Below are 57,671 nucleotides of genomic sequence, written 5' to 3'. Positions count from 1 at the left end.
GTGCGACACTGTTATGATCGGCGGCGGCAGCGGGTTCGCAGCCGGCTGTGGATCGTTCGTTCTCGACGCACTCCCCAAGTTCCTGAAAATACAGCCTCGATCGCCGAGCGCCCGGAGCATTGCCTCGACGCTCGCCGCACTCAAGGATGAAGCAAACGCCGAGAGGCTCGGCGGCAGCCTTGTCGCTGCCAGGCTCGCCGACATACTCGTTGTCGAGGCCATCAGGGCTTATGTCGCGACCCATCCCGAAGACAAGCTGGGCTGGATCTCGGCGCTGGCCGATCCACGTCTCGCCAAGGTAATCAGGCTCATGCACGAGGATGTGGCGCGTCGTTGGACCATTGAAGCCCTGGCGCGGGAAGTTGGAATGTCGCGCTCGGCACTCACGTTGCGCTTCTCCCGGCGCGTGGGCCGGCCACCCCTCGACTACCTGACGCGGTGGCGTATGATCCTGGCACAGCGGGAACTGGCTCGGGGACGTGGGGTTCCAGAAGTCGCCGAACTTGTTGGCTATGCCTCCCAAAGCGCTTTTGCGCAAGCGTTCAAACGGACCATGGGCCGCACGCCCAGGGGGCAATAGTCTGCGAAGGGTACGTGGGTTCCTTCAAATGCGTATGCCCAAGGAGGTGCCGACGACAGAAGCGAGCATGACCTTATCGGATATCTTTGTCCAAGTGCTCGCAGCCATTCTCGTATCGCTTAATCTCCCGCCGCAATTCGCTAAACCGAACAGGCTGGTCCCTGAGGATAGCGATGATGTCCAGGGTCCACTTCTCGCCGACGAGGTCGGGGATTTCGCGAACCACCTCGGCCTGACCGACGTTGAAACTGTTCGCGTCGAGGGCACCGTTTTAGGTTCCGAGGCTGCCATCGCAGCCGCCGAAACTCAGGTTCGACGTCTGATGCCGAGGATTTGACCGCGAAAGACCAAAAGTCTTCGATGGTCTGTGACGTTCTGATCGTCGGCGCTGGTGCTGCAGCTATGGCGACAGCGGCCAGCCTCCTAAGCGTCGAAAGTGTAAGCATCGTCCTCGTCGATCCCTCTGAGCGTCATGCCTACCAGCCCGGCTGGACCATGGTCGGAGGCGGGATTTTCAAACCCGAAGATACAGTCAGGCCAATGCGCGATCTCATTCCGGATTGTGCCAAGTGGGAAAAGGCTTCGGTCGCCGCATTCGAACCGGATCATGATCGCGTTGTTCTGTCCGACGGTCGCCGCATCAGCTACTGCATGCTGGTTGCCGCTCCTGGGATCAAACTGAATTGGTCAGCCATAGAGGGCCTCGAAGAAACGCTCGGCCGAAATGGCGTGACCTCCAACTATCGCTACGATACTGCCCCTCATACCCGGTCCCTGGTCCAGAACCTCAAGGGCGGTCGCGCCCTCTTCACCCAACCGCCCATGCCGATCAAATGCGCCGGAGCTCCGCAAAAAGCGATGTATTTGTCGGGCGATCACTGGTTTCGACAGGGCCGGATCAACGATATCTCGATCCAGTTCCACAATGCCGGACCGGTTCTGTTCGGTGTGAACGACTATGTGCCGGCGCTGATGGAGTATGTAAAAAAATATCGCGCCAACCTGAACTTCGCATCGAAGCTGCTTGCGGTTGATGTGACGCGCAAGGAAGCTCGACTTGCCAACACTGCTGCCGACGGCACTGTCACCGAAGAGACGGTCGGTTTCGACATGATCCATGTCTGCCCACCGCAGATCGCTCCCGACTTTGTCCGCGACAGTCCGCTCGCCAACCAAGCCGGCTGGATCGAGGTCGACGAGGCAAGCCTGCAGCACAAGCGTTATCCGAATGTGTTTTCGCTTGGAGACGCGGCTGGCACATCGAATGCCAAAACGGCGGCAGCTGCCCGCAAGCAGGCGCCGATCGTTGCGGAAAATGTCCTCGCCGTCCTCGATGGCAAGGCGATGCCCGCCGCCTACGACGGGTATGAATCGAGCCCACTGACGGTCGAGCGTGGCAAGATCGTGCTCGCCGAATTTGGCTACGGCGGCGAACTGCTGCCGACGTTCCCAACCTGGATTATCGACGGCACCAAGCCATCGAGCCTTGCCTGGTATCTGAAATCCGAAGCGCTGCCGCCGATCTACTGGCACGGCATGCTGAAAGGTCGCGAGTGGCTTGTCAGTCCGGACCTCAAGAAGGCAGCCGCCTGAGGACCCTGGACAATGAACATGATGCTCGATCCGCTGCAATACGGTCTTGGCGCGATCTCCGGGGGGCTCGTCGGCTTCACGCTCGGCTTGTTTGGCGGTGGCGGCTCGATCCTGGCTGTGCCCTTGATGGTCTACGTTGTTGGCGTCCCGAGCGCACATATGGCAATCGGTACGAGTGCCTTTGCCGTCGCCGCGAACGCCTTCACCAACCTTCTCGGCCATGCCCGTCTTGGCAACGTGAAATGGCGCTGCGCCGGTATCTACAGCGTGACGGGTATCATCGGGGCTTTCGTCGGCTCGACGTTCGGCAAGATGGTCGACGGCCAGAAACTGCTGATCCTGTTTGCCTTGTTGATGCTGGTCGTCGGCGTGCTCATGTTTCGCAAGCGCGGCGCACAAGGCAACCCGGGTGCCCAGTGCTCGCGCGAGAACGTCCACAAAGTTGCCGGCTTCGGCGGCCTGACAGGCATCTTCTCGGGTTTTTTCGGCATTGGTGGCGGCTTTTTGATCGTGCTTGGTCTTATTGCATCGACGAACATGCCAATCCTTTACGCCATCGGCTCATCGCTTGTCGCGGTCACTGCCTTCGGCCTGACAACCGCGCTAAACTATGCGTTTTCCGGCTATGTCGACTGGGCGCTCGCAGCAATTTTTATCATCGGCGGCATCTTCGGTGGCTTTGGCGGCTCTTATCTCGCAAGGCGACTTTCGGCAACGAAGGGGACACTCAACAGCCTATTTGCCACACTGATTTTTGTCGTTGCGGCGTATATGCTCTATAGAAGCATTGGCCCAGCGATGCATGCCTGACGCTCATTGTTTGGATTTTCCATGTCGAGCATTTCGACACAATCGTCCTTTCCCGCGTTCAGTTCGCCTTTTCGGTCTCCGGCGCACAGCATATTCCAGCCTTTTTGATCGGCTCCGCGAGCTATCTATCGATCTGAAGACCAATCGCGAGGCCATCTCGTGCTCTTCAATCTCGTTGTAAAACTTTGGCGTCGCCTTCGCCATGGCTGATCCGGCGTTGTGATGTCCTACCTGTTGCTACCATCTGTGCTGTCTGTCTCGAGAAGGCAGGCCGGTCTGTCCGTTGATTGGCCACGAGCTGTTAGCAACTTTGTTTCTGGGGGACATGCTTGCTCGGGCAGCTCATGCCGGTCAACTGGGTGGCGGTGATCTTCAATCTGCCTTTCCTTTGTCGCCCGTCCACGTTTGCGCGGTCGGTGCATGGTATCTGCTGCGGCGCACCGCCCCTCGGCGCGCCGCCGATAAGGATCTCAACCGCTCGTCTGTGCTGCCATGGTACCTCCCATCCAGATACTGGCTTGAGATGCCGAGCTGAACACCCTCGAGCATCAGCCTGCCAAGGTCTTGGCTAGGCTCTCTCACTGGACAATCAATCGTGCTAAGCTGACGTAATTGCGAGAGATCCGTCTCGTAGTGTGACCCGCGCTCTTAAAGACTATGCACTGGAGGACAATCGTAGATCTCGACACGATTGCGACCAAAACTCTTTGCCCTATAAAGAGCTTGGTCCGCCTGATCCCGCAATGTTTTCGCGGCTAAATGTCCATAGCTGACAGCGACACCAACGCTCGCGCTTGTTGTTATTCGTTTTCCAGCGTGTCCAAGACTGAGCGCCGCCACGCCATGACAGATCTTTGACGCGATGCTCAATGCCGCCGAAGGCGACGAGCTCGGCACATATAATCCAAACTCCTCACCTCCGAGACGACCGAAAGCGATTTCCTCACCGGCGATCCGCGCAATTTCCTGGGCCACGCCAACGAGCACATCGTCTCCTACTTCATGCCCATAGGAGTCGTTTATGTTCTTGAAATGGTCGATGTCCACCATGATGAAGGCGTCGCCCGCGCGAACATTCTGCGGAAGACCGCCAATGAAGTGTTGGCGGTTGGGAATTCCAGTCAAGGCATCTGTATTTGCGAGCCGTTTCAGTTTCGCTTCTGATCGCTCCTGCACAAGCACAACAACAAAAAGAGAGAGGGAAAAATGGCAAATGATCAGCATGAAAAACGCGTCGCCCGGGTCCATTGCGGCGTATTGTGGAAGCATCATCGCTTCCACAATCAAAAAGCAAAAAATAATCACCGATGAGAGCGAGGCGAGCAGGCAGTAACGCGCGGGCAGCCGGTCTTTCGGGAAGTCCCTCAAAAGTTGTATGCAGGCCAAAGTAAGGAATCCAGCTGCCGCTGAGTTGAAAATGGCCGCTCGCATTTCATTATCAGCATACCAATTCGCCGCCCCAATTACGACTGACAATGCTATCGCGACAAAACTGATGAGCCAGTAGATCTTGTTTCGCCCGCGATAGCTTAGGCGTAGGATTCCCATGGCCGTCAGCGCGTATCCCGTTATGCCGATCGCGAAACTTCCAAACGTCCACATCGTAAAAGGAAGTAAACGCTGTTCACCCATGCCGGCAATGGTTGAGGCGAATGCTAGCAGGCCATAACCTATTGCCAGGCATTCCAGCCCAGGCTCTTTGGAACGCCATCGGATATAGGCAAAACAGATGGTGCCAACGATGAAAGAAGACTTGCTGAGAAGTAATATTGTGGCGAGGTCCATTGTCCACCAATGCTTATGCCGTCTTGTGGTTCAAATTTTGCTGGATACTCATAGGTGAAGCCTAGATTGCTCAACATAATCTCGAAATCGGTCGCCGCGGCTGAGTAGAGGCGCATCGTGGCCGATGACGAGGTGGAGACCTCTAAACGTACAAGCTTCCGGTTACCGGGCGTTTTGTCCCTGAGTGCTTACTTATGAAGAGTGCTGCGAGCCCAGGATCATATAGAGCGAGACCTGCGAGCATCTCGCCATGTCTACCCTGTCGCGTGCCCGGAAATCACGCCGTACCAGCCGAGAATAGCGCCGTCTGCAGCGAAATGGGCACGGGCGCGGCTTAACACAGGACGATAAGTTCCATCGGGGCGCGCGATCCGAAACTTTACTTCCCAAGGCTTTCCGGTCGTAATCCATTGCAACCAAGTAGACCTCACACGCGCCCGGTCTCCAGGATGGATCTTTCCCATCCAGCGATCGATGCGGTCCTGCATAGTGTCATTGGGAAGATCCTCGAATGTCGGACTGATGTAATAGACAGTGCCTTCTACATCTGCCGCCCAAGCTATGTCGGGATTAAGTTCGACCGCGCGACGAAAGTGCTCTTCGCTCTGCTGAAGCGTCCGCATCGTAAGGTTCTGTTCGGTCACATCGATCGCGACGACGGAAAACCCCAGGTTCTCTCCACCGATGTCGCAGACCTTCTGCCCAAATACACGGAACTCTCTCTTCCCCATCGTGTAATCCTGCGGTGGCAGTGGATCCGGCCCCAATGCCTCGCTCAACACAGCCTCAACCCTCGCGAGCGTTTCGCCTTGCATCACATCGTAGATCGTCTTGCCCTCTAGCTCCGGCCCGGTGAGGCCATGCATGGCTGCGAAGATGTCGTTGGCGCGTACATGCCTGTAATGCAAATCGAGAAAGCAGAGCCCGACAGGAGCCTGGTCATAGAGGGTTTCCAACTGGTGAAGCCGCTGAAATGGTGACGTATCAAGAAGAGAGGCTGACGACGCCATTTTTGGAAAACGTTCGCAGACTTTTTGGGCCTCTGTGGCGGGCACGCCCTTTCCATAAAGCCAGCCCTGCCCCAATGGACAGCCGAGGCCTTGCAGTATCGCTGCCTCGGCTTCTGTCTCAACACCCTCGGCAACCACCGTAATGTCGAGACTTTGCCCCAAGCCGATCACGGCCGACACAATTCTGCGTTTGCGATTGTCATGCTCCAGTCCGCGGACAAACTGGGCATCGATCTTCAGTTTACGGAATGGAAAAGCTTCAAGCCGGGCCAGACTGGAATATCCTGTCCCGAAATCATCAAGCGAGATGGCGACACCGATCTCGTTCAGTCGGTTGAGCGTTTGATAAGCCGCAGTACTGTCGGAAATCAGTGAGCTTTCGGTGATCTCAAGCTGGATTCGTTCTAAGGGAAAGCTCATTTCTGCAGCGACGGCAGTGAGCCATTCGGGAAGACTGTTGCTGAGAAGCTGCTCTGGGGTGACATTGAAGGCAAGAAAGAAGCGACCTTGCCACCGTGCGGCCGCTGCGCATGCCTCGCGCATGAGTGCTTGCAACAACATGTCAACGAGGCGATGTTTTTCGAGAAGCGGGATGAACTGCACCGGGCTGATGTCGCCAGCCTCAGGATCGCTCCAACGAGCAAGGATTTCAAAACCAGCCAGAGACCGGGAACGGATATCGACAATCGGCTGAAAGGCCGGCCAAACCTCCCCGCGGCTCAGCGCATTTTCGAGCTTCGAACGAAGCTTCGATCTGGTTTGCGACGCATCCAGGAGCGCATTCTCGTTGTTCATCGCTTCTCTTTCCGCGCCGTTGGATGTTTCAAGTTATGCTGGCTCGTCCCTGCCCAGCTATCAGACGGAGCTTCCCCGTTTGCGGCAACCTTGAGCTTTCGCGTCGTATTTGCGCATGACCCCTGCTGTGATGGGCGCGCCACAGCCCTTGGCGCCGTGCAGACGTCTGTGCTTTTCTGAGGCTGAAACGCAAAATCAGGCTCCACGAGCGACCTGCTTCTTCTGCGAGCGCATTGGACGCCGTCGATTGCGCGAGCGCGGCGGCATTGTGCTCGGGGCTCTGGTCCATGGAGTTCACGGAACAGTTGACCTCGCCCAAATCCGCTGGCTGCTCTTTGTCAGAGGTAGCGGTCGCTTCCAATCGAGTGTCGCCATCTGCGGCTTGATCATATGAGCGAGCATGTCTCTCTGGTGAGGTGGACTCATTTGAAAAAAGGTCGGTCTGGCTGCCGGTCAGCTTGTCGACTGCGGAGCCTAGCAGTGCTTTCTTCATAAGGTCATTATCAACCACGCTCAGCAATGGACGAACAGCATAGGTCATGTAAGCGAAGTTTAGCCTGCCGTCGGCAATCATGTCTTTTGCTTCGATATAAGCAAAGGCCGCGAGTTAAGCCTTCGCATTTTGCTGATCAGCCCTGTCATCTCGGCACTTTCACCTCTGTCGTTTGAGATCGGAAACCAGCGGCTAGACGGTCCAAGTCAAACTTCACTTGCGCATATGTGCGAATATTCACACTTTGCCATTAAAATGTAATTAATGATAATTTTTCATCTTCTATTACTTATCCGAAAAGAGTGACGCGCATATCGTCTCCAGAGGTGCATTTAACAGCTACTTAAAACCGCGCGACGATACAATTCTGTTAAAGTTCCGGGTCGATACCAAGGAAACTGCGTCAAGATTGGGCCCTTCGGGAGCTTTTTTCGGCAGATTCTGCCTGCCTTAACGGCTAGTGTGAGCGCGGTTGCCAGGGTGTCCAAAGCGGCGTTCCCGCCGTCATCGCCGAGTGGAAATAACTGTCCGACGCGGGCCTTTGCATGGCCACGGCAGACCATTCCGGCGAATAACTTCCTCAGCTTTCGGGCGTCGGAACATGCGACGGTACTCCAGTCGCTTTCCTGCCGCTGTCAACATTCCAGTGATTTGCTCGTCCGTATATCGTACACCTCCGTATTCTGTGCGTTTCCTCTGCTACGGGCCCTTCCAAAGCTTGGGAGCTTCAGGTTCCATGCTAACACGCAGTCGGGTGGCAGGCGTGAAATGACTATGGGAGAAAACTCTCACTACGCCAATTTCAAATCCAAACCTGTCCGGAAACTGTCGGGGAGATGGGTTTGTCAGCGGCCATCGTTGAAGCACTGAGCTGGATCTCGCCCGTTGCTCGTCTCTATCGCCTGATAATATCAGCCTCACAATATCGTGACTCAAAGAAACGACGCACCGATCTCCCGTTTAACCAGAGCTTAGGAAAAAGCAGCCAGCATCATTTCGAGCGTGCAAGGCGATTCGTCTTTATATTATATCACCCTAATTCGAGATATATTACGAGACTATTCGAGAGCGAGCGCGTGGCTGAGATGAACTTGGCCGTATTACGGACAATGAGCTGAAATTCATACCATCATTACGTGAACACGGAATCTCGAATGCATTTCTCTGACTTCTCTATAAGATCAAAAATTCTTTTTCTCATGGTCCCCTTATGTATCGGTGGGATCGGCGCGGCAGCACTAATGGGAGGCCGCTACAAGGCAGCCGACAACCATTACTCAACGTTCATTGCGACCGACGCCATGGGCGCTCTGACCATGTCGAGGGTTGACCGTAACATTGCGGGCATTGTACTGGCGTCTTACCAGATGTTGAATTATGACGCTGCCACGCCTGAATACGCACGCGCCAATTCGGAATATCAGCGACTGGTTGAACTCGCTCCTTCGCGCTTAGTACAAGCGAAGGAAATGTTGCCTAGCGCGAGCGACATCATCGCAGACTCTATGAGTGATGTTTCCAAGCTCGTAAAACTAACAGACTCAGCAAACGTGCTTTCGTCCCAAGACAAGGATGATGAAGCCCGAGCAATACTGAGGAAGGCCGACGAAATCGCCCTGAACATCAACAGTGACTACGTCAAATTTCTAAACGGTGCGAGCGCCGAAGTCCTGCAGAAAAGTGATGCTCTGACAGCCGAGACAGACTGGAATATCAAGGCTGTGCTTGGAGCAATGCTCGCGATCTTCGCGGTCGGTCTTATGCTCGCTGTTTGGGTGACGAATAAGGCCATTTCATCTCCAATTCGTCGTCTCAGCGATAGAATGACAGCGCTTGCATCGGGGGAAACACAGTCAGCTGTTGAGGGCCTCGGACGCAAGGATGAGGTTGGCCAGATGGCAGCGGCGGTCGGCGTTTTCAAAGAGAATGCGATTGAGAGGGCGCGTCTCGAAAAGCAAGCTGAAAACGATCGGGCAACGTCGGAGAGCGAGCGAGCCGCACGGCAGCACCAAGACACTCGAGAGGCGGCAGATGTCAAGTTCGCGGTCGATAATCTTGCCGAAGGCCTAGCCAACCTGTCTGAGGGTAATGTGTCATTCCGCATTGAAACACGGTTTGTCGACAAGCTAGACACCGTACGGCGCGACTTCAACAGCTCTGCGGAAAAGCTACAAACAGCACTCCAAGACGTTGCCTCCAACGCACGTGGAATAGAAGCTGGAGCAAACGAAATACGATCTGCTGCAGACGACCTCGCCAAGCGGACAGAACAGCAGGCAGCTGCCCTTGAAGAAACCGCTGCGGCACTCGAACAGATCACGACAACTGTAAAAGACGCAAGCAGGAGGGCCGTTGAAGCGGGCCAGCTTGTCTCTCAAGCAAAACAGAGCGCTGAACAGTCTGGGGAGATCGTTGAACGGACGGTATCCGCAATGAAGCAAATTGAGAGATCGTCCGGAGAAATTTCCAATATCATCGGGGTTATCGACGAAATTGCGTTTCAGACGAACTTACTCGCTCTCAACGCCGGGGTGGAAGCTGCGCGCGCGGGCGAAGCTGGAAAAGGGTTCGCCGTCGTCGCACAGGAAGTTAGAGAGCTTGCACAACGGTCGGCTCAGGCTGCGAAAGAGATCAAAACTCTCATTGGCGCGTCAGGTGAGCAAGTCCAGCAAGGTGTCGGCCTTGTCGGGGAGACCGGTAGGGCCCTGCACAGCATCGTATCCGAGGTCCAGGAGATTAATCGTCACGTGAGTGCCCTTGCTGAATCCTCCCAAGAGCAGTCATCGGGACTTCAGCAAATCAACACGGCTGTCAATCAGATGGATCAGGATACCCAGAAAAATGCCGCGATGGTCGAAGAAACGACAGCAGCGAGCCATAGCTTGGCCAAGGAGGTAGCGTCGCTAAACCGGCTTCTTTCGCAGTTCAAGTTGAACGTTTCGACGATGGATGTTGCTATGCGCCCAGTCGCTACGACCTCACCCGCTCGCTCATTGCGCCAGAGCGTCGCGGCCGCATTTGTCGGCAATGCCGCACTCAATATCGATAAAAACGAGTGGCAGGAATTTTAAGCGACAAAAAGGGGGCCGTTGAACTACACCACGGCCCCCCACAAACTTGAGCTGTGGTAGCGCCTGGATTGAGGAAGATCGAATCTAATCCACAAGTTTCTGTCCGCCGCCGCGGTCTGCAGGAACCGATGCGACTTACGCTATTCGTGGGTCTGATACCGAGCTAGATGCTAACACTCTTGTTTCCTGCTTCTCGTCGAACCCTTGCCGGCAAATTCAATGCAGGCTTGGGCTTCCATGAGTGAGGGGTTTGGTTTCTCTTCATTGCCTCCTTGTGTATAAGCTGAGTGCGCGTTGCGCCTGGAGGCAATCCAGGTTCAAAGCTGCCGAAAGGCACCAATCCAAGCAGTAAAAAGGCTGATTGTTCGTGTGCCAGAATGTCCAAGAAGCTTGTAAGCCAAATAAGATCACATCTCCGTTTCGACGACTTAGAGTTCCTTTATTTTAAGAGTGGTTGTGTATCGCTTTATGAGAGAAGATGGCCATAGGCGCCGGGTGCAGGCGAGCTTAGTTGGTTCTGGCATCATCAGCATATTGGTTGGCCTGGGTTGGGGTGCGGCGTTCGTCCATTTCGATCGGCCACTGCTGGTCGCGATGCACGCTAGTCTCGTTGTCTTCGGCGCAGTGGAGATTTTGCTTGCGTCCCAGGGGATGTTGACGATTGGGACGTTGCTCGCTGGGCATATCTTTCCCCTGTTCGTCCTCGCTTCTTGCCTCTTCGACAGTGTCCCTGATGGCATGCACCGTGCCGCGCAGATGCATTTCCTTCCTGTCGCCCTTGGCGGCTATTTCGTGTTTCGGAGACATGGCATCTACCTGAAATACGTCATACCGGCTCTGTGCCTAATTGGGTTTGTCGTTTTTTCACATACGTCGATCGGCTTTCACGATCCCGCCCTGGTGATACCTAGCAGCGCTGCTCAGGCTGGCATCTGGATCAACACGCTGACCGCGATAGCGGAGTTGGCCTTTATCGTCACTGTGATGAATGCAGACCTCTCGACGCGCCGCATGATGGATACTGAAATTCGCAGGGCTATTGCCAATGACGATTTCCAGCTGCATTACCAACCCCAGGTCAACGAGGCAGGAAAGGTGATTGGCGCTGAAGCTCTCATCCGCTGGCAGCATGCCAGGATGGGCAATGTTCCCCCTGTCAAATTCATCCCTCTTGCCGAAGAGACGGGTCTTATCGTTCCTATCGGCAATTGGGTGCTGCGTACCGCTTGCATGCAACTGTCTCGGTGGTCAACACACCCGCAAATGCAGCATTTGACTATAGCCGTCAACGTCAGTGCCTCGCAGTTCCGCCAACCTGATTTCGTTCAGAATGTTTTAGAAATCGTCCGCCTTAGCGGCACCTCACCGTCGAAACTCAAGCTTGAACTCACCGAAAGCATCTTTGTCGACAATGTGGATGCGACAGTGGCCAAGATGAACGCTCTTCGAGAATTCGGCATTGCTTGGTCGCTCGATGATTTTGGGACTGGCTATTCCTCTTTGAGCGTTCTTAATAGTTTCCCGCTTGGCCAGATCAAGATCGACAGATCTTTCGTGCGCAACATGTTTTCCAAAGCTTCCAACATGGTCGTGACCGAGGCCATCATAGAACTCGCGCGTAAGCTGAACCTGCAGGTTGTCGCCGAAGGTGTTGAAACGGTTGAACAGTACAAACACCTGCGCGAGGTCGGTTGCCTGATCTATCAAGGTTATCTCTTTAGTCCACCGATCGATATTCACGCATTTGACAAAGTTGTATCGTCTGATGCTGCCAGCCTGCAGATTTTGTCTTGATCGCGCCAGGCGTTGGCGCGTCGGTTTACCCACGCGCATGAGACCGGGCGCACATGGCGGTTGTCGCACGAGGCCAAACTAAGGATACTGGCGCAAGCCGATGAACCTGGTGCCCGCGCTGGTGATGCGGCTCGCCGGCACGACGGTCATCGCGGCCAGATCCGCTTTGAGCGGCGGCCATCCATTTATCTCGATCGATCGACGATGTTCATTCCGTTGGAGATTGCCGACAAGGTCGGCCTAGCCAGCCATCGACCACGCAACCGATGTCGGCAGTTGTCGAGATCTCGGTGCGAAACGTTGAACTGCAGCTGCTTGGCTCGATGGTGGCCTGATGGAGGCGCATTGGTCGGATCGTCTGGTCATGTGCGGTCATCCTCGCCTGCGGGGTAACGGACGCGCGGCGTGGTTTTAATGGTCTGTCGGCGCTGACGGAGAGGAACGTAAAATAGGTTCCGCCCCCTGGCGTGATCGTCGGCTTCCTCGACAACCGCTCTAAGTAGATCAACTTTCTGCGGTGGGACTGCCAGCCGTTTTGCATGCTCTGAAAGATTTGGGCTGCGTGTATTGTCCTTGGCCGACGGCCAAAAGTTTTGTGGCGCACCTCATGCCGGCAAAGTTTTCAATGATCGTTAGGCGATAGATTGAAGAGCGGCCTCTACGCCCGGTCGAACGGACTTAAAAGAACGTGTCCATTGCAGCGGTGTTGATGAGACGGCTGGTCGCCGTGTAACGCGACCCAAGATAATTGATTGCCATTTGCTAATCCTTGCCTCTCTCAGGCGTGTCAGAGTAAGCCCGCGCCATGGGTGGCCATCGAAGAACGCCACAATTTGGTGGTCCACCGATCCCGAGAATGGTTTGGCGACGGAATATCAAACAAGGCAAGAGAAGAGCACGGTTCGAAAACGCGCTCGTCCTCAATCAGCCAATTCGGTGCTCCTGCAGTCAGCTTCGCGCTCAAGGCCTGGACAACGCAGATCGCCAATCGACGTGGATTTCGAAATCTGTCCTCCTGATCCACCGTCGCGAGCGTTTAGAGAAGAGCCTCGGGAATGCAATCTGCTCAGCTGGAATCGGACGCAGTCGTCCCGTACGTGCCCCAAGCGCCCATAAGCATCTCCAGGAACCGTTCAGCTGCTGGTGACAATCTTGCGCCGCGTCGTCGCACGACACCGATCATGCGCGAAATTTCAGGATTGCGAATTGGACGCGTAACGAGGAATGGATGTTCACCTTGCGGGGTTGCCATTTGCGGCAATACCGAGATTCCGAGCCCTGCCTCAACCAGCCCCAGCGAGGTCGAGAGGTGGGTCACTTCGTAAAACCAGCGCAGTTTGATGTTGGATTTGGCGAGTGCCGCATCCAGAAGTGTTCGGTTGCCGCTGGAACGGTGTACCGTGATCAGAGGGTATGGCTCTAGGTCTGCCCATCCGACCTCGTCTTTTTTGGCAAGCGGATGTTCTTTGCGTGCGGCGAGTACGAACGGATCTTCCACGAGCCGGTCGAAGGTGAGGTCGGGATCGGATGTCCCCATGATGTTGATACCAAACTCGACTTCTCCACGTGACACGGCCTGCAATCCCTCGGTGGCCGGCAGATCCAAAATGCGAAACCGGATGTTCGGGTACTCTGTGTTGAACTGTTTTATGACCTTTGGCAGAAAGTAAAAGGCAGCCGTCGGAAGGCATGCAATCGTCACCAACCCGCCCCGATTGACACCGACATCGCGCACGACGAACAACGATCCGTCGAACTCCTCCAGCATACGACGCACGAGCGGAATGAGTTCCGCGCCCAAAGCTGTCAAACTGACATGCCGCGTGGTGCGTTCCAGCAGGGGAGCTCCGATTGCCATTTCCAACTTCTGGATGCGCCTGCTCAGCGCGGGTTGCGACAGGTTGAGCACCTCGGCAGCACGGTGAAAGCTCTCCAACTCGATGACACTCAGAAAGGCCCTAAGATCCAGTATTTCGCAATTAATGCTCATAACGCATCAATACTCCGAATATTCGCATTTCCCATATCAATCGATTTGCCACAGAGTGCAATAAATCGACTTATTGATACCCACTACACATGAGTGGAGGTGAAAGCACAAGCATGAATGACTTGATCTCTATTCCCTGCGTATTGATGCGCGGCGGCACGTCGAAGGGGCCGTTCTTCCTGGCGTCGGATCTTCCGCGTGAGACCGACGAGCGCGACCAGATCCTGCTTTCCATCATGGGTTCGGGTCACCCTCTTCAGATCGACGGAATCGGCGGTGGCAATCCCGTCTCCAGCAAGGTCGCCATCATTGGCCCCTCGACTATTCCAGGTGCCGATGTCGATTACCTTTTTGCACAGGTACGGATAGACCAGCAGATAGTGGATACGGCGCCGAACTGCGGTAATATGCTGGCTGCCGTCGGCCCATTCGCCATCGAGGCCGGCCTCATGAAGGCACAGGGTGCGACGACGCTTGTCCGCATTCATAACGTGAACACCGGAAAGCTTATCGAGGCGGAGGTCCCAACGCCTGACGGTCAGGTGTCCTACCTCGGTGATGCAAGTATCGATGGTGTGCCGGGTAAAGCAGCTCCGATCGCCTTGACATTTATGGACGCTGGAGGAGCAAGGACAGGCAGCCTATTTCCCTCTGGCCATCTTATGGAACTGATCGAAGACATCGCCGTCACCTGCATCGATTGCGCGATGCCGATGATCCTCATCGATGCAGAAGCATTGGGCGTCAGCGGTTACGAGAGCGCCGCAGATCTCAACGGCAACGCATCCCTTATGGCAAAGCTTGAAGTTGTGAGACTGGAAGCGGGGACACGGATGGGTATGGGGGACGTGACCAACCAGGTCACGCCCAAGCCTGTGCTCATTAGCAAGGCGAAGAATGGCGGCGATGTCAATGTGCGGTATTTCATGCCGCATGAGTGTCACCCGTCACTTGCAACGACGGGCGCTGTCGGGATCGCAACGGCCTGCATAACGGAAGGCACAATTGCCGCCAGACTCATCGGCATACGAAGGCCACCTTTGGCTCTTTCTATCGAACATCCTAGCGGTCATCTCGACGTCAAGCTCCATTACCGCGATGGGAAGCTGATTGCCGGAATTCTACGAACCGCACGTCGACTTTTTGAAGGTCAAGTCTTCGCAAAGCCTGTCACCAAACTCGATCGCGCTGCATAATTCACGTGGTTGCCGGGAGGGCGCCACTTAACTTGGAGGAAATTCAATGCGTAAACTTATTCTTGCGCTCGCTGCAACTGTAGCATTCGCTGGAGTGGCCATGGCAGAACCGGTTCGCATCAGCGTTGGCTCATACAACCTGAACAATCTGCCCTTTCCGGTCGCTCAGGGTCTAGGCCTTTACGAGAAGGAAGGACTTGACGTCACCGTGGAGAACTTTGCTTCGGGCGGTTCCAAGACACTGCAGGCCCTCGTGGCAGGCTCCACGGATATCGCTGTCGGTTTCTACGACCACACGATCCAGATGCAGTCGCAGAAGAAAGCCGTCGTCGGCTTCGTCGTACTGGCCCGCAACTCCGGTCTCGTTCTGGCTGGCGGCAATAAATCGACATTCGACCCGGCAAAGCCGGAAACCATCAAGGGTGCCAAAGTCGGCATCACTTCACCCGGTTCATCCTCTGACTTCTTTGTGCGGTACTATCTTAAGCGACACAATCTCTCGGCAGATGATATCGCTCTTATCGGCGTCGGTTCCGGCTCTGCTGCCGTTGCCGCTCTAGAGCAAGGCAAGATCGATCTGCTCGTCAACTATGACCCAGCGGCAACCTTCATCGAAGCCAAGGGCGCTGGCAAGATCCTGATCGATGCACGCAGCGACGATGGTGCTAAGGAAATTTACGGCGGCATTTACCCGACATCGGTTCTTTATGCCACGCAATCTTACATCGACGGAAACCCTGAAACCATTCAGAAAGTGACCAACGCCACGGTCAAGGCGCTAGAATGGATCAACACGCATTCGGCCGAGGAAATCGTCGAAAAGCTGCCCAAAGAATTCATTTCCGGCGATCGCGAGACCTACGTAAAGGCGGTCCAGAACGCCAAGGCAATCTTCTCGACGGACGGAAAATTCAACGAAGAGGATATCAAGACACCGCTCGCTGTTCTCAAAAGTTTCAACGAGAAGGTAGCGGCAGCCGAGATAGACATTTCGAAGACATACACGAACAGCTTCGTCGGCAAGGCGCCGCGCGCGGCTGCGAACTGACAGGAGGAGACAATGTCATTGGCCGTAGTCAAACCCACGCCAGAAGACGGTGTGCATGATAGCAGAAAGGCGATGGTGTCTATCGACGCCGTTACGATGTCTTTCGGCTCATTCGTCGCAGTGGAGAATGTCAACCTGACGGTGGCGGAAGGCGAGTTTCTCGCCATCGTCGGCCCCACGGGATGCGGGAAGAGCACCATTCTCAATGCTATAGCAGGACTGTTGAAACCTTCTCATGGCACCGTTTCAATCGATGGCAGAGCTGTCAACGGCGTCAATGATGAAATTGGCTATCTATTCCAGCAGGATGCCCTGCTGCCTTGGAAAACAGCGCTTGAAAACGTCGAGCTGGGTCCGATGTTCAAGGGGGTCGGCGCGTCTACGCGTCGCGAAAGCGCGCTGGCTTGGCTCGCAAAGGTCGGCCTCAAAGGCTTCGAACAACGCTATCCACACCAGCTTTCGGGTGGACAGCGCAAACGTGTGCAGATGGCCCAGGCGCTAATCAGCGGTCCGAAAGTGATCCTGATGGACGAGCCGTTCTCTGCGCTTGACATCCACACACGCCACCTCATGCAGAACGAATTGCTGCGGCTTTGGCAGGAGGAGCGCCGCGCCGTCGTCATGATTACCCACGATCTTGAAGAAGCCATTGCGCTCGGCGACCGCGTCGTCGTTCTGGCAGCTGGCCCACGCAGCCGGGTGATAGACAGCTTCCCGGTCGATCTCGATCGTCCGCGTGATGTCGCCGAGATCAAGCTCGATACGCGCTTTTTGGATCTTTACCGCAATATTTGGGCGTCGCTGCGCGGCGAAGTGGAGAAAAGCTATGAACGCCATGACTGAACGTCTCATCCAGCTGTGTCTGCTGGTCGTCATTCTCGGTGGTTGGCAGCTCGGCACATCGCTTGGGATCATCGACGTGTTCTTCTTTCCGGCACCTGTCGATATTCTCGACCAAGTCGTCAGATGGGTGAGCGATACAGGCTTTTACCGCCATGTGACGATTACCTTGACGGAAACCATTCTCGGTTATCTCATCGGCACAGGTCTCGGCGTAGCGGCAGGTGTCTGGCTCGGCCTCAGCCGCAGCGCCTCGCGTATCCTTGATCCTTTCATTAAGGGCCTGAACGCCATTCCGCGTGTGGTTCTCGCGCCGATCTTCGTTCTCTGGCTGGGCCTTGGCCTTTGGTCGAAAGTCGCACTCGCCGTGACGCTGGTATTCTTCGTAACCTTCTTCAACGCCATGCAGGGTGTTCGCGAAGTCAACCCGGTGGCGTTGTCCAACGCCCGTATCCTCGGCGCGAAGCGCTCAGATCTCTTGCGTCATGTCTACTTCCCGGCCGCCGCCAGCTGGATTCTGTCTTCGCTGCGCACATCCGTTGGCTTTGCGGTCGTCGGTGCCATCATCGGCGAATATCTCGGTTCTTCCGCCGGTCTTGGCTACCTCATTGCCCAGGCTGAAGGTAATTTCGATGCGGTCGGCGTTTTCGCAGGTATTCTGATCCTTGCGATCTTCGTGCTGATTATCGACAGCATTCTTGATGTCATCGAAAAACGCCTGATAAAATGGCGACCAGGCGGGAACGAGCGAACAGCCTGATCCTCCGCCATCCAGGATGCAAAATCGGGCCCGTTGTCAAAGAAACAACGGGCCCGATATGTCTGTGGCCTATCTTCTCGCACTATCGTCCTAGAGGTAGAAATAAATGACCAAATCTATTGATAGCTTCCACTGTCGTTCCGTCCTTGCCGTAGATGGTAAGGACTATGTCTATTTCAGCCTGCCGAAGGCCGAAGCAAACGGCCTGCCCGGCGTTTCCAAGCTTCCCTATTCGATGAAGGTTCTGCTCGAGAACCTGCTGCGCTTCGAGGACGGCCAGTCGGTCACCAAGGAGCATATTCTTGGCGTCGCCGAATGGCTGAACAACAAGGGCACGGTCGAAAACGAAATCGCCTATCGCCCGGCGCGCGTTCTGATGCAGGACTTCACCGGCGTTCCCGCCGTCGTCGACCTCGCCGCGATGCGCGACGCGATGGTGTCGCTCGGCGGCGATCCGGAAAAGATCAACCCGCTGGTGCCGGTCGATCTCGTCATCGACCACTCCGTCATCGTCGACGAATTCGGCACGCCGCAGGCGTTCTCCAGGAATGTCGAGCTAGAATATCAGCGCAACGGCGAGCGCTATCGCTTCCTGAAGTGGGGTCAGCAGGCCTTCCAGAATTTCCGCGTCGTGCCTCCTGGCACCGGCATCTGTCACCAGGTCAATCTCGAATATCTCGGCCAGACCGTCTGGACCAAGGAAGAGGACGGCGAGACGATCGCTTATCCGGATACTTGCGTCGGCACGGACAGCCACACGACGATGATCAACGGTCTCGGCGTGCTCGGTTGGGGTGTCGGCGGTATCGAGGCGGAAGCGGCCATGCTTGGCCAGCCGGTGTCGATGCTGCTGCCTGAAGTCATCGGCTTCAAGCTCACGGGCAAGCTCAAAGAAGGCGTCACGGCGACCGACCTCGTGCTGATGGTCGTGCAGATGCTGCGCAAGAAGGGCGTGGTGTCGAAGTTCGTCGAGTTCTTCGGCCCCGGCATGGACAACATGCCGCTCGCCGACCGCGCGACGATCGGCAACATGGGCCCGGAATACGGCGCCACCTGCGGCTTCTTCCCGGTCGACGGCGAAACCATCAACTACCTCACCATGTCCGGCCGCTCGCATGATCGCATCGCGCTGGTCGAAGCCTATTCGAAGGCGCAGGGCATGTGGCGCGAGGGCGATGGCTCGGATCTCGTCTTCACCGATACGCTGGAGCTCGACCTCGGCGACGTCGTGCCCGCCATGGCCGGCCCGAAGCGTCCCGAAGGCCGTATCCCGCTGGAGAACATCGCGTCCGGTTTCGCCGGCTCGATGGATGCCGATTACAAGAAGCCCGGCCAGCTCTCCAACCGCTATGCGGTCGAAGGCACGGATTTCGATCTCGGCCATGGCGACGTGGCGATCGCAGCCATCACGTCGTGCACCAACACGTCCAACCCGTCGGTCCTGATCGCCGCCGGCCTGCTTGCCCGCAACGCCGTCGCCAAGGGCCTGAAGACCAAGCCGTGGGTGAAGACCTCGCTGGCGCCTGGCTCGCAGGTGGTCGGCGAGTATCTGGCGAAATCCGGCCTGCAGGCCGATCTCGACAAGCTCGGCTTCAACCTCGTCGGCTTCGGCTGCACGACCTGCATCGGCAATTCCGGTCCGCTGCCGGCGCCGATCTCGAAGACGATCAACGACAAGGGCCTGATCGTGTCGGGCGTTCTGTCGGGCAACCGCAACTTCGAAGGCCGTATCTCGCCCGACGTGCAGGCGAACTATCTGGCCTCACCGCCGCTCGTCGTGGCCTACGCGCTGGCTGGCACGGTGCAGAAGGACCTGACCAAGGAGCCGATCGGCGAGGACCAGAGCGGCAACGCCGTCTATCTGAAGGATATCTGGCCGACCTCGCACGAAGTGCAGGCCTTCATCCAGAAATACGTCACCCGCGAACTCTACGAGACGAAATATGCCGACGTCTTCAAGGGTGATGCCAACTGGCAGGCCGTGCAGGTTCCTCCGGGCCAGACCTATGCCTGGGACGACAACTCGACCTATGTGCAGAACCCGCCCTACTTCGTCGGTATGGGCAAGACCGGTTCCGGCATCTCCGACATCAAGGGCGCGCGCGTCCTCGGCCTCTTCGGCGACAAGATCACCACCGACCACATTTCTCCGGCCGGTTCGATCAAGGCGGCCTCGCCGGCCGGCGCCTATCTGCTGGAGCACAATGTCGGCGTCGCCGATTTCAACCAGTACGGCACGCGGCGCGGCAATCACGAGGTGATGATGCGCGGCACGTTTGCCAACATCCGCATCCGCAATCACATGCTCGGCCCGAACGGCAAGGAAGGTGGTTACACCATCCACTACCCGTCGAAGGAAGAGGAATCGATCTACGACGCGGCCATGCAATACAAGGCCGAGGGCGTTCCGCTCGTCATCTTCGCCGGTGTCGAATATGGCAACGGCTCGTCCCGCGACTGGGCGGCGAAGGGCACCAATTTGCTCGGGGTCAAGGCCGTGATCGCGCAAAGCTTCGAGCGCATCCACCGCTCGAACCTCGTCGGCATGGGCGTCATCCCCTTCGTCTTCGAAGAGGGCACGACCTGGGCGACGCTGGGGCTGAAGGGCGACGAGACCGTCACCATCGAGGGGCTCGAGAACATCAAGCCGCGCGAGAGGAAGATCGCGAAAATCACCTATGGCGACGGCACCGTGAAGAACGTTCCGCTGCTCTCGCGCGTCGATACGCTCGACGAGGTGATCTATCTGAACAATGGCGGCATCCTGCAGACGGTGCTCAGGGATCTCGCGGCCTGATATCCGCCAGCACGACTTCGACAATCTAGAACTGCATTTGCTTTAGACGATAAGCGCCCCTGCATGGCAGGGGCGAATCCGCGGGGTGTAGAGCAACGGCATTTCTGGCGAAAAGTATTGCGTCGCCAAGCAGTCGGCCGTGACCGGAGCCAGTAACTTCAACCTTGCTCCTGTCGCCGCCACCATCAGTTGGCTGGGCTTCCAGTCTGGCGCGGCTCTTGCCACCGTCCTCGCCCTGTTGATCGTCGATTTCCTACAGCTATTTGAGCCAGCAACGCGCTCTAAGCCTGTGTCGATGGCACATCGGCGAGTGCGCTGCGCATTCGGGCCACCACGCGGGAAAATGGCATTCCGGTTCATCCTCACTGGAATGTAGCTGCACAAGAGCAGCAGGATGGCGGACGGTTTTCCGAGAAGGCCAAGCCACTTAAAGATTTTCACCGATAAGCCACCATCGTCTTCCATTGCCGCCGTCAGGCCTTGCCTGGTCGATTGATCGTCAGGAAGTGCCGAACGACGGGCTTTTCCGGACCCGAGTGGTAGGCAAGAACCTTGCCCTGCAGGTCGGCATCGGCTTTCGACACCCGCTTGTGCTGCCGAAGATGCTCTGCCCAGCTTTCCACCATGAACCATTCGACGATCTTCTCAGGGTCAGCGGAGTCTTCCGTGACACCCCAGCCATAGGCACCATCGCGGCGGCGTTCGTTCGACATGTCGTTCAGCGCACGAAGGAAGGCAGAACGGTTGTGCTTTTCGACGTCGTACTCGATCAGGATCAGGACCGGCCCACGATCGTGGGCGACAGGCTCTGCGACAAGCGGCTCCGGCCAGTGGCTTGAGGGAACCAGATCGGCATCACCGGCAGGCAGCTTCACACGGTGCATGATAAGACCGGCAACGAGCAGACCGGCGGCGCCGATCAACAGGGCACCAGGGACACCGACCGCTTCGCCGACGGCACCCCAGCCAAGGCTGCCGGCCGTCATCGCGCCATTGAAGACGGTGAGGTAGACGGCAAGACCGCGACCACGCACCCAATTCGGAAGGACAGCCTGAGCCGCGCCATTGAGCGTCGTCAGAGCGGTGATCCATGCGCCACCGAGGAAGAGCAGAGCGAGGATGGCAACGGCCTTCGGCGGAGCAAGCGACAGGATACCCATCACGACAGCGGTGATGATGGCGGCACCGAGCAGGAGGCCATCGGCGCTCAGACGTTCACGCAGCTTCGGCATGACGAGCGCTCCGCCGATCGCACCAGCGCCGACCGCGCCGAGCAGGATACCGTAGAAGCTTGCGTCACCGCCGAGAAGCTGGCGGGCGACGAGCGGCAGCAGGGCCCAGACGGCACTGGCGAAGGCGAAGAAGATCGCGGCGCGGAGCAGCACGACATGCAGCGGGCGGCTGGCACGGGTGTAGCGAAGGCCGGCCCGGAAGGCACCGAGGAAATTCTCCTGCAGGGCATCATTGGCGTTCTTGGCACGCGGCCACCAGACAAGTGCTGCGATGACGATGATATAGCTAGCAACGTCGGCACCATAGGTGAGACCCGCGCCGAACGCCGCAAGCAGAAGACCGCCGGCCGCCGGTCCGATCGAACGGGCGATGTTGATGCCGAGCGAATTCAGCGCAACTGCGCTCTTGACGTCCTCGCGCTTGACGAGCTCAGGCACGATCGCCTGCCAGGTCGGCCCCATGAGCGCCGCGCCGATGCCGCCGAGGAAGGTGAGACCGATCAGAGCGCTGACCGAGAGCATGCCGGTCTGGGCGAGAACCATGAGGCTGATGCTGACGGAGGCGAGCAGCAGCTGGACGGCGATCAGGAACTTGCGGCGGTCGAGAATATCGGTCAGTACGCCCGCCGGAATGGCGAGAAGAAAGATCGGCAGCGTGCCCGCCGCCTGAACCATGGCGACCGCAGCCGGCGAGGCCGAGAGGTCGGTCATCAGCCAGGAGCTCGCGACATCGCGCATGAAACTGCCGGTATTCCCGAGAACGGTGGCCGCCCAGAGAACGGCGAAAACGGGTTGGGCGAGTGGAGCGAAGCTGCCCCCCGTGGATTTTGCGGTGCTCATTTTTCAGCTCCTTTTGATATGCCTACGGCAGTGTTGACAGCACCCGCGCTTCTACAACTTCCAGCCATGCGCCTCTCGAGTCGAAGAGGCCGTGCCCCTTCTCCAGGATTTTGCCGATGGAGCAGCGCTGCAAAAATTTATGTTCGGTTGAGCAATATCTAATGGAAAAATCGGCGCTGGTGATTGAACTATTCGCTTCAGTTTGATTATTACCATCGCGGTGGCGACTGGCCCGCAGGCGTATACGGGGAAAATTTGCAAACTTAGCAACACCAACGCCTTGCTACTACTAGCGTGTCCGCTGAAGCCATTACTATAATGGCTTCGTCCCACAGATCGCGGAAAGCCAATTGAAAGTGCTAGATTTCAAACTTGCACCGCCACCTCTTGACCGATGAAGCGACGCCAGGCGCTAGGCGTCGTCCCCGTTGCCCTGCGAAAGATACGGGAGAGATGAGCCTGGTCCGCGAGCCCGCAGTCGAGCGCGATCTCGCTTAGGGAGTCGCTGCTGTTTGCCATGCGGTGTTTGGCATGTTCTACCCGGCGGCTAATGATGTAGTTATGCGGCGACATATCGAAACTGACTTTGAACGCTGCAGAAAAATAACTTGTGCTGAGGCGCACCTGACCCGCGAGCTCATCGAGCGACATCGCGGTCGAAAGGTTTTCTTCGACGTACTTTTTGACGCGGTTTACCTGCCATGGGGCGAGCGCGCCGGTCGTCGCTCGCCTGCGGCCATCCACATTCGTCAGGTGCGGACGGAGCAGGATCGACGCTTTCTTCATCATATCGATCGCAACCACTTCGTCGCTCTCGATTAGAGTGATCGCGCCAAGCAACAGGCTAGAGACTTCGCTGGAATTTTGGGCGAAGAGAGCGTTAAAGGCTGCAAATTTTTCGTGACTTGAAACAGCGGCGGCACCGGGAAGCATGTCGATCTCCTAATGACCTTGAAAAGAATGTGTCTATAAGGTCATTCTGGTCGGATCGGCCCATTCCGGGAATCGTACATCCATTGGCTTCGCCAACACACGAGTCGTAATGGATCATACCTTTGTATGATTGATCGCGGTGTTCACAAGCAAGAAGGATGATCGTGAACGGTCCGATTTATTTTGGACAATCCAATACCAGATCATCAGGCCAGCCTTGCACTCCCGACCATAGAAGCTACCGTCGATTTGGAAACTGCGAGATAGATCTCCGGCCTATGTTGCCGGGACGGGTCTCCAACGGTTTTGGGATGGGACATGGATAGTGAAATTCTTTCGCACGGGGCGTTTTCTCTTGCGCCACTCGCGATGATCAGACTTGATCTTAAGAGAACGCGGAATCTGGTCGCCGACAGGAAAATATCCCTGGACGGCGATCAATGCTACGATAACGCCTCAGTGTGCGCCCTGACGAACAGCGTCGATATCCTAGACCTGAACGGCGCAGCCCACTCGATCGTTTCATTGGACGGAAAAGCACCGCCGGAGCGCGTGTCGCATGTCATCCCTGAGCAGCTCCAAAAGCCGTTTGCCAAGGGCCTTGTCGCGCTGCTTCATGGAAAGAGCTTTTCCATGGCAGGCACCGTGAAGTCCGCCGATGGGATGGACTTTCCTGCTCAGATAACGGGATGGATTGACGCCCGCCCCGGCGGCAGTGATGTGGTCATGATCGGGATCACGAAGCTCGATCAGCCTCGTGACAGTGAGAAGGCCGCCATTCTCGGCGACCTTGCCCATGCGGCAAGGATCGCGATGCTCGGGGAGATGACGGCATCCATTTCTCATGAAGTGAACCAGCCTCTGGGTTCGATTGTCACCAGCGCCGAAGCCGGGCTTCGATGGCTCAATCACGAGACGCCCAACCTTGCTGAAGTTCGCGCACTGCTGGAAAGGATCGTTGCTAGCGGCCGGCGCGCGGCAGACATAATATCTTCCCTGAAGGGCTTGGCGCGCAACACAAAACCCGAAAGAGACGCAGTGGATGTAGCCGGGCTCATCGACGAGGCGGTCATGATCCTCCGCTCCGATTTGAACCGGCGCCAGATTGCGCTGCGTTTGGAGATCTGTCGCGATCTGCCCCCGGTCTGGATTGATCGGACACAAATTCTGCAAGTGATCGTCAACCTGGTGACCAATGCGGCTCAGGCGATGGCGGATGGTCAGGCGTGGAATAGGACGCTTGCAATCCGGGCGCGGGAAAGTCCGCAAGGGGTCGTCCTGGAGGTCGAAGACAGCGGACCCGGGGTCGATCCAAAGGTGCGCGAGCGTCTGTTCGAAAGTTTCTACACCACGAAGACAACGGGAACCGGGATGGGATTGGCCATTTGCCGATCCATCGTCGAAGCCCATGGCAGCGAGATCGAACTTCAATCCTCGCAATACCTTGGCGCACGGTTCAGTTTTGCGCTTGGTAACGAGCCCAACGCCCGCGATACGATTTGAGCGACGGCTCCAGCTGCCGATCGCCAGGTCCCTCAGGTATCGCGATGGCGAAGGCTACTCGCCTTTTTCAGGTTGGCACTGAGATCTTCGGCGGAAAAGGGCTTGGCGACCACGGAGATCGCGCCACTTGCATAGGCCTTCTCGGCCAGCGCGGGCTCCATTCTTCCGGTCATCAGGATGACCGGGAGGTCCCGCTCAAGATCACTGAGCGCGTTCGTCAGTTCAATTCCATCCATCGAAGGCATGTGAATGTCACTGATTATACACAAAAAGTCTTTTAGGTTTGAGTGATGAAGGAGCTGCTCAGCGGAATGAAAACATTCAGCGCTGTATCCCAGCGATCTGACCAGACTGCTGATCGCGACCGGAATATCCCTGTCGTCGTCGACTATTGCAATAAGTGAACTCGATGGCATCAGCGTCTCCAATCGCACCGATCACTGATGCCTTGAAAATCAAACTAGATCTTTAGGCGGGAACGTCAATCATCCCTACGTATGCTCCTTTTAACCACGAGATTTAAGGCGAGGCCGATTGCGAGGTTTTTGAGGAGCGGTCGGGCAAGACGGTGAATGCCCGACAAGCATCACAAAGCTTTTCTAGACTGTTTTAGGAAAGTCTTCTGCCGGACGAGATCCAAAAGGAGTGTCACCAGCGCAAGAACGGCGATTGTAGCAACGCCGATATCGACTGCCGTCGTCAGGCCATAGAATGTGGCGATCCTTCCGAGCGACAGTGCGACCACGGCCTGCGCGAGGTAGGCCACGAGGAACAGGGCCGATAGCGTTGCAGCCCTGTGCGTCACAGGCAAATGCGCATTGATCAGCGAGAGTCCGCCGAGCAGTAGCCAACTGTATGCAGCGCCGGCGCCAAGCTGGGCGAGCATGTAGATGGTTAACGAGTGTTCGATCGCCGCAAGGGCAAGCAGGGCGGAGGAGACGATGGCAGTCACTCCACCTGCCAGGATGACCCTTCCAGCTGCAAGCTTACGGGCGGGAACGGTCGCAAGTGCGGATGCCGTAGCAAATAAGGCAATTGTTCCTCCGTTGACCAAGGCGTTTGAGGACGCAACGACATCATGCGCGATCTGCGCGCCAAGGGAGAGGGTCATTGCTCCTAGCACATACGATCCAGTCACCGCCGCTGTCGACGCGACGAAGACCGCAAACACACCATTTGGAATGGACGGCACCTTCGGCCTCCAACGGCCGGTCGCCCGTGAAGCGGTGTGATTTGGCATGAACCACGTGACGGCAATCAGGCCGACAAGAACGGCGGTCAGGACGGCGAAGTTCATCCTGAGTGGAAACGGCGCATACTGGATAAGCGCGCCGCCGACGAGGGAAGCCGCCATCATTCCAAGCGCCTGCGCCGCCGCTGTCGCGCCGCCCGCCTGACCAATCCGATGCGGCGGGCTGAATTCCACAACAGCCGCCGCGGAAGGCCCTGCTGAAAGGCCGACTCCCACGCCCATGAGGGCCCGACCCAGAAATATCCAGTCTACATCAGGCGCAATCGCGAATATCAGCGATCCGGATGCGGAGAAGGCAAGTCCTGCCAGCATGGTCTCTCGCCTTCCGATGTAATCGGAAAGATTTCCGAACAGCACCAGCACGAGGACGACAAAAACGGGGTAGATCGCGAATATGGCCGTCGTCGTAAACGTCGTGAGATGCCATTGCCGGGCATACAAGGGATAGGTCAACGCGGGCGCTGCACTCGTCCAAATGGTATGAGCGACAATGGCGGTCGCCGTTAGAAAGCTCGCCTGGCGACTGAGTACCCTGCGTGTCATGACCTTTCTCCGGCAGCGTTCGCGAACTCGTAGGCATCGCCGGCCTTCACGATCCTTCCCACGCCCGGATAGGTCCAGTGAAAGCCCAGCAGCGTCGCGTTCTGCGCGCATGCCTGCTCCAGAAGAGCCCGGCGGGTAACCCTTGCCTTTGTAGGATCCATGTCGAAGCCGAAGCTCCAGTCGGGATGTTCGAAGGAGACGATCTCGCTCGAGACGGCATCGACGGTGATGATCAGAGGAACATCACTGTCGAGCACCACCGACAGATGGCCGGGGGTGTGTCCAGGCGTCGAAAGGACATGCATGCCCGGAACGATTTCGTCGCCACCTTCCAGGAGGTTCACCCTGTCCTGCAGGGCGGTCAGATCCCGGCGGGCTCCCTCAACGAAAGGCTGCATTTCCGCTGGCAAGGCGGAAGCTACCTCGCCCATCCAGAAATCCCACTCAGCCCTGCCGACGTAGTATTTTGCCTTAGGGAAGCGCAGGCTACCATCATCTCTCAGCAAGCCCCAGATATGATCGGGATGCGCATGCGATATGAGCACGATCGTCACGTCGTCGGCCCGGACGCCGACGCGCTCTAGATTTTCCTCAAGCATGCCCTCTGTCGGCTGGAAGCGCTTTCCTGCGCCGACATCCACCAGGATGACCTGTTCGTCGTGGACGATCAGCGGAATGTTCGATTGGGCGTGGGCGGTGTTGTCCTTGCCATCGAGGCGGGAGACGATGGCGGCTCTCTCGTCATCATCTGCTTCGGGCGCAAACAGTTCGCCGTTCAGGACAATGGGACCATCCGAAAGTACGGTGATGTCAAACTTGCCGTGGCGAAAACTATGAAACTCGGACCGGGTCATCTGCGAACTCCGTTGTTGATGGCACTCCATATCGGTCCATCGAATTTGTTTTGAAACCGACATTATTGAGGACTTTCCGTTCATTTTTGAACGGGACATCTCCTGACGCTCATCGCGGAGGGGAAGATGTCCTGTCATGGCTTTGCCGATGGTCCTTCGTAATTCGCGGGGATCCAATAGAAGTGACCCTGGGATGCGCTGACGTGGCCAAGACCGGGGAAAGAAATATGGGCCGCGCCGATCCAGTAGCCGTTGCGGGCGGCGTCGGAGAAAATCATCTCGCGTTCATTCTCGGCCATCTGTGCATCGCTGTCGTAAGCCAGCGTCACGGAAGGGTTCGGAAACTGCACGGCTGCAACATGAACGACATCGCCCCACATCAGCATTTTCTGCCCTTCGCTTTCGACCATGAAGAAGCTATGGCCGGGGGTATGACCGGGGCTGGCAATCGGCGTGATACCGGGTGAAAGTTCCTTGCCATACTCGAAAGGCTTGAACTTTCCCGCGGCGATATAGGGCGTGAGGGAAGCCTTGTCGCCCTCGAACATGGAATTCAGCAGCTTGGGCGCTGCCTGCTCGTTCTTGTCGTCGAGCCAATAATCGGCATCGACCTGGCTCACCCTGACGATGGCGTTGCTGAACGTCATTTTCCCGTTTGGCGCAATGCCGCCGACATGATCCGCGTGCAGATGGGTCAGATATACCTCATCGACCTGGTCCGGTGAGTAACCAGCGCTTTTGAGATTATCGATGAGGTGACCACAGCAATCGCCATAAAGTGAACCGGCACCGCTGTCGATCAGGATCAGCTTGGTTCCGGTATTGATCAGGAACGCGTTGATCGACCCCTGGACCGGCACGGCAAGTCGGTTTTCCGCGAGCAGTGCATCGGCCTCGCCGGGCGCGACCTGATCAAGCGGTATTGCGCCCTTGTCTGCGACGACCTGCGTCAGCACCTTGTGAACCGGAAAGGGGTGCGTGCCGTCGGATAGGACGGTTATCTCGAACTTACCAAGCATCATCCGATAGAAGCCGGGAGCCTGCGTGCCGACGATCGGCGCCGCAGCCCGAGATGGCTTCGCCATCGTCATGGTCAGGGTTGCGGTTATGGCCGCTGAAGCCACCGCGATCGCCACTAGGCGCACTGGCGCGTGAAAGGTCAGTCTCTTAAACATGTGTTTTCTCCTAATTCATGCGCGGCAGCATTGTCCGGGGCGTTCAGGTATCGATCGTGTCCGTCTTTGACGGAAGGTCAGCGCGAGTGGTGCCGGCGGGAAGATGCCCGAACATGTGCGGCTTGATCTTATAGAGCCAGGAGACCGCGGCGGGTTCCTTGCTCCAAACAGTAAGAGCAAACGGGATGATCTGTTCGCCGACCAGGATCCCAAGGAGGCCCACCAGCGCGATGACCGGCGGGGCGGGTGAGCGGACGTTCAGAAGGCTGTAGATGATGCCGACCAGCAGGCCAGCCCCAAGAGACAGGATATAGATTTTCATGGACAGGATCTCCATCAGCGTCAGGTGACCGCTCCATAGTGAATGGAGCGGTATTCCCAATTGTTGTCAGTGGCTTTCGGATGCGTTGAACATCGTCTTCGCGTAGATGATACCGAGCCCGTACGATCCACCAAACTTCTTCGCCACACCCGTCGTCATGTCGTAGGTTTCCGTGCGCGCCCAATCGCGCTGCAGTTCGAGCATATACTGGAGCGACGTCATCGGCTGTACGCCGATCTGGATCATGCGGTCCATGGCGCGGTTATGGGCCTCTTCGGTAACATCGCCGCAGGCGTCCGCGAGCACAAAGACTTCGAAGCCCTGTTCGATCGCCGACAGCGCGGGACCAACAATACATACGCCGGTCCACAGGCCGGTCAGAACGATCCGCTTCTTACCGATCCGGTTGATTTCCTCGATGACGGCCGCATCTTCCCAGGTGTTCATCGAGGTGCGATCGAACAGCTTCTGTCCGGGAAAGGCGTCGGTGATTTCGTTGAACATTGGGCCGGAGAAGCTTTTTTCGGCAACGGTCGTCAGAATGGTGGAAACACCAAATCCCTTGGCGGCGTTGGCGACGAGGGCAGCATTGTTGCGAAGATTGACGGCATCGATGCTCTTGGTCGCAAACGACATCTGCGACTGAAAATCGATCATGAGAAGCGTATGGTCCTTCGGTGTCAGAAGCTTAGAACCCGGTGTCGGAGTGGCATGAACGGTCATAACGTGTCCCCTAGTGATGCTCGATTGCATGGGGACACCATGCTGCAGAACGGCCGGGCATTCTTGTCGCATACAAGGGCGGTTTGGATGATCTTGCGGAGAGCGTGCAAGGGATCCATCAATTGGCTTGGGCCAGCGTCATTGGAAGGCGATATACGGTTATGCAAAAGCCTCAATGAGCGGCACCCGAAGCGGAGTGCGCAGCGTACGCCGTTATATTTTAGTACGTTTGTGCTCAAATTTGACGATTGCTCCCATTAAAAGGCAAGGCCTCTGGCGGTACGCGCGAACAGCTGGTAAAGCTCGATTAATCCGCTGAAATCAAACATCGGGGCCGTCAAATGCCAGTACTGACCGTTCGCGACAACACCCGCCTCTATTACAAAGACTGGGGAAGCGGGCCGCCGGTTCTCTTCAGCCATGGATGGCCTTTGAATTCGGACATGTGGGAAAACCAGATGATGCACCTTGCATCGGAAGGCTTCCGGGTCATAGCCCATGACCGCAGAGGGTTCGGCCGGTCGGACCAGCCGTGGCACGGATATGACCACGATACTTTTTCCGAAGACCTGGCTGAAATCATAAGCGCTCTCGAACTCAGGGATGTCACCCTTGTCGGCTATGCGATGGGCGGCGGCGAGATTACGCGCTATATCGGCCGGCACGGGACCGGTCGAATTTCTCGTCTTGTCCTGATTGGCGCCACCACACCGAAACTTGCCTGGAGCGAAGATTATCCGAACGGAGTTCCCGAAGCTGTCTTCGAAGGCGTCAGAGCCGGATTGAGGGCCGACCGGGCAGAGTTCATTCGCGGCTTCTCACGCCTGTTCTTTGGCGCCGACAAAGAGGGTGCGACTGTTTCCGAGGGAAGCATGATGCAACTGCATCAGATCGCGATGCAATCCTCCCTGAAGGCGGCACATGATTCCATCACCGCTTGCGCCATGACCGACTACCGCGGCGACATAGAGAAGTTCGACATTCCGGTTCTCATCATTCACGGCGAGGACGACGCTTTTGTCCCGTTCGCCGCGACCGCTCAACAAGCAATCCAGCTGATGCCGAACGCAGAACTGAAGGTATATGAGAACGCCCCGCACGGACTGCTGTTCACGCACAAGGATCGCCTGAACAGCGATCTCCTAAATTTCCTCCGCCGATGACCGGCGTCACCACAGAGGAAGCCGTCGTGTTCATCGTCGAGGACGATGACGAACTGCGGCTGTCCCTCGACAGCCTCTTCCGATCCATCGGCCTAAAGACGAGCATGTTCGCCAACGCACGCGGATTTATGGAAGCCAAAAGACCAGACGTAACGGGATGCCTTGTGGTCGATGTTCGGCTGCCAGGCCTCAGCGGCCTGGATTTCCACGAGCAACTAATCAAAGCCGGTTCAGCCCTCCCGGTTATTTTCATAACGGGCCATGGAGATATTCCCATGAGCGTTAGGGCGATGAAGGCGGGAGCCGTTGATTTCCTGCCGAAACCCTTCCGGGATCAGGACATGCTGGACGCGGTCGCATCGGCACTAGAGATCGATCGCAAGAGGCGGCGGGGCGAACTCGAGCTTCTTGCGCTGCGAAATCGCTACGCGGAGCTAAGTCTGCGCGAACGGCAAGTGATGGCGCTGGTGACGACTGGCTTGATGAACAAACAGGTCGCGGGAAAGCTCTCGTTGAGCGAAGTCACCGTGAAGATCCATCGCGGGTCGGCCATGCGCAAGATGGACGCGAAGACATTGCCGGACCTCGTCAAGATGGCGGAGCTTCTGGAACTCCACGGCGACCTTCAAGCATCCTAAGACCAGTCGCTGACGGATTGGCTGATCGTTTCCATGAGATCCGCGAGGCTAAAAGGCTTCGTGACCAGGATGGCTGCCCCTGTAATAGCCGCTTCTCGGCAAGACCTTGTTCAAACCCGCCGGTCATCAAAATGATCGGCAGATCAGGCCGAAGCTTTTTCAGAAGCGGAACCAGGTCCAGACCGGATATATTCGGCATGTTAATGTCACTGATGACACAGCGGAAACGTTCGACGTCTTTCGACGAGAGAAGCGCTTCGGCCGATGAAAAACATGTTGCATTATAGCCGAGAGAGCGGATCAAACTCGCCAGAGCCACAGGAATATCCGGATCGTCATCGACGATGCCAATCAGTGGCGTCTCCTCCATCCTCTTCCCAGTCTGCATCCGATTGATGCGTCGTCATAATATCCGCGCCTTCAGGAGCACATTTCTCCGTCAGCGGAGCCCGATGCCGGATGTAAACCTGGTCTTTCGGACGTTTCGCATATGGCAGACGGAACGGCTAACCCATGCCAAATCATCCGTATTGAATTATCCAATGAGACGTGGACGATTAACCTGCCATTCTCCTACCCTCGATTTCGAGACAGCTACACGTATGCAGGAACCATCCGTTGTATCGTTTCGTCCGTTGCCAGCTTTGGTATTCTCTCGCTCGTTGCCTCGCATAGAGGCGGTAGCGGATCCTCCCATGCTACCGGTAAGTTTTGGCTCCCCTGTCCGAAGCAGCCGGGATGATCCGTCTGGCCGCTCAGTGTCGCCCCTGAGCGGCCAATTTTCGTCCGTAGCCGAAGATGGCGGGACGGATTCGTAGCCGGTTTTCATCAAAATCAGAGCATCCGTTCAAGCCAGCGGCAGGCATTTGGTTTAGCCCTGTGCCTCAAACAATCGCATCCAGGAGCCACAGAATGACGAAACCACCCCTGCTCACGCCGGCCGACGTCACCCTGTTGATGGTGGACCAGCAAGCTGGTCTTGCCTTCGGGGTGGGATCAACCGACCGCCAACTCCTTCTCAACAACGTGATTGCGCTGGCAAAAACCGCAAAGACGTTTCAGATACCAGTGGTCGTCTCGACATCGGCGTCGAAGGTCTACAGCGGACCACTGCTGCCATCGATCAGAGGCGTTCTTGGAGACGTGCCGCCGCTGGAACGCCGAAACATGAATGCGTGGGAAGACCACGCCGTCCGCGATGAAATCGCAAAGACCGGACGCCGGAAGCTCCTCGTTTCCGGCCTGCTTTCCGAGGCCTGCGTGTCGTTTCCAGTCCTATCAGCCTTGGCCGACGGCTACGACGTGTCCGTCGTCGCCGATACCTGTGGCGGCATTACGCCTGAGAGCCATGCGCTGGCCCTTCGCCGCATGGAAGCTGCCGGCGCCACGATGACCTCGTGGCTGCAGGTCCTCCTCGAACTCCAAAGGGATTGGGCTCGGAAGGAGACCTACGACGCAGCGCGCGCCATCGTCGAAAGCCACGCCGGCGGTTACGGCATAGGGCTGGCCTATGCACGCGACATGATCCACCCGGTGTGATGGCATTAGCCAACGATAGCTCCCTCTACCGAAATCTTGAATCGGAGACCCCTAATGACCGCCGACCTCATCCTCCACCACGGTTTGATCACCACGCTCGATCGCACCAATCCAACCGCCAGCGCCGTCGCCATCAAGGACGGTGCCTTTCTCGAAGTCGGCACCGATGCCGAGATCATGGCGCTCGCCGGCCCGGACACCAAGATCGTCGACCTCAAGGGCAAGCGCGTCCTGCCCGGCCTGATCGACAATCACACCCACGTCGTGCGCGGCGGCCTGAACTACAACATGGAACTGCGCTGGGACGGCGTTCGTTCGCTGGCGGATGCGATGGACATGCTGAAGCGCCAGGTGGCGATCACGCCGGCCCCGCAATGGGTTCGCGTCGTCGGCGGCTTCACCGAACACCAGTTCGCCGAAAAGCGCCTGCCGACGATCGAGGAGATCAATGCGGTCGCGCCGGACACGCCGGTCTTCCTGCTCCATCTCTATGACCGCGCGCTGCTCAACGGCGCTGCTCTGAGAGCCGTCGGTTACACCCGCGACACGCCCAACCCGCCCGGCGGCGAGATCACCCGCGACGCCAACGGCAACCCGACCGGCATGCTGCTTGCCAAGCCGAACGCCGGCATCCTCTACTCGACGCTCGCCAAGGGCCCGAAGCTGCCCTTCGACTACCAGGTCAATTCCACCCGCCACTTCATGCGCGAGCTCAATCGCCTCGGCGTGACCGGCGTGATCGACGCAGGTGGCGGCAACCAGAACTATCCCGATGACTACGAGGTGATCCAGAAGCTCTCCGACGAAAACCAGCTTACCGTTCGTCTCGCCTATAACCTCTTCACGCAGAAGCCGAAGGCCGAGAAAGAGGACTTCCTCAACTGGACGTCCTCGGTCAAATACAAGCAGGGCAACGACTACTTCCGCCACAACGGCGCCGGCGAGATGCTGGTCTTCTCCGCCGCCGACTTCGAGGACTTCCGCCAGCCGCGCCCGGAGATGGCGCCGGAGATGGAAGGTGAGCTCGAGGAAGTCGTGCGCGTTCTGGCCGAAAATCGCTGGCCCTGGCGCATGCATGCCACCTATGACGAGACGATCTCGCGTTCGCTTGATGTCTTCGAGAAGGTCAACAAGGATATTCCGCTGGAAGGCCTCAACTGGTTCTTCGACCATGCCGAGACCATCTCGGAGCGCTCGATCGACCGTATTGCGGCACTCGGCGGTGGTATTGCCACGCAGCATCGCATGGCCTATCAGGGCGAATACTTCGTCGAGCGCTATGGCCACGGCGTCGCCGAAGCCACGCCGCCGATCAAGCGCATGCTCGACAAGGGCGTCAACGTCTCGGCCGGCACCGACGCCACCCGCGTTGCCTCTTATAATCCATGGGTGTCGCTCTCCTGGATGGTGACCGGCAAGACGGTCGGCGGCATGCAGCTTTATCCGCGCGCCAATTGCCTCGACCGCGAGACCGCGCTTCGGATGTGGAGCGAGAAGGTCACGTGGTTCTCCAACGAAGAGGGAAAGAAGGGCCGCATCGAGAAGGGTCAGTTCGCCGATCTCGTGGTGCCAAGCAAGGACTTCTTCGCCTGCGCCGAGGACGAAATCTCCTTCCTCACCTCCGATCTGACGATGGTAGGTGGCAAGATCGTCTACGGCTCGGGTGATTTCGCCAAATACGACGAAAGCAACATCCCGCCCGCCATGCCGGATTGGTCTCCCGTGCGCAAGTTCGGCGGCTACGCCGCCTGGGGCGAGCCTGATGGAGCCGGCGCACGCTCGCTGCGCCGCACCGCTATCTCCACCTGCGGCTGCGCCAGCGATTGCGGCGTCCATGGTCATGACCATGCAGGCGCCTGGACATCGAAGCTGCCGATTGCGGATCTCAAGGGCTTCTTCGGCGCACTCGGTTGCTCCTGCTGGGCCGTTTGAGGGGGAATATCACTATGGCTACACATCGACACACATCGGCGGACACGGAAGCTGGACTGGGCAGAAGCTTCGCCAGCAGCAAGGCCATCGAGTTCATTGCTCTTTCTGCCCTTTGTTCCGCCTACATTCAGGGTCCGCTCACGAAGCTTTTCGATTTCAATGGCGCGCTCGCGGAGATGGATCACTTCGGGCTGCGGCCAACGCTCCTTTTCGCGATCGCGGTGATGATCTTCGAGCTTGCCATGTCGGCGGCCATTGTCGGCGGTTTTCTTCGCTGGGCGGCAGCGCTGGCCCTTGGCGTCTTTACGCTTCTCGCAACGTCGCTGGCGCTCCGTTTCTGGGAACTGCCTGTCGGAATGGAGCGGACGATGGCGATGAACGGATTTTTCGAACATCTCGGTCTTGCGGGCGCCTTTCTTCTGGTGGCTTGGCACGATCTTAAATCCAAGATGCGCCTTTGAAACGGCTAGCGGAAACTGGAAACATGGTCATGGCACACAAAATTCGCGACGGCGTCGAGACGATGCCAGAAATGGAAGACTTGGAGCTCGAACTGGCCCCCTCACCCAACAAGCACCAGGAAGAACTGCTGGACGAAGCTTTGCAGGAAACATTTCCTGCAAGCGATCCGCCGGCCAGCGGCCGGATGGAATGAGCCGAAAACGCAATCTAGGAGCAGTCCATTGAACGACGACATCAAGGCACGCTGCGCCGCCACCCTGAGGACCCCGACAGGTCTCGGCGTGGATGCACCCGAGACATCTCCGCAGGCGCAACGACCTGCTTACGGATGTCTTTGGCCTCTATCTGAAGACCAAGAACTTTCACTGGCACATGTCGGGGGCGAATTTCCGCGACTATCACGTGGTTCTGGACGATCACGGCGATGAACTGTTCGCGATCACGGATCCGCTGGCCGAGCGTCCGGAAGCTCGGCGGCTTTACACGGCGCTCGATCAGCGACATCTTTCGCCGGCAGCGGATCAGCGATAACGATGCCGATTTCGTGCATCCGCACGAGCTGCTCGCCGAATTGCGCGGAGACAATGCCTCGCTGGTGGCACGCATGCGGGCACGTCCACGACGTCTGCGACGAGCACGGCGGGGGTGCGACAGCAAGACTGCTCAACAACGGGATCGACGAAGGCGAAAAACCCGTCTCGTTCCTGTTTTAGATCCTGCGCGAAGCAACGCTCAAGCTGTATCGGACCACTCAAAATCAACCCACGCGACGGCCCCGTCGCGTGGCTTTTTTGATGGCGTCGACGGCGACGGCAATTGCCCGGTCCTCGGTGCCGGCGCCCTGGCATTGTTCAAAAATCGTCGGAACCAACAAGATGGGCAGGGCGGCTGTCGCTACAACTCATCTCACGGCGGTCAATCTGCCGCCAAGTCACCAGGGGGCCACCGATGGCAAACGATTTCGACTTCTCACTCTCCCGGCGCCAGACGCTCATCGCAGGAGCGGCATTTTCCGCTGCGATGGCAGTTCCGGATCTCGCATTCCCAAAATCAGCAACCCAGACCGCACAAGGAAACTTTGAAATGACCGACGGCTTCGTTAAGACCAAAGACGGCGTGAACATCTACTACAAGGATTGGGGTCCAAAGGACGCACAGCCGATCCATTTCCACCATGGCTGGCCGCTCTCCTCCGACGACTGGGACGCCCAGATGATCTACTTCCTGCAGAACGGCTTCCGTGTCGTTGCACATGATCGCCGTGGCCACGGCCGTTCGTCGCAGGTTGCCGAAGGCCACGACATGGACCACTACGCGGCCGACGCTTCCGCCGTCGTGGAACATCTGAACCTGAAAAATGCTGTCCACATCGGCCACTCCACCGGCGGCGGCGAGGTTGCCCGCTATGTCGCAAAGTTCGGCCAGCCGCAGGGCCGTGTTGCAAAGGCCGTCCTCGTCAGCGCCGTCCCGCCGATCATGCTCAAGACGGCCTCCAATCCGGGCGGCCTGCCGATTGAAGTGTTCGACGGCATCCGCAAGGGCGTCGCGGAAAACCGCGCCCAGCTCTTCCTCGATTTCCCCACCGGCCCGTTTTACGGTTTCAACCGTGACGGTGCCAAGGTCTATCCCGGCGTGATCCAGAATTGGTGGCGCCAGGGCATGATGGGCAGCGTCAAAGCCCACTATGACGGCATCAAGGCCTTCTCCGAAACCGACCAGACCGAAGATTTGAAGAAGATTACCGTACCGACGCTCGTCATGCATGGCGATGACGACCAGGTCGTTCCGATCGCCGATTCCGGCGAGCTGTCCGTCAAGCTCGTCAAGAACGGCACGCTCAAAGTCTACAAGGGCTATCCGCACGGCATGCTGACAACCCATGCCGACGTTCTCAACCCGGACCTCCTCGCCTTCATCAGGGCATAAGTCCGGTCACGATGCCCGCTCGCGGATGATCGCGAGCGGGCCTTTTCAATTCAAGCGCGCCGTGGAAGGCTCTGAAGGGACTGCCTGTATCCGTATTGGCGAGTTCAAACGGCAACGCCCGGCATCAGTGCAATTGTCAGGCCGCCCACGATCAGCGCCGCAGCTGGAGGCTACCGCAGCCGCCCGGCCACCAACTCAAGAAGCACTGTTGCCACCAGCAGCAGGACCAGGAACTCGTAGATGGTCTCGGAGTTCATGTGATGCGTAAGTCTGACGATGAGTTGACAAATGCGTGCACGGTCAGATTACCAAGTTCAAAACCTGAGCGTCTGCCTAAGCTCTGCGGCATGCCTTTAGCTAAGCGCTAAACGCAACGCTTGAACAATACGACGTAAATCGTGTCAGACGGGGAGGGTATCTTCCAGAGCTCGGCATCTCTCATTTGCTTACGCGAGTTCGGTTTTGCCGCCGCCACTTGCCAGGCGTGTTCCCGGTCACGCCTTGGAAGATACGGGTCATGTGGCTCTGGTCGGAGAACCCGCATTTGATCGCCACCCCGAAAATGGTGTCGTCAGAGAGAAGCAGTTCCTTCGCCTTCGCGACCCGATATTCCGTCAGCCAGCGATAAGGACTCTTGCCAAACGTATCCTTGAAAGCGCGTGTAAAGTGGCTTCGGGAAAGCCCACACGTCTCGGCGAGCTGGCTAATCGAGACCTGATCGAATGCCATGCTCGTCAGAAATTCGAGCGCTCTTTTCTCTTGCCACGGAGCAAGCGAACCGCTCTTTTTTGCGGGGAAGTATTGACCGCCGTAAGTCTGCGCAAGGTGCGTCAGCAGCACGATGCTGATCTGCTCCAGGAACATTTGGTTCGGCTCCTGCTTGCTCAGCAGATAAGGCGAAATGGCCAGTGCCAGGCCCAAAATCACTTCATCCTTCGTTCCCGGCTTGCAATCGAACCCGTCGAATTGAGGCCGCCCCAATTCCTCGAGGAACGTTCGGATAAACGGGAGCGGGATGTTGAAGCGAATGTTGTCGAATGGCGACAGATGGTGGCACTGCCATTCCTCTCGAAGGTCGGTAATAGCAATTGCGCCCTTGGAATGACCTCCCTCGAAAACGAGCCGCCCATTTCGCCAAAGACGGTGCAGCCGAAAATCAGCCAGCTGTATAATAACGGAGACAGCTTCCTCACGCTTGCTCGGCGGAGCGATCGGCAGATCATTGCCGTCGTAGCATAGACGCGTAACGGTTACGGCCGAAGCTTTGAGCGACCACCTTGTAACCTTGGCCGAAAAAGATGTGAGAGCACTGTCGATATTCGTATCCAAGGTGTTCTTTCCGGAAATGCAATCCAGTCGCAGCTGGTCCAACTTAATGAAGTTGACGATCCCGCCATCGAGCGGGGGTAGTGCCCACTTCTCTGGAAAAGACCTTGGTGAAGTGACTTTGATCGACAAAGCCGCACGCTCGGGCGATCTCCTTGATCGAGAGTTGGTGTTCGGAAAGAAGGACCTTTGCGGCTCCGATCCGTGCCTGCGTCAGCCACTGACGTGGCGTGAGGCCGGTCACATTCTTAAAGCCCTGCGCAAAATATGCAGCTGAAAGTCCTATCACCGCCGCGACCTCACTTACTTTCAGTTCACGAGCAAGGTTTTCCTGCATGTAGCCTTTGACCGCCATCTCGCGATCGGAGGGGAGAATCGCGCCGCCCTTCGGCATTACGACGTCGAGGGAGTCCTGAAGGAGATGTGCACAAAGCGCGATCGACAAATGACGCAACAAGGGATCAACCGCTTCGGGATCGCGCTCGAACAAAGACAAGACCACCGAGGCCAAGTTGCTTACCACCTTGTCAGGTTCCGCCCTACGGCAACGCAGCGTTTTCGCGCCTTGTCCGGGGAAGCTGGCGCGCCCCACTTCACGGACCAGGGCTTTTGGCAGGTAGATTGCCAGGGAATACAGGTCGCGATGAAGGACCGCGGACACGCCTTCATCGAGATCAACGACGCAGACGGTACCCTTAGCGCACCAGCGCGGTGGCGCCAAAAGGCCGTCGCTTCTAACGTCCGAGTGAATCGTATCCTCGAGATAGACCATCACGAGATAGCCGTCGAAACGCGGGATCGCTACCCTTGCCTCGACATCCCTCGTTACGGACCGGATGATCTTGCTGACGACAATCGGCGCCGAAGCCATTGGGACGGTCTTCAGAAAGGGTGCCTCGGCCGTTCCGAAATACACGCCGAGCGAATTGCCGTCAGGACAGTTGGGATTCAAGCTTGCCTCCCGGATGGGCCTGTTTGGCGAGGTGACCGGACACCGCCAGGATACATGAACGATCTCATCATAAGCATTTCTGTTTTGATCGAAATATGATCGTGGGGAAGGTTCGTTACCGCAACATCCCCATACTACCCTCGTCATAAACCTATGAAGGCGCCAAGACCAGTAGTCTCGGCGCCCTTGTTTATTCGGACCATCAAACGGACTTGATGCCAACAGGAGTGCCGGACGTCAAGCGGCCTCGACCGCGGCCACTGCAGCGAGGATCACACTGGTGACCGCTTCCGGCATGGAAAGCAGCGACAAGTGGCTGGCCGCGAGCTCTGTGGTCGTTGCCCCCATAGCGGCTGCGAGTTCACGCTCAAGGTCAACGCTGACGACACGGTCTTCCGTTGATACGATATACCAGGTTGGCCGCGACAGCCATGCGGGCTGGGTCACCTTGTCACCGAACGTGCTGGCCGCGAGCGGGGGTTGAAGTACACAGAGCACCCGCGCCTCCTCCTTGGGAAGGTCCTGCCCGACGTCGTTCACCCAACCGTCCTCCGAAAGCGTCAAATAGCCTGCGCCATCGTTCCGGATCTGCGACAAGCCTGGAGGTGCAGGGTGCCTGCCGACCTGGTCGCCCACGGTCTCGCCGGCTTTTGGGGCAAAAGCGGCAACATAAACGAGGGCTTTCACCTTGGGATCATTCCCAGCTTCGGTGATGACAGCGCCACCCCAGCTATGGCCCACAAGAACGATCGGACCGTCAACGGAGTTGATAATGCGGCGGGTGGCATCCGCGTCATCGGCAAGCGAGGAAGTCGGGTTCTGAACTGCGATCACGGGAAGGCCTTCCTTCAGCAGCAGCGGGATTACTTTTTGCCAGCTTGAACCATCGGCCCACGCACCGTGGACGAGGATGACAGTTGGCTTTCGCGACGTTGAGGTCATTTGGCTTTGCTCCTAAGGACGTTTGGATGGTCAGGAGCCTAGAGGGTTAGCCAAGATCGTTCTTGTTGGATCAGACGGCATTTGGACGACACCATCGCAACACCTCGTCCGCTCGCTCCGAGGCACCGCTTCACCGGAGTATGAGGTAACATCGCGTTCGCTGGGAGCCGTCAAAACGACAAAACTGCATTGGTCCATCCAAGCATGGTAATCGATGCAAGCTGTAATATCGGAAACCTTAAAACTTCAGGTCCCGCTACAGGAGCAGCCATGCGCCACCGAACGTCCATTCTAACGCTGTCTTTCATCGCAGCAGTCACCCTTGCATCCAGCGCTTTCGCAAACCCTCCGATTTCTTCGGTCGCTGTCGCACCGCAATATGACACGACGCATGTCTATGTCGCACCCGCAGAGGTGGACACCTTCGTTCAGGCGTTTCTTGGGACCTTTGGCGGACAGTCCACGCCACAGGTAGTCGCGACCGTGACGCCGACGCCAAGCAGCACGACAAGCCAGTTGCTTCAGACCCCGGCCGGTACGGTTTCTCTCTTTGGATTTAAGACCCCGGTCCCCTATCCGTTCGGGCTCGAACGCAACGGCTATCTCGTCCGGGACTTAGACATCGCCGTCAAGGCCGCGCGCGACGCCGGCGCCAACGTGATCGTCGAGGCGTTTCCGGATCCCATCGGCCGTGACGCCGTCATACAATGGCCCGGCGGCCTCAATATGCAGCTGTACTGGCACACCAAGCACCCCGATTACAAACCGTTGGAGACCATACCCGAAAACCGCGCCTATATTCCGCCGGGCGCCGTTGACGAGTTTCTAAAGGACTTCCTGACCTTCTCCGGCGGCAAGGTCGTCGCCGACGACAAAGATGCGTCCGCGGCAGAAATCGGGAAGCCGCGCGACAAGTTCCGGCGCATCGAAGTCCAGTCTGATTTCGGACGAATGCTCGTACTGGTCTCCGACGGGCACCTGCCCTACCCCTACGGCTATGAGACAACGGGATATGAAGTCCAGGATCTTCAGCAAACCTTGGAGAAGGCGAAAAAGTTCGGTGTAAACGTATTGGTGCCGCCCCATCAAGCCCGGAACCGTCAAACGTCCATAGTTCAATTTCCCGGCGGTTACATCGCCGAAGTTCATGCGGTGTCGAAATGATATCCGCAAGCAGAAGGTCGAAGAAATTCCCGAACGAAGTCTGGAGCAGATACGGGAAGAGGACCGTCTTGTCGGCGCTCCCGGCGCTCACCCTGTCGATTTCCTGCGCGATCGCGCACGCTGAGAGCCCTGCCCCGTCGTCGAAGCGGCCGGCGATCAAAACAAATCGCTGGCAAGAGGATTGGTCGTTGCTATCCGACCCAAACCTGAAAACGATGCCGCTGGATGATCTCAAGTATATCCCGTTGTTTCCCGCTGAGCCTGAAAGTTACGTCTCTTTCGGGCTTACTCTTCGTGAACGTTACGAGGTCAATACGGCGCCGGGATTCGGGATCGGAGACGGCGCGCGGGATTCCTATCTTCTCCAGCGCGCTCAAATACACATCGACACGCATTTCAATGAAAATTGGCAGTTTTTCACTCAGTTCGAGGACGACCGCGCCTTTGAAAAAGCAGATATCGGTGGCGCCGATGAAAACAAACTCGATCTCAGACTTGCCTTTCTCGGCTATTCCGAGACATTCGACGCAGGGACGTTCAAGGCACGCGTTGGACGGCAGGATTTCGCTTTCGATCTGCAGCGCTTTGTTTCGTCTCGCGATGGGCCAAACGTCCGTCAGTCCTTCGATGCGGTCTGGGCCGATTGGGAAAGCGGACCGTGGCGTCTCCTGGGTTTCGTCAGCCAGCCGGTCCAGTACCGGAGCGATGAGATCTTTGACGACACCTCTAACGGACATTTCACCTTCAGCACCATTCGCATCGAGCGGCAGGTCCTCGGCAAGAATGAGCTTTCCGCCTACTACGCGCTGTATGACCGAGACGATGCGCATTACCTTGACGCCGCCGGAGACGAAATACGCCATGTTTTCGACGCCCGTTTTGCGGGAAGCTCTCATAATTTCGATTGGGATCTCGAGGGCATGGGCCAGCTCGGGACCGTGGGGTCAAGCGATATCAAAGCTTGGGCGCTGGGCGCACGCGTAGGATATACCTTCGCCGATGCCTCCTGGGAGCCAAGAGTGGGGCTCCAGTTCGACGTGGCCTCGGGCGACCGAAACCGAGGCGATAAGACCGTCGAGACATTCAACCCGCTTTTCCCCAATGGGTACTACTTCACGCTAGGCGGATATACGGGCTATTCGAACCTGATCCATTTGAAGCCGTCGATCACGGTCAAACCTGCCGAAAAATTGTCGATGACAACTGCTATGGGCTTCCTTTGGCGCATGACAACAGCAGACGCCGTCTATACGCAACCAACCATCTTGGTCGCCAACACCGCGGGTCACGGCGATGCTTGGACGGGTGCATATGTCCAATTGCGCGCCGACTATGCGTTCACACCCAACCTGACCGGAGCTCTGGAGGCAGTGCACTATACTGTAGGCTCGACAATCCGACATGCGGGCGGGCGCGATGGCAACTATCTTGGCGCCGAGCTGAAATTTTCCTGGTAATCGTATTTCGAGTTACGCCAAGGTGGATTGGCTGAAGCGGATGCCCTCAGCCGATCCTGCCGCATTTAGTCGCCCTGCCGAGGCACGCCAATGGCAAAGCCGTTCAGCGTCATGGAAACGGAGCAATAGTGCCCGACAAGCCAGATCAGCTCTCGTGTACCGGCTTCTCCGAACACCTGAAGCGCGTGGTTATAGACCAGATCAGGTAGCATGCCGCCACCGAGCAGCGCCTTGACAACGTCGAGCGCCGCCGCCTCCGATACCGACAGGTCACTTGGCCGCTCACCGGCCGCCAATGCCGAAAGCCGCGCATCACTCATCGAATGCCTGTTCTTTGCAACCGCCGAGTGCGCATAAACTTCATAGGCCGCCCCGAAGTGGGTTCCCACCGCGATAATGGCGACCTGTCTAACGGCGTCGTCCAGATGTTTGAAAGCAGTCATTGCCTTGGTGACGGTCCAGAATGCCTCCCCAACCTCGGGCTGGTGCAGCCAGGCATTCCAAGGTCCTAGGAACGCCCCGTCTGCACGCATGGTAACGAAATCCTGATACTTAGCGCCGACACCGGCCTTCATTTCATCGTAGAGCGCCTTTTGTCTGGCATCGAGTTCGTTTGGTGATAACGGGGGCAGGCGCATTGTGGTCTCCCTTGGCAAAAGACGTATCGGTCCCAAGTCGTGTGTAAAGCGGCCTCGTGAAGAAGAACTCTTTAAACCTCACGGTGTCCGTGGAGACGACGAGCCTGTCGCCGCCGCTTCAGAGCAGTTCTTCAGTTCATTTGGTCGCCAGCTTTGGCTTTTTAAATGCCGCTAGCCCGGGCAGACTTGACCGTATCCGCAGTAACGACGCCCTGCTTGCCACCGAAATGCGCAATCACATAATTCGCGAGCGCGGCCAATTCTCGATCATCATAGGCGGCGGCAAAAGATGGCATAGATTGGCCTGGATCACGGTCCTCGGAAGATGCACCTTCGAGCAAAAGCCTGATCAGATTCGTTCCTCCAGGATCACTGACATTGCGGTCTCCGATCAGCGACTGACGGCGCGTCGCTTGACCGGAGCCATCCCAGCCGTGGCAGCTCGCACATGCACTTTCGAACAGAGACTTGCCGACGGACGCGTCAGGATCGCCTGACGACCAAGAACGCGCGCGCGCCATACTTGATGTAGACGGGATCCGAGCCGGATCGTCGTTTTCAACAGATGGAATGGAGCGAAGATATGTAACGATGGCATCAATATCACCGGCTTCAAGCTTTCCAAGACTTAAATCGATCGCTTGCTTCATGCTCCCGGTTGCCGCCCCATGGCCCTCTGCCCAACCCTGAGAGAGGTAATGTGCAATCGCCGCGTCAGTCCACATGCCAATGCCCGACTTCATGTCCGGAGTTATGTTCCATGCTCGCCATCCGTCCACGGTTCCGCCTGACAATTCTTCTGAGGATTTTCTGGCAAACAGGATGTTTCGCGGCGTATGGCACTCTCCGCAATGCGCGAGGCCTTGGACGAGGTATGCGCCACGGTTCCACTGCGCAGATTTCCCGGTGTCTGCTTCAAGGGGATCGGTGTTCAGGAATAGCAGCTTCCAGGCCCGAAGCGACCAGCGCTGATTGAAGGGAAAAGCCAGCTGATTTTGAGGAGCAGGATCGCCCACAGGTGCCAGCGTTTTGAGATACGCGAATATCGCAACCATATCCGCGTCACTAAGCTTGGCATAGGACGTGTAGGGGAAGGCAGGATAAAGATCCTCGCCGCTCTTGCCCACGCCATGCCGCATGGCTCTAACGAACTCGGCACCATTCCACGAGCCTATGCCCGAGGTGATATCCGGCGTGATATTTGCGGAGTAAATCTTTCCAAACGGCAGTTCGAACGCCAATCCCCCCGCAAACGGCTTACCGCCTGCGGTGGTATGGCAGGCCGCACAGTCTCCAGCGAGCGTGAGATAGCGACCACGCTCGACAAGCGCCTTGTCGTTCAGGTCCATGTTCGCTTCCTTGATGGGATCCAACCCATGTGGAAGAACAAAGAAGGCCAATGCGGCGCCAGCAGCGAGCGCACAGGCTGCAGCGGACCTCCAGGGAAATCTCATGACCGGGCTCCACCATCAAGCAACGAAAAGCTGTTTCTTTGATCGGCTTGACGTTTGTGCAGGAGTGCCCTGTTCACCGGCAGTGAACGAAGCCGTTGCCCAGTTGCAGCGAATATGGCGTTGCATAAAGCAGGCGCGGCCGAAACTGTGCCAACCTCGCCCAGACCACCCGGCGGCTCAGTGCTCTTGATAACCTCAACGATAATCTCAGGTGTCTCATTTAGTCGCAACTGACGATAATCGTTAAAATTGCGCTGTTCCACTTTCCCCTCTTTGATGGTGATACCGTTATAGAGTGCAGCGGAAAGACCGAAGAGGATACCTCCCTGCATCTGCGCAACGACGCCATCAGGATTGATGGCCAAACCACAATCGACAACAGCGGATACTTTCTGGAGCGAAACCATCCCAATGTCGTCCAGCTTTATCTCGACGACAACAGCGGCATGACTACCGAAACTATCATGGATCGAGACGCCCCGGCCGCCTCCTCTCGGGAGAGGTGCATCCCAGTTCGACAGTTTCTCGACGCGATCGAGGACACGAAGCGTGCGTGGATCCAGCGCCAGAAGACTTCGACGATAAGCGATAGGATCGACGCCGGCCCTGTGCGCGAGTTCATCAATGAAACTCTCGACCACGAAAATGTTGTGCGTCTCTCCAACGCCGCGCCACCAGTTTAGCGGGACTGGGCCGTCGTGTCTTAGCCATTCTGAGCGCGTGTTGGGAATACCATAGGGCAGATCAGCGGCACCGGCGACAGCGTCCGGGTCTAGCTTGTTGGCCGGCCATTCCTTACGGTCGTAGAATGGCCGGACCGTCGAACAGGTTGTTCGGTGGATGAGCGCAACAGGTTTACCATCCTTTCCCAGACCTGCCGAAATCCGATCGACGTAGATCGGCCGGAAACGGTCGTGCTCGATGTCCTGTTCGCGGGTCCACATGATTTTCAGCGGATAGTCGACCTGCTTTGCAAAGCGCGCCGCCTGCTGGATCGTATCGACGGCCAGTCGTCTTCCAAATCCGCCTCCCACCATGTGATTGTACAGCATGATCTTTTCCGGCGGCATACCGATGATTTCGGCGACAACCGTGCGCGCAATCTCGGGCACCTGGGTACCGACCCAAATATCACAACTATCGGCGCGAACGTGGATCGTCGTATTGATGGGTTCAAGTGAGGCGTGGGCCAGATATGGAAGCTCGTAGGATGCATCCACACGTACGGGCGCGGAAGCAATAGCAGCGTCGGCGTCGCCCTTCGCGCTCCCTATCAGCGGCGTACCTGTCGCGCTTCTCAGATCATTGAGGATGGCTTCTGTGGACAGCCCAGCATTCGGCCCAGCATCCCAATCGATATCGATCTGGTCGAGTGCTTTTTTTGCAATCCAATAGCTTGTGGCAACGACAGCGACAGCATTATCGATCCGCAAGACGTCAACGATGCCATCCATCTGGCGCACCGTTCCTTCGGCGATGGACCTGACCTTACCGCCAATGGTGGGCGCCATTGCCAAGGCGGCATAACGCATTCCTTCTACATAGGTATCGATGCCGTATTTGGTTTTACCGTTGACCTTTGAGGGCGTATCGACGCGTTTGAGCGATCTACCGATCAGCTTGAATTCTTCAACCGGCTTCAGCTTCACATCGGCCGGAACCGACTGACGGCCGGCGGCCAATGCCAACTCCGCATATTTCGCATTTCGCCGGCTCGCGTCGTGGTACACCACCCCAAGTTCAGCGCGACAGTCAAACGGGTTGACCTGCCATTCAGCCGCAGCGGCCGCCACGAGCATTTCTCTTGCAGCGGCACCGGCTTTCCGCAGCGGTGTAAAGAACGCGCGGGTCGAAGTCGATCCACCGGTAACTTGACCTTTCAACAGCGCCTGATTGTACGCCGTCGGGTCGGGAGGGGACATCTCAACCTTCACCTGATCCAGCTGCACTTCCAGCTCCTCGGCAATCATCATTGCCTCGGCCGTGGCAATGCCCTGGCCCATCTCCACGCTCGGAACGACGAGCACGATTGTTCCATCTACGCCGATCCGGATGAAGCCGTCAGGAGTAAATCCTTTGAAACCCGTGCCGGCGGCATCATAGGCACCAATTGCCTTGAGGTCGTCTGCCTCATTCGCTCGGGCCGCCTTAACCAGAGAGAAGCCGACAACCAACCCGGCGCCTGCCAGAAAGGCGCGACGGCTCAATCCATCTGCATAGGCCGACGGTCGCTTGCTCATCATACTGTCCTCAATGCTTCGCGGATCCGCACATAGGTACAGCAGCGACAGATGTTTCCTGCCATCGCCTCATCAATGTCGGTATCACTCGGCTTTGTCGTGCGCGCCAGAAGCGCGGCTGCCGCCATGATTTGCCCTGACTGGCAATATCCACATTGCGCGACCTCAAGCTCCAGCCAGGCCAATTGCACACGCTTGCCGACCTCAGTCTCGCCAATGACCTCTATCGTCGTGACCTGCCCTTCAAGTTCACCGATAGGCAAGACGCAAGACCGCACGGGTCGGCCGTCGATATGGACCGTGCACGCCCCGCATTGGCCGATGCCGCATCCGAACTTTGTCCCCGTGAGACCTAGATGGTCCCGTATCGCCCACAACAGCGGCATATCTGGAGGACCGGTGACGATATGATCCGCACCATTGACGTTGATCGTCGTAGATGGCCAAGTTCGGCCTTGAGCCTGTTCTTCCAAGAGACGTCCTCTGCTTTACCGGAGCCTCGATCACCGTAGCTCTGACCATCCGCTTCAGCTTGCATGCATCTACGGTAGTTGGACGAATTGGCTGCTGCCGCTCCGCCGGCCAAATGGATATCTCAGGATCGTCCAATCACAGTGGATTTCGACAAGTCCTCAGATTTCTGACCATGCTAGCTTCTCTTCAACTAGCACGGGAACCATGAGACATGGTCGACTGCATCAAGGCAAGGCTGAAGTCTATGTTGAACAGGCTCCGTCTGGTCACCGGTCACCAGATTGCTCCGCAGACGAGATGAATCATCTTGCACGAAGACAGGCTCCATCACGGACAGCGCTTTCAAAGCCACAGCATTAGGATGACGAAGGTCAAGGCGATATGGCTCTTGCGATCGACCCACATTCAATTTCTGCGGAACGGTCCGTACATCTAGCATCGCGTGTGGGACGTCTCTTGTTCCTCAGCGGCGCAGACACCCAACATGTCTTAACGGGCGTGAGCGGTGTTGCCCAAGGGCTGGGACAGGAGGTGCATGTGCTGGTCACGCCTGAGGCTATTCTTGCCACGGTCGGAACGACGGATAGGTTTGTGACAAAGCTCGGCCCGGAATTTTCGGTGCGTTCAGTTAACATGGAGCGGCTTGCCGCTGTGGAGACACTTATTGACGACATTAAGGGTGGTTTGAAGGATGCTGACATCATCGAGCAACGTCTCGACGCGATAGAGCTTTCGCCTCAAGGATACTCCGCTCTCAGCGCCATCATTGGCGTTGGGTTTACCAGCGCATCGTTGGCCAAACTTTTCGGAGCAAAATGGTCTGTCGTAGCGGCCGCGTGTGTCGCGGGAATTCTCAGTGGGGCCCTCAGAAAAATTTTCGCGCAATTCTCCGACAATCCGTTTGTGAGCGTGTTTATCGTCGCAGGGATCAGCGGCTTAACGGCCATTCTCGTCTTGAAACTAGTCCCGCACGCCTCTCCCGTTCTTGCACTGACGGCCGCGGGGATGATCCTCGTGCCGGGCGTTCCGCTGATAAACGGCATCCGTGAGATCAGCTCTGGCAATGCCGCAAACGGTGTAACGCGACTGACGACAGGGGCGGCCAGTATACTGACGATCGCCTTTGCCCTTTACGCGGTCGGTTCCCTCAGTGGCGCAATGCTTCCAATCGACCAGGGGCCTGGTTCCCTGTCTCCACTCCCCGATCTGCTTTTCGCAGGTTTGGCGGCGGCAGGTTTCGCCATAACCTTTAACGTTTCTCCCCGCGCGGTTGGGTTCTGCATCGCTGCGGGGATGGCAAGTCACGCGCTTCGCACATCACTGGAGCAAGCGGGTATGACATTGCCTATGGCCTCCTTTGTCGGCGCCTTTGCAGCAGGCGCGATAGCGCGTCTCGCTGCCCGTGTCTATCGCGCTCCGGCAGTGACTTTCGCCTTTCCGGGTGTAGTTGCGTTGATCCCTGGATCATACGGTTTCCGTGCCGGGATCGGAGGGCTGGCTATCATGACACAGGGATCGGCCGCGTCGCCCCTTCTTGTTTCAACCACGATCGCACTGGCAATCACCACGATGGTCACGACGACGGCTATCGGCATCGGCATCGCGCTTTCTTTGGCCGGATCGGGCGAAAACACACACAGCACCCATTGAAGGGAGACAGCATGACTGAAACAAATGAAGACAACTTGGTGATGAACGATGCCCCGATTGGCATTGATGCAAGCGGCGAACGTATCGAATATGACTCGATGGGCGACGTTCCGGTTCCCGCGGATCGCTATTGGGGTGCGCAGACGCAGAGGTCGCTCGGTCATTTCGATATTGGCGACGATCGTATGCCGAAGCTCGTATACCACGCCTATGGCTACGTGAAGAAGGCGTGCGCGCTCGTCAATGCCGAGGCAGGCAGGCTTCCGAACTGGAAGCGCGATGCCATTGTGCGCGCCGCCGACGAAACCATTGCAGGCGCACTCGATGATCATTACCCGCTTTACGTCTGGCAAACCGGCTCCGGGACCCAGTCGAATATGAACGTGAATGAAGTCATATCGAACAGAGCCATCCAGCTTCTGGGCGGCGTTCTCGGTTCGCAAAAGCCGGTCGGTCCCAATGATGATGTGAATATGGGGCAATCCTCCAACGACACATTTCCGACAGCGATGCACATTGCGGCGGTCGACGCGATCGACAGAATGCTGCTGCCATCAATTGAAAAACTTGCCGACACCATAGAGCGCAAGGCGCAAGACTGGATGGATGTCGTCAAGATCGGCAGAACCCATCTCGAAGATGCCGTTCCCCTGACTGTCGGTCAGGAGTGGTATGGCTGGGCCGGCCAGATCCGCGATGCCGTCTCATCGATCAAGGAAAGCCGGGAAGGTCTCTATCAGCTGGCGGTCGGGGGAACCGCGGTCGGTACCGGCCTCAATGCCCCCAAAGGCTTTTCCCGTGAGGTCGCCGCAAAAATCGCCGAGCTCACCGGCAAGCCTTTTGTGACGGCCCCGAACAAATTCACGGCCCAGGGATCTCTTGACGCGATCGTGCGATCCCATGCGGCCATGCGAAGCCTTTCGGTCGCGCTAATCAAGATCGCCAACGATATGCGATGGCTTGCCTCGGGACCACGCTGTGGTTTCGGAGAACTGCTTTTGCCATCGAACGAGCCCGGGTCGTCCATCATGCCGGGAAAAGTGAACCCCACACAGTGTGAAGCAATCGTGATGATATCGATCCAGGTGATGGGCAACGATACCGCGGTTGCATTCGCTGGCAGCCAGGGAAATTTCGAACTGAATGCGATGCGTCCGGTGATCATCAATAATTTCCTGCACTCGGCTCGGATACTTGCTGACGGTTGCGACAGATTCCGAGAGTTTTCGGTGGACGGCACGGAGCTCAACCGAGAAAGGATCAACGGCTATGTCGAGGGCAGCGTCATGCTGGTCACCGCTCTTTCGCCCGTGATCGGATATCAGAACGCCGCACATATCGCTGAAAAGGCAATTGCCGACGGCTCGACCCTTCGCGAGGCGGCTCTCGCTTCCGGCAAGGTCGATGCAGCGCTTTTCGACAAAACCATCGAGCCTCTCGAAATGGTCGGCCGGGGTCTGGCCGGCGCTTGAAGAAAGGGATGAGAACAATGATCAGATGCGTCAGAATGTGGACTGCGGCCGACGGAAATTCCGTTTTTGAGGAAGGCATGATCGACCTCTCCGAAGGAGAGCGTGGCGACTTCATCGGGCAGGCTGTGGCAGCCAAGAACATCTCGTTTCGAGAAACCGCGTCCGGTGGTTCGTTCGAATGGCACCAGGATCCGGTTCCGCGCTTTGTCCTAACATTGTCAGGTACTCTCGAATTCGAAACCAAATCCGGGGCGACATTCACTCTCCGCCCAGGCGATGTACTTCTTGCACAGGATAATAGCGGTTCCGGTCACAAGTGGCGATTGATTGGCTCCGAGCCATGGCGGCGGGCCTATGTAGTCTATGACGAAACCGCTGATCTTCGCTTTATTCCGGCTACAGCGTAAGGGTGGAACAAAAAATGGCGTTCGAGACTAACGAAAATCCTGACATTGTTCTCATTGGTGCTGGCATCATGAGTGCTACACTGGCCACGGTGCTGAAGGAACTCGATCCCTCATTGACGGTCGCAGTCTACGAAAGGCTGAATGACTGTGGACAGGAAAGCTCCCAGGCGTGGAATAATGCCGGCACCGGCCACGCGGCAAACTGCGAACTGAATTACACACCCCAGCGCGCCGATGGCAGCGTGGACATATCGAAGGCGTTGGAGGTTAACACCGAATTCGACATCTCCCGGCAGCTTTGGTCCTATCTGGTGAAGAAAGGGGCCATACCCGACCCCCGCGCTTTTCTACACCCCTGCCCGCACATGAGTTTCGTAAGGGGGGCCGAGAATGTTGCGTTTCTGCGAGAGCGCTACAGGCAAATGTCCGCGCATCACTGCTACCACGGCATGGAATTTACCGAGGATCCGGCAAAGATCGCGGAATGGGCACCCCTGATCATGGAAGGTCGCAAGTCGACTGAGGCTGTCGCGGCCACACGGATCATAACGGGCACCGACGTTGACTATGGCGCCCTGACCCACCTGCTTTTTGCGCAGCTGACCGGACAGTCGGGTTTCGGTATCCACTACAATCGGCAGGTCGTCGGCTTAAACCGCGAGGAAAGCGGCCGATGGCGGATCTTGGTCGAGGATACGTTCGGCGGCACGCGCCAGGAGGTTTCGGCAAAGTTCGTCTTCATTGGAGCGGGAGGAGCATCACTCGATCTCCTTCAGATGTCGCAGATCCCCGAAGGTCGAGGTTATGGAGGCTTTCCCGTCAGTGGCATATGGCTGCGCTGCGATGTCGACGAGGTCAGCGAGCGGCATCATGCAAAGGTCTATGGCAAGGCGGCCAGCGGCTCGCCCCCAATGTCGATTCCTCATCTGGACACTAGGATCATTGCGGGACGTAAATCTCTGCTCTTCGGTCCCTATGCCGGCTTCTCATCCAAGTTTCTCAAGCACGGCTCCCTGACTGATCTCTTCCACTCCATCACCCATGACAATATTCTGCCTCTTCTCGAGGTGGCCAAGGACAATATCGATCTGACGGAGTATCTGATCGGTCAGGTGCTGCAGAGCTCATCACATCAGTTCAGCATGCTTCAGGAATTCTTTCCGCAGGCCAAGAGAGGGGACTGGAAAGAGGCAGTCGCTGGGCAACGCGTCCAGATCATCAAACCGGACAGCGATCGGGTCGGCATTCTGGAATTTGGCACCGAGCTTGTGCCTGCCGCCGACAAGTCGCTTGTGGCGCTGCTGGGCGCGTCGCCGGGCGCCTCGACTGCCGCCTTCATTGCACTACGTGTGCTGGAAACCTGCTTCGGCGACAAAATAACAGAGGATGCGTGGCTTCCATCGTTGAAACGGATGATCCCGACATACGGGATCGACCTGAAAGTAGACGCCGATGCCTGTCGGACATCCAGGGCCGCTACAGCGAAAGTCCTAAGGATCGAGAACGTTTAGTCAGCTTGGACAACACAGCCTGATCGCAGTTCAGGTTTCATCTATGGGACATGAACTGCGAGCACCCGTTATGAATTCTGAAGCGTACGCTTCCGTTCTGATCCTGCAACGGGTGAAAGGAAAAACTATTCCAATTCAACCGCTTCCCGCAGCGAGACTTCAATTCGTGTCACCCAAGCCGTTGCGCCCTGCCGCTCTGCGATCCCACAGGCAACCCCGAGAGCGTCTTCAATCCCCTTGCCCGGATGCTCCGCCGATCGGAGTGCTGCAATGCGCAGCAATTCCGGCCCGCACCACAGGCTCCCTTCCGTGTGATGCCTGACGATAAGGTCGTCGCTGTAGGCATCCGGGCTTATTGCCGCGAACACTTCCGCCTGCATCGCGGTGGCGTCCCGGGGAAATACCGTCTTGCCTTCCAGGATAGCTGCGAAACCCTCGGCCCAGACCTGCCAATGACGCAGTCCTCTCCTGGTCGTGCGGCTCATCAGATGGCCGTTCCATTCTTTCGCAAGGGCCAACTCGCCGCACCACAGGGCCACGGGAATGCATCCGATGGCAAGACCGTAGCAGATAGACAAGTCGTGATCGAGCGTGAGGACGTCGGCGGCACAGTCTTTTGCAAGGGAGAGTGCGGCATCCGCATCGCCCTGCAGCCAAGTAATGCGCATGAGCAATGCCAGCACCGCCGTCTTCCCGTCAACTTGGGCATGGTTGGTATGGTTGGCGCGGACGGGAGCATCGTCACCCGCAATCACCTTCATCAAAAACTCGAGCGCTTGCGGCTGGTTGCCGATGAAATGATGGGAGAGTGCAAGCATATGGTCGGCGGTCTGGATGTTCGCAAGCTCCCCGGTCGCATAAGCGGGCTGCTTGAAACGTTCCGCAAGGACAAGGCTTTCCCCGTAGTTGCCGAACAGGATTGCACGGGCCCACAGCCCCCATTCGGCTCTCAGCTTGTGGGATGGAAGGTCGAGCTGGCCGGCTATCGCTCCCGCCCGCAAAAACGCGTCGTTCATATCTTCCGTCGGACCCACCGTGTGCCACAGTGCATGACCATATGTCGCCTGAAGCTCGAACTCCGCGACCGAACCGATCAGCTCTGTCCCCGCAATAGCACTCATGGCGCTACGAGCGATCGCCAGATATTCAGAGGGAAGCGAGAGATGGAACCAGAGCGATGCAGAAGCAATGATCAGTTCCACGCCGAGTTGCTTGTCCCCTGTTGTGAATGCCCAATCGAATAGGGCGCGAAGATCATCGACCCGCCAGCTGTTGGCGGCGAGCCATTGGCCCGGGTTCTTCCCGTCCCATGTCGTTACCTCCGAAGCGAAGAGCTTGAGGCAATGTTGCGCGTGTCTTTGCATCACCTCGTCGAATTCCGTCCCCTTGCCAAGCTTCTCGGCCGCGTAAAATCGGGTCGTATCCAGCAGACGGTAGAGTGACGAACGATCGCGCCGGTCCATCGTCACGAGAGATTTGTCGACAAGTGCCGTCAGTGCATCAAAGACGGCAAATTCTTCGACCTCAGCGCTCGAGCACGCTGCTAAGGCTGCATCGAGCTCGAACGAGGAGCGGAATACCGACAGCCGCCGGAAGATAGCCTTCTCCCTTTCAGACAGAAGATCATGGCTCCAGTCGAGCGTGGCGCGCAGCGTCTGCTGGCGTGGCATTGCCGTTCGCCGCCCCTTCGTCAGAACGGAAAAACGGTCGTCGAGACGCTTTGCCATCGCATGGACGTCGAGGAGATCCATTCGGGACGCCGCCATTTCCAGCGCGAGCGGGATGCCGTCCAGCCGTTCGCAGATATCGAGTACCGCGGAGACATCCCCATCTTGAAATTCGAAACTGCTTGAACTCGCTTTCGCCTTCGCGCAGAAAAGCTGGACTGCGGAAAACTCCAACGCCTCGGCCGCCGTCATGTCCGGCTGACGAGCGGGGACCGCCAGGGTCTGAAGGCGGAAGATCGATTCTCCCGCCGCCCGCAGAGGTTCGCGGCTCGTGATCAGGATGCTGACGTCGGGGGCCGACTGCAGAATTGTTTCAGCCAGCTGCGCGACCGCATCGACAACATGTTCGCAATTATCGAAGACGATGAGCATGGCCCGCGACGCCAGGGCTGCAACGATCCCCTGCTCTGCCAGTCCCGCCACAGCCAGACCCAGTTGACTGGCCAGCGCTGACACCACCAGGCTTCCACTCGAAAGCGGCGCAAGATCAACGAAGCACCCGGCGATACCCTGCTCGGCGGCCACCCTGTGAGCGACCGCGAGCGCAACTGTCGTCTTTCCGATGCCCCCCGGACCGGCGACCGTGACGAGCCGCTTTTCGGGAAAGAGTTCCGCCAGTCCCTGGATGACCTCGTCACGGCCGATTACCTGGCCAAGATTTGCTGGAAGAAATTGGGAAAGGGGCTTTGCATCGACCGCCGCCCTTTGGCCGCCCGCTCCAGTCACCACCACGGGAACGACCCACCTGTAGCCGCGCCCGGTCTCGTTCTGGATGAAGCTGGCGCCATCCGCTGTCTCGCCCAGGCTTTTGCGCAAAGCGGAAAGATGGACACGCATGGCGTTCTCATCGACGGTGGCGTCCGGCCATGCTCTCTGCATCAACTGATCCTTGGTGACCAGCTCTCCCGCCCGCTCCACTAGCAGAATAAGCAGCTCGAGCGCTCGAGCGCCCAGACGAACAGGCTCTCCATTGGAAAATAGCGACCTTTGCCCAATCGAGAGTGTGAACCGGTCGAACGTGTAGGAGGTGCTATCTTGCATGATCGTCCATAAATCGAGGCGCTTCCGGTCATAATCTTATCAACCGGGAAGCTCGGCGTCCTTGGAAGCAATTACTTTTCTTGCGCAAAACGACTGTGCAGGGCGGTTGCGCAAAGCGCCCCTTAATCTCGTTTGCAACTCTTCACAAAGCTTAAGTCACGGTCCGGGCCTTGTCGGCGGTAAATGTTGGTCATCAACAACCGATTATTGGCCTCAACCCGCCGAAAGGAACTTCCGATGTCTCTCTATCGCGTTACCGAAGCCGGTCCGATCTCACCGGTAGCCGTCAAGGATTTGCCCGCAAGCATCGCATCAACCCTGACCGAACTCCTCGATCAGGCCGGTTTCGAGGTGGATCGCGACGTCAACGCCGTCAGGGTCTACCTCGACAAGGCGCGTGCGTTGCTCCGCAACGAACCGGATCCGGAATTTACCGGCGGTCTCGCACCCTGGCAAATGAAGCGCGTCAGCCAGTTCGTTGAAGAGCATCTGTCATCGTCTATCCGCTGCGAAGATCTTGCGGCTTTGTGCCGCCTGAGCGTCAGCCACTTCTCGAAGTCGTTTCGCCAAAGCTTTGGTGTGCCGCCGCATGGATACGTTCAGGGCAGGCGCATTGATCGCGCCAAGAAGCTGCTGATCGAGAGCGGCGAGCCGCTTGTCCAGATCGCGCTTGAGTGCGGCATGGCCGACCAGGCTCACCTCTCCCGGCTCTTTCGGCAAGCGACCGGGGAGACCCCGAGCAGCTTCCGCCGCCGCCGCGCCTACGCGCAATGATTTCCCAAGCTCTTCAAGAAAGCCATCAGACAATGCCGGTTCATATCACGCCTGCCTCGGCCAATCCCGTGCTCGAGACCCTGACCCAAGAATTCCTCGACCGCTTTCAAGGGCCGGCGAGGAGCATAAAGGAATTGAGAGAGCGCATGTCCGCTACCGATGCCCCCCACAATGCCGCAGCCCGGGTGATCGACATCGACGTCGAATTCCCGCCAAACCGCATCCGCGGCAGCCTGGTTCTTCCGGAAGGTGCAGGGTCACCGAGCCCGGTCCTTGTCTTTTTATGCGCGTCAAGAACAGGAGATCGCGGCCCCATGAACGCGACGCGTTTGTGCCTCGACTTGGCCGTTGCCAGCCGTATCGCGATTTTCTGCCTTGACGCGAGCCAGGGGCAGTTATCGGCAAGGGTGGCGTGCGCCCTTTCAACGCTCTCGGGGATCCAGCATAATGGCCGCTCACTTGGGCTCGATGGCTCGCGGTTGGCGGTGGCAGGAGATGGTATCGGAGCGAAAGTCGCCGCAGTCGTTTCGATGGTCGCCAAGGACCGTCCCGATCCCGCAATCGCGCTTCAAATTCTGTTCAACCCGATATTCTCCAACCACATCGAGACCGCCTCCCATGAAGCCTTTTCCGAAGGACCATGGATGACAGGCCAACTCATGTCGCAGATCCTGAAAGAACTGGGTGACCAAGCAGATGCCGCACTTCCCTCACCGACGGAGGCCCGGATCAGGGAACTGGAGGGAATGCCGCCAACGCTCGTCATGACTGCCGAGAACGATATCGCTAGGGATGAAGGCGAAGAGTTTGCACGAAAGCTGATGCAGGCGGGAGTAAGAGTGA

47 protein-coding genes and 3 pseudogenes (2 of these 50 only partly in view) are annotated in these 57,671 nt (G+C 57.5%); 29 read left to right on the top strand and 21 right to left on the bottom strand.

What is annotated here, in order from left to right:
• From ACIQUB_RS17250 to ACIQUB_RS17235, 4 genes and pseudogenes are all read left to right on the top strand, one after another.
• On the top strand, positions 1 to 580 hold the 3' portion of the coding sequence (locus ACIQUB_RS17250) for a cupin domain-containing protein (RefSeq protein ID WP_402930926.1). Its footprint begins 308 nt before the window's first position; 580 of the gene's 888 nt are visible here — the last part of the coding sequence; its start codon lies off the left edge, out of view; the stop codon is at positions 578 to 580.
• Between the two features lie 28 nt (positions 581 to 608).
• A complete protein-coding gene (locus ACIQUB_RS17245) occupies positions 609 to 917 on the top strand; it encodes a hypothetical protein (RefSeq protein ID WP_402930924.1) in 309 nt (102 codons plus the stop codon).
• 23 nt (positions 918 to 940) lie between these two features.
• A pseudogene (locus ACIQUB_RS17240) lies at positions 941 to 2,173 on the top strand (FAD/NAD(P)-binding oxidoreductase); the annotation flags it as partial.
• Positions 2,174 to 2,191: 18 nt separating this feature from the next.
• Positions 2,192 to 2,983, top strand: a complete 792-nt coding sequence (locus tag ACIQUB_RS17235) for a sulfite exporter TauE/SafE family protein (RefSeq protein ID WP_402931197.1) — start codon at positions 2,192 to 2,194, stop codon at positions 2,981 to 2,983.
• A 648-nt stretch (positions 2,984 to 3,631) separates the two neighbouring features.
• Here ACIQUB_RS17235 and ACIQUB_RS17230 read toward each other — a convergent pair.
• From ACIQUB_RS17230 to ACIQUB_RS17220, 3 genes are all read right to left on the bottom strand, one after another.
• Entirely contained in the window at positions 3,632 to 4,768 is a 1,137-nt protein-coding gene (locus tag ACIQUB_RS17230) for a GGDEF domain-containing protein (RefSeq protein WP_402930922.1), read from the bottom strand.
• A 254-nt stretch (positions 4,769 to 5,022) separates the two neighbouring features.
• The gene (locus ACIQUB_RS17225; RefSeq protein WP_402930920.1) at positions 5,023 to 6,573 is read right to left on the bottom strand and encodes an EAL domain-containing protein; all 1,551 of its coding nucleotides are present in this window, start codon (positions 6,571 to 6,573) and stop codon (positions 5,023 to 5,025) included.
• Positions 6,574 to 6,601: 28 nt separating this feature from the next.
• The gene (locus ACIQUB_RS17220) at positions 6,602 to 7,147 is read right to left on the bottom strand and encodes a hypothetical protein (RefSeq protein WP_402930918.1); all 546 of its coding nucleotides are present in this window, start codon (positions 7,145 to 7,147) and stop codon (positions 6,602 to 6,604) included.
• 1,073 nt (positions 7,148 to 8,220) lie between these two features.
• On the opposite strand from ACIQUB_RS17220, the gene ACIQUB_RS17215 reads away from it, so the two are divergent.
• Both ACIQUB_RS17215 and ACIQUB_RS17210 read left to right on the top strand, forming a co-directional pair.
• Entirely contained in the window at positions 8,221 to 10,137 is a 1,917-nt protein-coding gene (locus ACIQUB_RS17215) for a methyl-accepting chemotaxis protein (protein ID WP_402930916.1), read from the top strand.
• 456 nt (positions 10,138 to 10,593) lie between these two features.
• Complete coding sequence (locus ACIQUB_RS17210; RefSeq protein WP_402930914.1) at positions 10,594 to 11,931, top strand: putative bifunctional diguanylate cyclase/phosphodiesterase; 1,338 nt, start codon at positions 10,594 to 10,596, stop codon at positions 11,929 to 11,931.
• Positions 11,932 to 12,997: 1,066 nt separating this feature from the next.
• On the opposite strand, the gene ACIQUB_RS17205 is transcribed toward ACIQUB_RS17210, so the two are convergent.
• Positions 12,998 to 13,921 (bottom strand): LysR family transcriptional regulator, encoded by a 924-nt coding sequence (locus tag ACIQUB_RS17205; protein WP_402930912.1) that lies wholly within the window; start codon positions 13,919 to 13,921, stop codon positions 12,998 to 13,000.
• Positions 13,922 to 14,034: 113 nt separating this feature from the next.
• On the opposite strand from ACIQUB_RS17205, the gene ACIQUB_RS17200 reads away from it, so the two are divergent.
• From ACIQUB_RS17200 to ACIQUB_RS17175, 6 genes and pseudogenes are all read left to right on the top strand, one after another.
• Positions 14,035 to 15,117: a 4-oxalomesaconate tautomerase gene (locus ACIQUB_RS17200; protein ID WP_402930910.1), complete on the top strand. Its 1,083-nt coding sequence runs from the start codon at positions 14,035 to 14,037 to the stop codon at positions 15,115 to 15,117.
• 46 nt (positions 15,118 to 15,163) lie between these two features.
• The gene (locus tag ACIQUB_RS17195; protein ID WP_402930908.1) at positions 15,164 to 16,165 is read left to right on the top strand and encodes an ABC transporter substrate-binding protein; all 1,002 of its coding nucleotides are present in this window, start codon (positions 15,164 to 15,166) and stop codon (positions 16,163 to 16,165) included.
• Positions 16,166 to 16,177: 12 nt separating this feature from the next.
• Complete coding sequence (locus ACIQUB_RS17190) at positions 16,178 to 17,008, top strand: ABC transporter ATP-binding protein (protein ID WP_402930906.1); 831 nt, start codon at positions 16,178 to 16,180, stop codon at positions 17,006 to 17,008.
• The gene (locus tag ACIQUB_RS17185) at positions 16,992 to 17,765 is read left to right on the top strand and encodes an ABC transporter permease (protein WP_402930904.1); all 774 of its coding nucleotides are present in this window, start codon (positions 16,992 to 16,994) and stop codon (positions 17,763 to 17,765) included. Before ACIQUB_RS17190 ends, ACIQUB_RS17185 begins: the two co-directional genes overlap by 17 nt.
• Before the next feature lie 106 nt (positions 17,766 to 17,871).
• Positions 17,872 to 20,562 carry an aconitate hydratase AcnA gene (gene acnA, locus ACIQUB_RS17180; protein WP_402930902.1) on the top strand — a complete coding sequence of 897 codons (2,691 nt, stop codon included), beginning with the start codon at positions 17,872 to 17,874 and terminating at the stop codon, positions 20,560 to 20,562.
• Positions 20,563 to 20,656: 94 nt separating this feature from the next.
• Positions 20,657 to 20,806: pseudogene (locus ACIQUB_RS17175) on the top strand (arsenical-resistance protein); the annotation flags it as partial.
• A gap of 229 nt (positions 20,807 to 21,035) precedes the next feature.
• Here the strand turns inward: ACIQUB_RS17175 and ACIQUB_RS17170 are convergent.
• Together ACIQUB_RS17170 and ACIQUB_RS17165 are read right to left on the bottom strand one after the other, a co-directional pair.
• Entirely contained in the window at positions 21,036 to 22,634 is a 1,599-nt protein-coding gene (locus ACIQUB_RS17170) for an MFS transporter (protein ID WP_402930900.1), read from the bottom strand.
• 366 nt (positions 22,635 to 23,000) lie between these two features.
• On the bottom strand, positions 23,001 to 23,567 hold the full coding sequence (locus tag ACIQUB_RS17165) for a helix-turn-helix domain-containing protein (RefSeq protein ID WP_402930899.1): 567 nt from the start codon (positions 23,565 to 23,567) through the stop codon (positions 23,001 to 23,003).
• Positions 23,568 to 23,885: 318 nt separating this feature from the next.
• On the opposite strand from ACIQUB_RS17165, the gene ACIQUB_RS17160 reads away from it, so the two are divergent.
• Positions 23,886 to 25,070, top strand: a complete 1,185-nt coding sequence (locus tag ACIQUB_RS17160; protein WP_402930897.1) for a sensor histidine kinase — start codon at positions 23,886 to 23,888, stop codon at positions 25,068 to 25,070.
• A gap of 32 nt (positions 25,071 to 25,102) precedes the next feature.
• Here ACIQUB_RS17160 and ACIQUB_RS17155 read toward each other — a convergent pair whose 3' ends face one another.
• The 6 genes from ACIQUB_RS17155 to ACIQUB_RS17130 form a co-directional block, all read right to left on the bottom strand.
• Positions 25,103 to 25,486 (bottom strand): response regulator, encoded by a 384-nt coding sequence (locus ACIQUB_RS17155; RefSeq protein ID WP_402930895.1) that lies wholly within the window; start codon positions 25,484 to 25,486, stop codon positions 25,103 to 25,105.
• A 170-nt stretch (positions 25,487 to 25,656) separates the two neighbouring features.
• Positions 25,657 to 26,865 (bottom strand): MFS transporter, encoded by a 1,209-nt coding sequence (locus ACIQUB_RS17150; protein ID WP_402930893.1) that lies wholly within the window; start codon positions 26,863 to 26,865, stop codon positions 25,657 to 25,659.
• Positions 26,862 to 27,857 carry an MBL fold metallo-hydrolase gene (locus ACIQUB_RS17145; RefSeq protein WP_402930891.1) on the bottom strand — a complete coding sequence of 332 codons (996 nt, stop codon included), beginning with the start codon at positions 27,855 to 27,857 and terminating at the stop codon, positions 26,862 to 26,864. Before ACIQUB_RS17145 ends, ACIQUB_RS17150 begins: the two co-directional genes overlap by 4 nt.
• Entirely contained in the window at positions 27,854 to 28,894 is a 1,041-nt protein-coding gene (locus ACIQUB_RS17140; protein ID WP_402930889.1) for an MBL fold metallo-hydrolase, read from the bottom strand. The genes ACIQUB_RS17145 and ACIQUB_RS17140 overlap by 4 nt, the downstream gene beginning before the upstream one ends.
• A gap of 43 nt (positions 28,895 to 28,937) precedes the next feature.
• Positions 28,938 to 29,216, bottom strand: coding sequence for a XapX domain-containing protein (locus ACIQUB_RS17135; RefSeq protein ID WP_113237666.1), 279 nt, complete (start codon positions 29,214 to 29,216; stop codon positions 28,938 to 28,940).
• A gap of 66 nt (positions 29,217 to 29,282) precedes the next feature.
• Positions 29,283 to 29,939 (bottom strand): hydrolase, encoded by a 657-nt coding sequence (locus ACIQUB_RS17130; RefSeq protein ID WP_113237601.1) that lies wholly within the window; start codon positions 29,937 to 29,939, stop codon positions 29,283 to 29,285.
• 341 nt (positions 29,940 to 30,280) lie between these two features.
• Here ACIQUB_RS17130 and ACIQUB_RS17125 point away from each other — a divergent pair, with 341 nt between their 5' ends.
• Positions 30,281 to 31,102: an alpha/beta fold hydrolase gene (locus ACIQUB_RS17125; protein WP_113237602.1), complete on the top strand. Its 822-nt coding sequence runs from the start codon at positions 30,281 to 30,283 to the stop codon at positions 31,100 to 31,102.
• Positions 31,099 to 31,740, top strand: coding sequence for a response regulator transcription factor (locus ACIQUB_RS17120; RefSeq protein WP_402930885.1), 642 nt, complete (start codon positions 31,099 to 31,101; stop codon positions 31,738 to 31,740). Before ACIQUB_RS17125 ends, ACIQUB_RS17120 begins: the two co-directional genes overlap by 4 nt.
• Here ACIQUB_RS17120 and ACIQUB_RS17115 read toward each other — a convergent pair.
• Positions 31,691 to 32,110: a response regulator transcription factor gene (locus ACIQUB_RS17115; protein WP_402930883.1), complete on the bottom strand. Its 420-nt coding sequence runs from the start codon at positions 32,108 to 32,110 to the stop codon at positions 31,691 to 31,693. The genes ACIQUB_RS17120 and ACIQUB_RS17115 overlap by 50 nt on opposite strands.
• 542 nt (positions 32,111 to 32,652) lie before the next feature.
• On the opposite strand from ACIQUB_RS17115, the gene ACIQUB_RS17110 reads away from it, so the two are divergent.
• From ACIQUB_RS17110 to ACIQUB_RS17085, 6 genes and pseudogenes are all read left to right on the top strand, one after another.
• Positions 32,653 to 33,279: a hydrolase gene (locus ACIQUB_RS17110; RefSeq protein ID WP_402930881.1), complete on the top strand. Its 627-nt coding sequence runs from the start codon at positions 32,653 to 32,655 to the stop codon at positions 33,277 to 33,279.
• A gap of 54 nt (positions 33,280 to 33,333) precedes the next feature.
• Positions 33,334 to 35,211 (top strand): amidohydrolase, encoded by a 1,878-nt coding sequence (locus ACIQUB_RS17105; protein ID WP_402930879.1) that lies wholly within the window; start codon positions 33,334 to 33,336, stop codon positions 35,209 to 35,211.
• 14 nt (positions 35,212 to 35,225) lie between these two features.
• A complete protein-coding gene (locus ACIQUB_RS17100; RefSeq protein ID WP_113237607.1) occupies positions 35,226 to 35,672 on the top strand; it encodes a DoxX family protein in 447 nt (148 codons plus the stop codon).
• A 29-nt stretch (positions 35,673 to 35,701) separates the two neighbouring features.
• Positions 35,702 to 35,866, top strand: coding sequence for a hypothetical protein (locus ACIQUB_RS17095; RefSeq protein ID WP_162737474.1), 165 nt, complete (start codon positions 35,702 to 35,704; stop codon positions 35,864 to 35,866).
• Between the two features lie 28 nt (positions 35,867 to 35,894).
• Positions 35,895 to 36,386, top strand: a pseudogene (locus tag ACIQUB_RS17090) (Dps family protein).
• 235 nt (positions 36,387 to 36,621) lie between these two features.
• Complete coding sequence (locus ACIQUB_RS17085; protein ID WP_402930876.1) at positions 36,622 to 37,599, top strand: alpha/beta fold hydrolase; 978 nt, start codon at positions 36,622 to 36,624, stop codon at positions 37,597 to 37,599.
• Between the two features lie 438 nt (positions 37,600 to 38,037).
• Here ACIQUB_RS17085 and ACIQUB_RS17080 read toward each other — a convergent pair whose 3' ends face one another.
• The 3 genes from ACIQUB_RS17080 to ACIQUB_RS17070 form a co-directional block, all read right to left on the bottom strand.
• Positions 38,038 to 38,928, bottom strand: a complete 891-nt coding sequence (locus tag ACIQUB_RS17080; protein WP_402930874.1) for a helix-turn-helix domain-containing protein — start codon at positions 38,926 to 38,928, stop codon at positions 38,038 to 38,040.
• Positions 38,929 to 38,971: 43 nt separating this feature from the next.
• Positions 38,972 to 39,877, bottom strand: coding sequence for an AraC family transcriptional regulator (locus tag ACIQUB_RS17075; protein ID WP_162737477.1), 906 nt, complete (start codon positions 39,875 to 39,877; stop codon positions 38,972 to 38,974).
• 237 nt (positions 39,878 to 40,114) lie between these two features.
• Complete coding sequence (locus ACIQUB_RS17070; RefSeq protein ID WP_402930871.1) at positions 40,115 to 40,819, bottom strand: alpha/beta fold hydrolase; 705 nt, start codon at positions 40,817 to 40,819, stop codon at positions 40,115 to 40,117.
• A gap of 270 nt (positions 40,820 to 41,089) precedes the next feature.
• Between ACIQUB_RS17070 and ACIQUB_RS17065 the strand changes: the two genes are divergently transcribed.
• Positions 41,090 to 41,983 carry a glyoxalase gene (locus ACIQUB_RS17065; protein ID WP_402930869.1) on the top strand — a complete coding sequence of 298 codons (894 nt, stop codon included), beginning with the start codon at positions 41,090 to 41,092 and terminating at the stop codon, positions 41,981 to 41,983.
• The gene (locus ACIQUB_RS17060; protein WP_402930867.1) at positions 41,980 to 43,440 is read left to right on the top strand and encodes an alginate export family protein; all 1,461 of its coding nucleotides are present in this window, start codon (positions 41,980 to 41,982) and stop codon (positions 43,438 to 43,440) included. Before ACIQUB_RS17065 ends, ACIQUB_RS17060 begins: the two co-directional genes overlap by 4 nt.
• 65 nt (positions 43,441 to 43,505) lie before the next feature.
• Here ACIQUB_RS17060 and ACIQUB_RS17055 read toward each other — a convergent pair whose 3' ends face one another.
• The 4 genes from ACIQUB_RS17055 to ACIQUB_RS17040 all read right to left on the bottom strand — a co-directional run bounded on the left by ACIQUB_RS17055 (position 43,506) and on the right by ACIQUB_RS17040 (position 48,245).
• Positions 43,506 to 44,078 carry a carboxymuconolactone decarboxylase family protein gene (locus ACIQUB_RS17055; protein ID WP_402930865.1) on the bottom strand — a complete coding sequence of 191 codons (573 nt, stop codon included), beginning with the start codon at positions 44,076 to 44,078 and terminating at the stop codon, positions 43,506 to 43,508.
• Positions 44,079 to 44,239: 161 nt separating this feature from the next.
• A complete protein-coding gene (locus ACIQUB_RS17050) occupies positions 44,240 to 45,427 on the bottom strand; it encodes a c-type cytochrome (RefSeq protein ID WP_402930863.1) in 1,188 nt (395 codons plus the stop codon).
• A gap of 101 nt (positions 45,428 to 45,528) precedes the next feature.
• A complete protein-coding gene (locus ACIQUB_RS17045) occupies positions 45,529 to 47,772 on the bottom strand; it encodes a molybdopterin cofactor-binding domain-containing protein (protein ID WP_402930861.1) in 2,244 nt (747 codons plus the stop codon).
• On the bottom strand, positions 47,772 to 48,245 hold the full coding sequence (locus ACIQUB_RS17040; protein WP_402930859.1) for a (2Fe-2S)-binding protein: 474 nt from the start codon (positions 48,243 to 48,245) through the stop codon (positions 47,772 to 47,774). The genes ACIQUB_RS17045 and ACIQUB_RS17040 overlap by 1 nt, the downstream gene beginning before the upstream one ends.
• A gap of 382 nt (positions 48,246 to 48,627) precedes the next feature.
• On the opposite strand from ACIQUB_RS17040, the gene ACIQUB_RS17035 reads away from it, so the two are divergent.
• The 4 genes from ACIQUB_RS17035 (at position 48,628) to mqo (ending at position 53,286) form a co-directional block, all read left to right on the top strand.
• The gene (locus ACIQUB_RS17035; RefSeq protein WP_402930857.1) at positions 48,628 to 49,896 is read left to right on the top strand and encodes a threonine/serine exporter ThrE family protein; all 1,269 of its coding nucleotides are present in this window, start codon (positions 48,628 to 48,630) and stop codon (positions 49,894 to 49,896) included.
• Positions 49,897 to 49,907: 11 nt separating this feature from the next.
• Complete coding sequence (gene fumC, locus ACIQUB_RS17030; protein WP_402930855.1) at positions 49,908 to 51,368, top strand: class II fumarate hydratase; 1,461 nt, start codon at positions 49,908 to 49,910, stop codon at positions 51,366 to 51,368.
• A 77-nt stretch (positions 51,369 to 51,445) separates the two neighbouring features.
• Positions 51,446 to 51,775: a cupin domain-containing protein gene (locus tag ACIQUB_RS17025; RefSeq protein WP_402930854.1), complete on the top strand. Its 330-nt coding sequence runs from the start codon at positions 51,446 to 51,448 to the stop codon at positions 51,773 to 51,775.
• Between the two features lie 14 nt (positions 51,776 to 51,789).
• Positions 51,790 to 53,286 carry a malate dehydrogenase (quinone) gene (gene mqo, locus ACIQUB_RS17020; RefSeq protein WP_402930852.1) on the top strand — a complete coding sequence of 499 codons (1,497 nt, stop codon included), beginning with the start codon at positions 51,790 to 51,792 and terminating at the stop codon, positions 53,284 to 53,286.
• Between the two features lie 125 nt (positions 53,287 to 53,411).
• On the opposite strand, the gene ACIQUB_RS17015 is transcribed toward mqo, so the two are convergent.
• The gene (locus ACIQUB_RS17015; protein WP_402930850.1) at positions 53,412 to 56,054 is read right to left on the bottom strand and encodes an ATP-binding protein; all 2,643 of its coding nucleotides are present in this window, start codon (positions 56,052 to 56,054) and stop codon (positions 53,412 to 53,414) included.
• 186 nt (positions 56,055 to 56,240) lie between these two features.
• Here ACIQUB_RS17015 and ACIQUB_RS17010 point away from each other — a divergent pair, with 186 nt between their 5' ends.
• Positions 56,241 to 56,828: a helix-turn-helix transcriptional regulator gene (locus ACIQUB_RS17010; RefSeq protein ID WP_402930848.1), complete on the top strand. Its 588-nt coding sequence runs from the start codon at positions 56,241 to 56,243 to the stop codon at positions 56,826 to 56,828.
• A 32-nt stretch (positions 56,829 to 56,860) separates the two neighbouring features.
• Positions 56,861 to 57,671: the 5' portion of an alpha/beta hydrolase fold domain-containing protein gene (locus ACIQUB_RS17005; protein WP_402930844.1), read on the top strand. 125 nt of this gene lie beyond the right edge of the window; only the first 811 of its 936 coding nucleotides appear in the window; it begins with the start codon at positions 56,861 to 56,863; its stop codon lies off the right edge, out of view.

This window comes from Rhizobium sp. NPDC090275 (genome assembly GCF_044772225.1).
GTDB lineage: Bacteria > Pseudomonadota > Alphaproteobacteria > Rhizobiales > Rhizobiaceae > Rhizobium.
Note: the sequence above shows the minus strand (reverse complement) of the source record. Positions and strands in the feature narration are given on the sequence as shown.

Bases quoted from the DNA above. Each gene is read 5' to 3' on its own strand.
- ACIQUB_RS17245 (WP_402930924.1), top strand. From the start codon at position 609: ATGCGTATGCCCAAGGAGGTGCCGACGACAGAAGCGAGCATGACCTTA.
- ACIQUB_RS17235 (WP_402931197.1), top strand. From the start codon at position 2,192: ATGATGCTCGATCCGCTGCAATACGGTCTTGGCGCGATCTCCGGGGGG.
- ACIQUB_RS17230 (WP_402930922.1), bottom strand. From the start codon at position 4,768: ATGGACCTCGCCACAATATTACTTCTCAGCAAGTCTTCTTTCATCGTT.
- ACIQUB_RS17225 (WP_402930920.1), bottom strand. From the start codon at position 6,573: ATGAACAACGAGAATGCGCTCCTGGATGCGTCGCAAACCAGATCGAAG.
- ACIQUB_RS17220 (WP_402930918.1), bottom strand. From the start codon at position 7,147: ATGATTGCCGACGGCAGGCTAAACTTCGCTTACATGACCTATGCTGTT.
- ACIQUB_RS17215 (WP_402930916.1), top strand. From the start codon at position 8,221: ATGCATTTCTCTGACTTCTCTATAAGATCAAAAATTCTTTTTCTCATG.
- ACIQUB_RS17205 (WP_402930912.1), bottom strand. From the start codon at position 13,921: ATGAGCATTAATTGCGAAATACTGGATCTTAGGGCCTTTCTGAGTGTC.
- ACIQUB_RS17200 (WP_402930910.1), top strand. From the start codon at position 14,035: ATGAATGACTTGATCTCTATTCCCTGCGTATTGATGCGCGGCGGCACG.
- ACIQUB_RS17195 (WP_402930908.1), top strand. From the start codon at position 15,164: ATGCGTAAACTTATTCTTGCGCTCGCTGCAACTGTAGCATTCGCTGGA.
- ACIQUB_RS17190 (WP_402930906.1), top strand. From the start codon at position 16,178: ATGTCATTGGCCGTAGTCAAACCCACGCCAGAAGACGGTGTGCATGAT.
- ACIQUB_RS17185 (WP_402930904.1), top strand. From the start codon at position 16,992: ATGAACGCCATGACTGAACGTCTCATCCAGCTGTGTCTGCTGGTCGTC.
- acnA (WP_402930902.1), top strand. From the start codon at position 17,872: ATGACCAAATCTATTGATAGCTTCCACTGTCGTTCCGTCCTTGCCGTA.
- ACIQUB_RS17170 (WP_402930900.1), bottom strand. From the start codon at position 22,634: ATGAGCACCGCAAAATCCACGGGGGGCAGCTTCGCTCCACTCGCCCAA.
- ACIQUB_RS17165 (WP_402930899.1), bottom strand. From the start codon at position 23,567: ATGCTTCCCGGTGCCGCCGCTGTTTCAAGTCACGAAAAATTTGCAGCC.
- ACIQUB_RS17160 (WP_402930897.1), top strand. From the start codon at position 23,886: ATGGATAGTGAAATTCTTTCGCACGGGGCGTTTTCTCTTGCGCCACTC.
- ACIQUB_RS17155 (WP_402930895.1), bottom strand. From the start codon at position 25,486: ATGCCATCGAGTTCACTTATTGCAATAGTCGACGACGACAGGGATATT.
- ACIQUB_RS17150 (WP_402930893.1), bottom strand. From the start codon at position 26,865: ATGACACGCAGGGTACTCAGTCGCCAGGCGAGCTTTCTAACGGCGACC.
- ACIQUB_RS17145 (WP_402930891.1), bottom strand. From the start codon at position 27,857: ATGACAGGACATCTTCCCCTCCGCGATGAGCGTCAGGAGATGTCCCGT.
- ACIQUB_RS17140 (WP_402930889.1), bottom strand. From the start codon at position 28,894: ATGTTTAAGAGACTGACCTTTCACGCGCCAGTGCGCCTAGTGGCGATC.
- ACIQUB_RS17135 (WP_113237666.1), bottom strand. From the start codon at position 29,216: ATGAAAATCTATATCCTGTCTCTTGGGGCTGGCCTGCTGGTCGGCATC.
- ACIQUB_RS17130 (WP_113237601.1), bottom strand. From the start codon at position 29,939: ATGACCGTTCATGCCACTCCGACACCGGGTTCTAAGCTTCTGACACCG.
- ACIQUB_RS17125 (WP_113237602.1), top strand. From the start codon at position 30,281: ATGCCAGTACTGACCGTTCGCGACAACACCCGCCTCTATTACAAAGAC.
- ACIQUB_RS17120 (WP_402930885.1), top strand. From the start codon at position 31,099: ATGACCGGCGTCACCACAGAGGAAGCCGTCGTGTTCATCGTCGAGGAC.
- ACIQUB_RS17115 (WP_402930883.1), bottom strand. From the start codon at position 32,110: ATGGAGGAGACGCCACTGATTGGCATCGTCGATGACGATCCGGATATT.
- ACIQUB_RS17110 (WP_402930881.1), top strand. From the start codon at position 32,653: ATGACGAAACCACCCCTGCTCACGCCGGCCGACGTCACCCTGTTGATG.
- ACIQUB_RS17105 (WP_402930879.1), top strand. From the start codon at position 33,334: ATGACCGCCGACCTCATCCTCCACCACGGTTTGATCACCACGCTCGAT.
- ACIQUB_RS17100 (WP_113237607.1), top strand. From the start codon at position 35,226: ATGGCTACACATCGACACACATCGGCGGACACGGAAGCTGGACTGGGC.
- ACIQUB_RS17095 (WP_162737474.1), top strand. From the start codon at position 35,702: ATGGCACACAAAATTCGCGACGGCGTCGAGACGATGCCAGAAATGGAA.
- ACIQUB_RS17085 (WP_402930876.1), top strand. From the start codon at position 36,622: ATGGCAAACGATTTCGACTTCTCACTCTCCCGGCGCCAGACGCTCATC.
- ACIQUB_RS17070 (WP_402930871.1), bottom strand. From the start codon at position 40,819: ATGACCTCAACGTCGCGAAAGCCAACTGTCATCCTCGTCCACGGTGCG.
- ACIQUB_RS17065 (WP_402930869.1), top strand. From the start codon at position 41,090: ATGCGCCACCGAACGTCCATTCTAACGCTGTCTTTCATCGCAGCAGTC.
- ACIQUB_RS17060 (WP_402930867.1), top strand. From the start codon at position 41,980: ATGATATCCGCAAGCAGAAGGTCGAAGAAATTCCCGAACGAAGTCTGG.
- ACIQUB_RS17055 (WP_402930865.1), bottom strand. From the start codon at position 44,078: ATGCGCCTGCCCCCGTTATCACCAAACGAACTCGATGCCAGACAAAAG.
- ACIQUB_RS17050 (WP_402930863.1), bottom strand. From the start codon at position 45,427: ATGGACCTGAACGACAAGGCGCTTGTCGAGCGTGGTCGCTATCTCACG.
- ACIQUB_RS17045 (WP_402930861.1), bottom strand. From the start codon at position 47,772: ATGAGCAAGCGACCGTCGGCCTATGCAGATGGATTGAGCCGTCGCGCC.
- ACIQUB_RS17035 (WP_402930857.1), top strand. From the start codon at position 48,628: ATGGCTCTTGCGATCGACCCACATTCAATTTCTGCGGAACGGTCCGTA.
- fumC (WP_402930855.1), top strand. From the start codon at position 49,908: ATGACTGAAACAAATGAAGACAACTTGGTGATGAACGATGCCCCGATT.
- ACIQUB_RS17025 (WP_402930854.1), top strand. From the start codon at position 51,446: ATGATCGACCTCTCCGAAGGAGAGCGTGGCGACTTCATCGGGCAGGCT.
- mqo (WP_402930852.1), top strand. From the start codon at position 51,790: ATGGCGTTCGAGACTAACGAAAATCCTGACATTGTTCTCATTGGTGCT.
- ACIQUB_RS17015 (WP_402930850.1), bottom strand. From the start codon at position 56,054: ATGCAAGATAGCACCTCCTACACGTTCGACCGGTTCACACTCTCGATT.